Origin of the sequence: Streptomyces radicis (genome assembly GCF_003626575.1) — a bacterium.
In the GTDB taxonomy this organism is placed as follows: Bacteria; Actinomycetota; Actinomycetes; order Streptomycetales; family Streptomycetaceae; genus Streptomyces; species Streptomyces radicis.
Genome location: NZ_RBDY01000022.1, coordinates 1 through 57,671, shown reverse-complemented (window position 1 = coordinate 57,671; position 57,671 = coordinate 1). Strand labels below are relative to the sequence as shown.

Sequence of the window (57,671 nt, the reverse complement as noted above, 5' to 3'; positions counted from 1 at the left end):
GTCGCCTACCCGGAGCTCTGGGCCGCGGCGAACGCCCCCACATCGTTCGCCTTCCCCGCCTGCTCCGGCGCGACCACCGCCGACGTCCTCGACAGCCAGCTCGGGTCGCTCGACGCGGCGACCACCCTCGTCAGCATCAGCATCGGCGGCAACGACGCCGGGTTCGCCGACGTGATGACGACCTGTGTGCTCCAGGGCACCGACGCCTGCCTGTCCGCGGTGGGCACCGCCACGTCGTTCATCGACGCCGAACTGCCCGGGCGGCTGGACACCGTATACGGCGCGATCAGCGGCGGTGCCCCCAACGCCCAGGTGGTCGTGCTCGGTTACCCGCGCATCTACCAGCTCGACGGCGACTGCGCCTTCGGCATCAGCGAGGAGTCACGGGCCGCCATCAACAGCGCCGCGGACGCGCTGCACGACGTCACCAGCGCGGCGGCGGCGGGCCACGGCTTCGCGTACGGCGACGTGCGGCCCGCGTTCACCGGGCACGAGATCTGCTCGGGCGACGAGTGGCTCAACAGCACGACGCTGCCGGTCGTCGACTCCTACCACCCCAACGCCGCCGGGCAGTCGGGCGGTTACTACGCGGTGATGGAGTCGCTGGCCTGACATCGCCTCACTCCGGGGGCTCCTGAGCCTTCGGCGTCTTCGGTGGGCCCGCCGTCGGCCCGGCCGCCCGTGCGGCGGCCAGGGCCGCGGCGGGGTCCGCCTCCCCGGGCCCCGCGGGCCACCAGCGCCCGCCGTCCCTCGTGAACGGCCACCACAGGCCGTCCGCCGCGCAGCGCAGCTGCGCCCCCTCGCCCACGACGGTCCAGCGGTTGCCGGTGGCCCGCAGGGCGGGGCGCGCGTCGGCGGCCGTCCAGGCGTCGGTCAGCTGCGCGCGGGCGCGCGCCGACGCGGGCGCGGCCTCCTCGTCCCACGCCGCGAGCCCCGCGGGGCCGCCCACCTCCCACGCGCGCACCGCCGTCGCGAACTCCCGTGCCCCGCGCCCCCGGGCGCGCGCCAGGCGCGCCGCGATCCCGCCCGGCGGCCGACCCGTCGCCACCATCCTGACCGCGTCATCGGCCTCGGTCAGCGGCGCGGCGGGCGTCGTCGTCGCATGCCGCGGCGCCAGCGCCTCGGCCAGCATCCGCGCGGCCCGCCGCGCGGCGTCCGCCACCAGGAACTCCAGCGCCTCGACGTCGAGTCCGGGCGCGGGCGGGGTGCCGCCGCGCAGCGCGGGCCCGGTGCCTGGCTCGGTGACCAGCGGCGGGGGAGGCGGCAACGGCGGCGCCGCGCGCCGCCCGTACACCTCGGCCGCCGGCTCGCCCGCGGGCGCCCGCCCATGCGCGGGCGCGCGACCAGGCGCGTGAGCCCCTTCCGCGCGCGCCGCGCTGCGCCGTTGCAACTCCTCGGTCAACTCCCGCTCCGCGCGCCCCCGCAGGAGCAGCAACAGGAACGGGTCGGCGTCCAGCAGCCGCGCCACGTGATAGCACACGGCCGCCGTGTGCGTGCAGTGGTCCCACTCGCCGCACTCGCACTCGGGGTCGAGGTCGCCCACCCCGGGCAGCAGGTCGACGCCGGCCAGCTCCGCGTCCTCCACGAGCCGCGGCGGCATCTCCCGGTCGAGCAGCGCGGCGATGTGCCCGGCCTCCGCGGTCGCCGCGTCGAGCAGCCGGTCCCACTCGGGCGCCGAAAGCCGCCGCAGCAGCACGTCCGCGCGCAGCCGGGTGCCGTCAGCCTGCCGCACCACGGCGGTCAGCCGCCCGGGCCGCACCGAGACGGCGCCGACCGCGCCCGCCCTCGCGTGCCTGCGGCCCTGCCTGAGCCGTTCGCCCTCGAGCGCGCTGTCCTCGAGGGCCTTGAGCCAGCTCCGCCCCCACCACGTGGTGGCGAACCCACGGCCGCGCGCGGGCGGCAGGGCCTCGAAGACCAGCTCGTCCTCGGCGTTCCCGCCGACCGTTCCGCCCACCGTTCCGCTCATCGCTCGCTCCCCAGGCGCTCGGCCCCGCGCAGCGTCACGAGGTCGGCGAGCTCGGCGTCGGACAGCTCGGTGAGGGCGGACTCACCCGAGCCCAGCACCGAGTCGGCGAGGGCGCGCTTCCGTTCAAGGAGCGTTGCGATCCGATCCTCGATCGTGCCCTCGGCGATCAGCCGGTGCACCTGAACGGGCCGGTCCTGACCGATGCGATACGCGCGGTCGGTGGCCTGGGCCTCGACGGCGGGGTTCCACCAGCGGTCGAAGTGGACCACGTGCTCGGCGCGGGTGAGGTTGAGCCCGGTGCCCGCCGCCTTGAGCGACAGCAGGAACACCGGCACCTCACCGGCGGAGAACGCCCTGACCATCTCATCGCGCCGCGCCACCGGCGTCCCGCCGTGCAGCAGCAGGGTGGCCACGCCCCGGTCGGTCAGGTGCGCCTCGAGCAGCCGCGCCATCCGCACGTACTGCGTGAACACCAGCACGCTCGCGCCCTCGGCCAGGATCGCGTCGAGCAGCTCGTCGAACAGCTCGAGCTTGCCCGAACGGCCGCCGAGCCGCGGCCCTTCGCGCTCCTCGCCGCGCTTCCCCGGCGCGGAGTGCTCCTCCTTGAGGTGCTCCTCCTTGAGGTACTGCGCCGGGTGGTTGCAGATCTGCTTGAGCGACGTGAGGAGCCCGAGCACCCGGCCGCGGCGCGCGACCCCGTCCGCCTCGGCGACGGCGGCGAGGCCCTCGCGCACCGCGGCCTCGTAGAGCCCCGCCTGCTCCACGGTGAGCGCGACCGCCAGGTCCGTCTCGGTCTTGGGCGGCAGCTCGGGCGCGATGCCGGGGTCGGACTTGCGGCGGCGCAGCAGGAACGGGCGGATCAGCCGGGACAGCCGCTCGGCCGCGGCGGGGTCGGTGCCGCCCTCGACGGCGTCGGCCCAGCGCGCGCGGAAGTCGGGGAGGCGTCCGAGCAGCCCGGGGGTGGTCCAGTCGAGGACTGACCACAGCTCCGAGAGGTTGTTCTCGACGGGGGTGCCGGTGAGCGCCACGCGCGCCCTTCCTTGGATCGTCCGCAGCTGCCTCGCGGTGGCGGAGAACGGATTCTTCACGTGCTGCGCCTCGTCGGCCACCACCAGGCCCCAGTCCGCGGCCGAGGCCAGCAGGGCGGCGTCGCGGCGCATCGTTCCATAGGTGGTCAGCACGAACTCGCCCTCGGCGAGGTCGGCCAGGTCCCGCGCCGCGCCGTGGTGGCGGCGCACGGGGGTGCCGGGCGCGAACGCCCCGATCTCGCGCTGCCAGTTGCCGAGCAGCGAGGCCGGGCAGACCACGAGCGTCGGCCCCGCGGTGGCGGGCGCGGCCTGCCGGTGCAGGTGGAGCGCGATCAGGGTGATCGTCTTGCCGAGGCCCATGTCGTCCGCCAGGCAGCCGCCGAGGCCGAGGGAGGCCATGCGGTGCAGCCAGGTGAGGCCGCGCAGCTGGTAGTCGCGCAGCGTGGCGTTCAACGCGGCGGGCTGGGCGACCGGTTCGGGCTCGGGCGCCTCGGGGTCGGCCAGCCGGTCCCGGAGGGCGCGCAGCCAGCCCGTCGTGGTGACCTCGACGCGCTCGCCCTCGACCTCGGCGGCGCCGGTGAGGGCGGCACCGAGCGCGTCGAGCGCCGTCAGCTTGCCGTCCTGCCGGTCGAGCGCGCGGCGCACCTCGTCGGGCGCCACCAGGACCCACTGGTCGCGCAGCCTGACCACGGGTCGCCCGGCCTCGGCGATCCGGTCGAGGTCCGCGCGGCTCAGCTCGGCGCCGCCGAGCGCGAAGCGCCAGTTGAAGCCGAGCAGTGCGCCGGGGGAGAGCAGCGAGGGCAACGCCGACCCTGGCCGTTCCGCCCGCCGCTCGTCGCCGCCGACCTCGGCCCGCGCGGTCAGTCCGCGGATCAGCTCCCTGGGCCAGTGCACCTGGACGCCCGCCGCGCCGAGCGCACGGGCGACCGGGGCGCCGAGCAGCTCGCCGATCTCCTCGTCGGCCAGCTCGACCGCGTCGGGGACGGCGGCGGAGAGCAGGGGCGTCAGCGGCTCCCACGCCGCCGCCGCGCGGCGCAGCGCCAGCAGCGCGTCGGCGCGGGCGCGCGGCCCGAAGGCGTCCGCCGCGGGCGAGCCGCCCGACCACACGTCGGCGGCGTCGGCGAGGACGGCGGGGTCGCCGAGGCTGTGCAGCTGGACCACGGCGCGGAACACCGGCGCGGGGCCGCCGAGCCCCCCGACCTCGACGCGCAGCGAGACGCGGACCCCCGCGTCGTGCCCTGCGGCCACCGCCTGGGCCCAGGGCCGCTGCCGCGGCAGCCGCTGTGGCGCCCTCGCGGCGAAGGCGGGGCCGTCCGCGGCGAGCGCGGCGGCCGGGGTGCGCGGCAGTCCGTCGGCGACGGCGTCGAGGAACGCGCGCAGCAGCGCGGCGGCGGCCGGAAGCAGCGGCCCGCCGTCCTCGCCGGGCTCGGGCAGGGGAACGGCCCTGGCGTGCGGGGGCATGGCGTCGGCGAGGGCGCGCAGCCGCTCGGCGTCGGCGGCGTCCAGGGGGCCGAGCCGCCAGGCGTCGTGGTCGGCCGCGCTGAGCCCGGGCAGGAGCCGTCCGCGCGCGGCGAGTTGGAGGGCGAGCACGGCGGCGGCGCCCCAGTGGGCCGCGGCGGCGTCGGCCCCCGACCCCGCGGCGCGGGCCCGGGTCAGCACGGGCAGCGCCTCGGCCACGGGGAGGGCGACGGCGGGCACGGTCCGCGTGGTGACGGGGCGGGCGGCGGCGCCGGGGTGGTCAGGGTCGTCGGGACGGTCCGGGTCGTCCGGGTCGGGGAGCGCGACGGTCAGCTCCTCGTTCGGCTCCTCGCCCGGCACGGGTGGTGCGCCGTCGGGGCGCCAGAAGGCGACGCGGGAGGCGCGGGGCGGGTCGGCCGGGAGGAAGACGGCGGCGCAGCCGCCGAGGGCGGCGAGACGGGCGGGGGCGTTCGGGCTCGTGGGCACGGCTCTGACGCGCTCCTCAAACTTGACTAGCCAGGGGCGGCGGCCGAGGATACCTCAGGAGGGGGGCGTTCCGGAAATGGTGGTGAGGAAGTGGGGCCAATGGGCACATTTTTAGGGGGGCTGAGTACACCCCCAAGTCGGGTGCTGCGGCCATGGCGCAGCCGGGGGCGCGCTTTCTAGGTTTCAGGGGACGGATCCACCGACCCATCCCGGAGAGACCATGCCCCAGGCTTCAGCCGATGTCGCCGTTACCGCTCCTCCGCGCCAACGGGACAAGCCCGCGGACGAATTCTCCCCGCTCCTACGGGAGATAAAGGGGCAATCCCTCCTTCACCGGCGCTTTGGCTGGTACACGGCGGGTATCGTGTTCAACTCCGTGGTGCTCGCCGCGCTCGTGGTCGGGATCCTGCTGGTCGGCGACTCGTGGTGGAACCTCCTGCTGGCCGTTCCGCTGGCGCTGTTCTCGACGCGCACGGCGTTCTTCGGCCATGACGCGGGCCACTCCCAGATCGCCTCGACGCGGCGCACGAACCGCCTGCTCGGCCTGTGGCACGGCAATCTCCTGCTCGGCATGAGCTCCGCGTGGTGGAACGACAAGCACAACCGGCACCACGCCAACCCGAACCACGTCGACAAGGACCCCGACGTCGGCGAGGGCGTCCTGGTCTGGACGCAGATGCAGGCCGAGAAGCGCGAGGGCGTCTACCGCTGGCTCACCCGCAACCAGGCGTGGCTGTTCTTCCCGCTGCTGCTCCTCGAGGGCTTCGCGCTGAAGGTCGCCAGCTTCCGCATGGTCTTCTCCAGGGAGGGCTGGGAGCGCCAGGGCCGCGCCCGCGCCACGGAGATCACGCTGCTCGCCGTGAACCTCGTCGCGTACGTCACGCTGCTCGCCGTCGCCATGTCGCCCGGCAAGGCCGTGCTGTTCGCGCTGATCCACCACATGCTCTTCGGGCTCCACCTCGGCTGCGTCTTCGCGCCCAACCACAAGGGCATGGAGATGCCCGACCCGGACGCCGAGCAGCGCTGGGGCCACCTGCGGCGCCAGGTCCTCACGTCGCGCAACGTCCGCGGCGGCTTCGTCACCGACTGGATGATGGGCGGGCTCAACTACCAGATCGAGCACCACCTCTTCCCCAACATGCCGCGCCCGAACCTGCGGCATGCCCGGCCCACGGTCCAGCGCTACTGCGAGGAGAACGGCCTGTCCTACGCCGAGACCGGGCTCGTCGACTCCTACCGCCAGGCGCTGCGCCACATGTACGACGTGGGCGAGCCGCTGCGGCAGGACTGAGGCGCGAGCGGGGCGCGGCAGGGGCGACCGCGAGATCGACAGGGGGCGACAGGGGGCGACACGGGGGGAGGACCGGCGGTCCGGGTCGGGGATCCGCCGGGACGATTCACCACGGAACGGAATCGCGGGGGCGGACGTTCATTCATCGGGCGGCGCCCCTGCCGCCCTACAGGAGGAGGTGTCGACCATGTCCCGTGGTGCGAAGATCGCCGTCGGCGGGGTGGCCGTTGGCCTGGTGCTGTGGATCCTGACGAACTTCTGGATCGCGGCCCTGGTGATGCTCGGCGTCCCGGCGGCGGCCTATCTCCTGCTCGACCCCGCCCAGCGAAGGCGGCTGCGACGGGTCGGGCGCAAGGAGCTCGGTCGCTGATTTTTCCGGGGGGCCGCGCCCTCATGTTCGACCCGGTGGCTCAGCTCACCGGATGAAACGGTACCGTCCCTTCCGGATAGCGGTACCGCACAGGTGGTTGCCCACAGCCTCTTCCTGGGGAAGGCTGACACAGCAGTCGCCTTACGAGAAGGGGGAGCTGGGGATGGCACTGAGCACCACGCTTGACTGGCTGCTGGACGATCTGGCGCAACGGCTGCCGCGTGTGCGGCACGTTCTGCTGCTGTCGAGCGACGGATTGGTCACGTCGGTGAGTCGAGGGCTCAAGCGCAGCAGCGCCGAGCACCTGGCCGCCGTCGCCTCGGGGCTGCACAGCCTTGCCAAGGGGGTCGGGGAGCACTTCAAGGCCGGGGACGTCCGGCAGACCATGATCGAGTTCGACGACGGCGTCCTCTTCGTCACGGCCGCGGGAGACGGCAGCTGCCTGTGCGTGCTGGCCGGCGCCGACGCGGACATCGGGCAGGTCGGCTATGAGATGACCCTCCTGGTGAACAAGGTGGGCGAGCACATGGGACTGGCGGCCAGGGACCTCTCCTGATCGCTCCCCGCGAGCACTTTCCGTGAGAGTTGACTACGGAGGGTTGCGAAGGGCGGGATCTCGTGGCACTCTGATTACTGACAGTGATCAGGGCTGCTTCGGGAGGATCCCATGTCCGCGTCTCACGCCACCACCGCGACGACGACCATGACGACCGCGACGACCGCGCAGACGGCCGCGCATCAGGTCGCGACGACCGCGACCGCCCGGCGTCAGGGCGAGTCCGTCGCCGTCCGCCGGGCGGCCCAGGAGCTGGGCCTGCGCCCCGCCGAGCTCGACGCCGCCGTCCGGCTCGGCCAGGTGGTCACGGTGGGCTCCCGCATCCCCTGGCGCCGCCAGGTGCCGCGCTCCGAGCTCGACAGGCTCCGCTCGGACGACGGCTTCCCCGCCGCCCTCAGGGAGCGCTCCCTCCTGGTGAACGCGACGGCCGGCGCCCGGCTGATGGGCATCGCGCCAGGCCGCCTCGCCCGGCTGGCCCGCTGCGGCTGCTTCAGCCCGGTCGACGTCCGGCTGAATCGCCACCGGGTGATCGTCTGGCGGTATGTCGCGGCCGAGTTGAAGACCTTCGCCCGCGAGTCCCCCGCGCTGCTCAGCGGGCCCGTCCCCGACGAGATGCGACGCGCGCTGGCGGCCGGGAGGGATGTCCGCCCACGCCGCTGGCGGCACCGCCGCACCGCACAGCTGGTCCGGCAGGCCACGACCGCCTGGCAGCGGGCGGCCGCCTTCGCCGCCGTCCTCGAGCCACCCACCCTGGCGTTCGACGTCCCTGACCCTGGCGAGCGCGCCCTGCTGTGCCGCCTCCGCCCACCACTGATCGACCCGCCGCTGGCCGCCGAGCACGCCGATGTCGTCGGCGCGTTGCTCACCGCGAGCGATCCCGAGGAGGCCCGCGCCTATCGCACGCGGCTGCGCGCCGCCCTGGCCGAGGCGCGCGAGGGATGAGCGCCGCGCCTCACAGCTGGCCGACGTCGACGACCTTGAGCACCGCGCGGCCCTCCGCGTCGGACGCGGTCAGATCGACCTCGGCCGAGATGCCCCAGTCGTGGTCCCCCGCGGGATCCGCGAAGGTCTGCCGCACCCGCCACAGGCCGTCCTCGGGGCGCTCCTCGATCCGGAGGAGCCGCGGGCCACGCGCGTCGGGCCCCGTGCCCAGCTCGTCGTACTCCTGCCAGTAGGCGTCCATCGCCTCCGCCCAGGCGTCGGCGTCCCAGCCGGACTCGCCGTCGAGCTCGCCCAGCTCGTCGACCCGGTCGAGGGCGGCCAGCTCCACCCGGCGGAAGAGCGCGTTGCGCACCAGCACCCTGAAGGCGCGCGCGTTGGCCGTCACCGGCCGCACCTGATCGGCGCGGTCCTGTGCCTCGGTGGCGTCCTCCGTCTCCGGGTTCGCCAGCTGCTCCCACTCGTCGAGCAGGCTGGAGTCGACCTGGCGGACCAGCTCGCCCAGCCAGGCGGTGATGTCCTGGAAGTCCTCCGACTTGAGATCCTCCGGCACCGTGTGCTCCAACGCCTTGTAGGCGCTCGCCAGATAGCGCAGCACGATGCCCTCGGTACGCGCCAGCTCGTAGTACGAGACGAGCTCCGAGAACGTCATCGCCCGCTCGTACATGTCCCGGACCACCGACTTGGGGGAGAGAGGATGATCACCCACCCAGGGATGGCTCTTGCGGTAGAGACCGAACGCGTGGAACAGCAGCTCGTCCAGCGGACGGGGGTGGCTGATGTCCATCAGCCGCTCCATCCGCTCCTCGTACTCCACGCCCTCCGCCTTCATCGCGGCGACGGCCTCGCCACGCGCCTTGTTCTGCTGGGCGGCCAGGATCTGCCGCGGATCGTCGAGCGTGGACTCCACCACCGAGACCATGTCCAGCGCATAGGAAGGAGAGGCGGGATCGAGCAGCTCGAACGCCGCGAGGGCGAACGTCGACAGCGGCTGGTTGAGGGCGAAGTCGGCCTGGAGATCGACCGTCAGCCGCACGATGCGGCCCTGGCTGTCCGGCTCGTCGAGTCGCTCGACGATGCCGCCGTCGAGCAGCGAGCGATAGATGGCGATGGCCCGCCTGATGTGGCGCAGCTGCTGCCTGCGCGGCTCGTGGTTGTCCTCGAGCAGCCGCCGCATGGCGTCGAAGGCGTTGCCCGGGCGGGCGATGATGGACAGCAGCATCGTGTGCGTCACGCGGAAGCGCGACGTCAGCTGCTCGGGCTCGGCGCCGATGAGCCGCTGGAAGGTCTCCTCGCCCCAGTTGACGAAGCCCTCGGGCGGCTTCTTCCGCACCACCTTCCGCCGCTTCTTGGGATCGTCACCGGCCTTCGCCAGCGCCTTCTCGTTCTCCACCACATGGTCGGGCGCCTGTGCCACCACGAACCCGGACGTGTCGAAGCCCGCCCGCCCCGCCCGCCCCGCGATCTGGTGGAACTCCCGCGCGCGCAGCACCCGCACCCGGCTCCCGTCATACTTGCTGAGCGCGGTGAACAGCACGGTTCTGATGGGCACGTTGACGCCGACGCCCAGGGTGTCGGTGCCGCAGATCACCTTCAGCAGCCCGGCCTGCGCCAGCTTCTCCACCAGCCGCCGGTACTTCGGCAGCATCCCCGCGTGATGCACCCCGATGCCGTGTCTGACATAGCGGCTGAGGTTCCGGCCGAAGCGCGTGGTGAAGCGGAAGTTCCCGATGAGGGCGGCGATCTCGTCCTTCTCCTGCCGCGTGCACATGTTGATGCTCATCAGGGCCTGCGCGCGCTCGACCGCCTGCGCCTGGGTGAAGTGCACGATGTACACCGGCGATTGACGGGTCTCGAGCAGCTCCGTCAGCGTCTCGGTCAGCGCCGTCGTACGGTACTCGTAGCTCAGCGGCACCGGGCGGGTGGCGGAGCGCACCACCGTCGTCGGCCGCCCCGTGCGACGCGTCAGATCCTCCTCGAAGCGCGCCACATCGCCCAGCGTCGCGGACATGAGCACGAACTGCGCCTGTGGCAGCTCGAGCAGCGGGATCTGCCACGCCCAGCCCCGGTCGGGCTCGGCGTAGAAGTGGAACTCATCCATCACCACCTGGCCGATGTCCGCCTGTGCCCCGTCCCGCAGCGCGATCGACGCCAGCACCTCCGCGGTGCAGCAGATCACCGGGGCGTCCGCGTTGACCGAAGCGTCACCGGTGAGCATCCCGACGTTCTCCGTGCCGAACAGCTTGCACAGATCGAAGAACTTCTCGGAGACCAGGGCCTTGATCGGCGCCGTGTAGAACGTCACCTCGTCCCGGGCCAGCGCGGCGAAGTGCGCGCCCGCCGCCACCAGGGACTTGCCCGACCCTGTGGGCGTGGACAGGATGACGTTCGCGCCCGAGACCACCTCGATCAGCGCCTCCTCCTGAGCGGGATACAGGGAGATTCCCCGCTCGGCCGCCCACGACGCGAAGGCGTCGAAAAGGGCATCGGGGTCGCTGTCCGTCGGCATCTGATCGATGAGGGTCACCGCTCCATACTGCCCGCTGCCACCGCCTCCACGGGAGCCGCCCCGACATCCGAAGATCGCCGGAGGCTACGCTGTGCGGCCGACGGACACTCAACAGCGTTGCGAGAACGGGGCGGAGCCATGATGGGACCGGCGCACTCACTGTCCGGAGCGATGGCCTGGTTGGGCGTGGGCGCGGCCGCCGCCGCACTGGACAGCCCCATGCCATGGCAGGTGCTCCTCGCCGGGGCGCTGATCTGCGCCGGGGCGGCGCTCGCCCCGGATCTTGATCACAAGTCGGCCACGATCTCCCGGGCGTTCGGGCCTGTCTCGAGGTTGCTGGCCGGGTTGATCGACAAGCTCTCCGAGACCGTCTACAACGCCACCCGCGGACGGCGCGACCGGCGCCGCACCGGGGGGCACCGCACCCTGACCCACACCTGGATATGGGCCGTCATGCTGGGTGCCGGATTCTCCTTCGCCGCGGTCGCCTGGGGCCGTTGGGCGGTCCTGGTGACGCTGTTCATCCACATGGTGCTCGCCGTCGAGGGCCTGCTGTGGCGCATGGCCCGGGTCTCCAGCGACGTCCTGGTGTGGATGCTCGGCGCCACCAGCGCCTGGCTGCTCGCCGACTTCCTCGACCGGCCGGGGAACGGCTCGGACTGGCTGTTCGAGGGCGAGCCCTACCTGTGGATCGGGTTGCCCATCGTGCTGGGATCGATCGTCCACACGCTGGGCGACGCCATCACGGTCTCCGGCTGCCCGATGTTCTGGCCCCTCTCGATAGCGGGCCGCCGCTGGTACCCGGCGGGGCCGCCCCGGTTCATGCGCTTCCGCGCGGGGGCCTGGGTGGAGAGCAGGGTGCTGATGCCCGCCTTCATGCTGATAGGCGCGGCCAGCGGCGTGGGGGCCGTCGTGCTCGCGGCCTGACCACGCCGCCGACCGAGCCGGTGGCGGGGAAGCGGCGCGTCAGCCGTGCCAGGAGCGCCACAGCGCCGCGTAGGCGCCGTCCGCCGCCACCAGCTCGTCATGGCTGCCCAGCTCGCTGATGCGGCCGTCCTCGACCACCGCGATCACATCGGCGTCGTGCGCCGTGTGCAGCCGGTGGGCGATGGCGATCACCGTTCTGCCCTCGAGCACCCGCGCCAGCGAGCGCTCCAGGTGACGGGCCGCCCGCGGGTCGAGCAGCGACGTCGCCTCGTCGAGCACCAGCGTGTGGGGATCCGCGAGCACCAGCCGGGCCAGCGCGATCTGCTGGGCCTGCGCCGGGGACACGCTCAGCGCACCGGAGCCGACCTCGCTGTCGAGACCGTCGGGCAGATCACGCGCCCAGTCGTCCGCGTCGACCGCCGCCAGCGCCGCCCACAGCTCCGCGTCGGTGGCGCCCGGCGCGGCCAGCAGGAGATTGTCGCGCAGCGGCCCGACGAACACGTGGTGCTCCTGGTTCACCAGCGCCACCTGCTCCCTGACCCGCTCGGCCGCCATCCCCGCGAGCCGCGCCCCGCCCAGCGTCACCTCGCCGGTGCGCGGGGCGTAGATCCCCGCCAGCAGCCGCCCCAGCGTCGACTTGCCCGCGCCCGAGGGCCCGACCAGCGCCATCCGCGTGCCGGGCGCCACATCGAGGGACACCTCGTGCAGCACGTCCCGGCCCGCCAGGTAGCCGAAGTGCACCTGTTCGGCCGTCAGCTCGCGGCCATCGGGCGACAGCGACGCGTCGCCCGCGTCGTCCTCCACCTCCCGCACGCCCACCAGACGCGCCAGCGACACCTGGGCGACCTGGAGCTCGTCCAGCCACCGCAGGATCATCCCGACCGGCTCGACCAGCATCTGGGACAGCAGCGCCCCGGTGGTCAGCTGGCCCACCGTCATCCACCCCTGGAGGACGAACGAGCCGCCGATCAGCAGCACGCCGCTGAGGATGAGCGCGTGGTAGACGTTGATGGCCGGGATCAGGATCGACCGCAGCCAGAGCGTGTACCGCTCCCAGGCCGTCCACTCCTTCACCCGCCGGTCCGAGAGCCGGACCCGCTGCCCCTCGAGCCGGTGCGCCTCGATCGTCCGCCCGGCGTCCACCGTCTCCGCGAGCGCCGCGGCCACCGCCGCGTAGCCCGCCGCCTCCGACCGGTATCCGGCACCCGCCCGCCGGAAGTACCACCGGCAGACGACGTACATCGGCGGGACGGCGATCAGCACGGCGAGGCCGAGCGCGGGCGCCGTGACCACGATGCCGCCGAGCAGCAGCCCCGCCCACACCACGGCGATGGACATCTGCGGCACGGCCTCGCGCATCGCCTTGGCCAGCCGGTCCACATCCGTGTTGACCCGGGCCAGCAGGTCGCCCGTCCCGGCCCGTTCCAGCACGCCGGGGGGCAGGCCCACCGAGCGGACCAGGAAGTCCTCCCGCAGATCGGCCAGCATCCGCTCGCCGAGCACGGCCCCGCGCAGCCGCACCATCCGTACGAAGAACGCCTGCACCACGAGCGCCGCGGCGAACAGGGCTATCGTGCGGCCGATGTCCAGGTCCCGCTCCCCGTCGGCCAGGTCCTGGACCACACCGCCCAGCAGATAGGGGCCCACCATCGAGGCGCCCACCGCCACGGCGTTGATCACCATGAGCGTCGTGAAGCCCCGCCGGTGCCGCCGCAGCAGCTCCCGCGCATAGGTGCGCACGGTCTCACGCCCGGCCACCGGCAGGGTGGTCGCGTGCTCCGTGGACGCCGGGTCGTACTCCGGCGGCCTGACGCCGATCATGCGGTCTCCTCGGCCAGATAGGCGGGTTCGGGCTCCCGGGTGATGACGGCCCGGTAGCCGGGGACGGTGCGCAGCAGCTCCCGGTGGGGAGCGGTGGCGACCACGGCGCCCTCGTGCACGAAGGCCACCTGGTCCGCCATGTCGAGCAGCAGCGGGCTCGACGTGAACACCACCGTGGTCCGCCCGGCCCGCAGCGCGCCGAGGCCCGCGGCGATCCTGGCCTCTGTGTGCGAGTCCACGGCCGACGTCGGCTCGTCGAGCACCAAGACCTCGGGGTCGGTGATCAGGGACCTGGCCAGCGCGAGCCGTTGCCGCTGCCCTCCGGAGAGCGAACGCCCCCGCTCGGTGATCCGGGTCCGCATCGGGTCACCGCTGCCGTCCGTCGACGCCTGCGCGAGCGCCGTCAGCACGTCGTGGCACTGCGCGGTGCGCAGCGCCTCGCCCGGGGACACCCGCCCGGTGGACGGAACGGCCAGCAGCTCGTCCAACGTCCCGGAGAGCAGCACCGGGTCCTTGTCCTGTACCAGAACGGCGGTTCTCGCGGCGGCGAGCGGCACCTCGTTCAACGGAACGCCGCCGAGCTGCGCCGAGGGCTGCCCCTCCCCGTGCGGCGGATGGCCGCCGAGGCGCTCGGCCAGCCGCTCGGCGAGGTTCGGGTCGCCGCACACCACCGCGGTCAGCAGCCCTCTGCCCACGTGCAGCCCCGTGGCCGGGTCGCGCAGGTCGCCGGTCAACGGCGCGTCGAGCGCCGTCACCGCGCCACCCGGCCGCTCCCTGCGCAGCCCGAGCACCCGCACCGCCCGCTTGGCCGAGGGCCGCGAGAAGGTGAACGCCATGGCCGTCTCCTGGAACAGCCGCAGCGGGAACAGCAGAAAGGTCACCGCCCCGTAGACGGTGACCAACTCGCCCGCGGTGATGTCCCCGTCGAGCGCCAGCCGGGTGCCCTGCCAGACGATCGCGATCATCAGCAGCCCCGGCATCACCACCTGGAGCGCGTCGATCAGCGACCACATGCGGGCGTTGTGCACGGAGGCCGCGCGCACCTCCTGCGAGGCGCGCCGGTAGCGGTCGAGGAACAGCTCCTCGCCGCCGATGCCCCGCAGCACCCGCAGCCCGGCCACCGTGTCGGACGCCAGCTCGGTGGCCCGCCCCGACCTCGCGCGCTCGCGGTCGGCGCGCCGGGTGGCGGCGGGCAGCAGGGGCCAGACGGTCAGCACCACGGCGGCCACGCCGCCGAGCACCAGGAGCCCGAGCCCGGGTTCGAAGACGATCAGGCCCGTACAGACGGCGAGCGCCACGATCACGGCCGCGGCGAAACGGGAGAACGTCTCGACGAACCAGCCGATCTTCTCCACGTCACCGGTCGACACCTTGACGACCTCGCCCGCGGCCACCTGGCGGGTCAGCACCCCGCCGAGCTCGGCCGTGCGGCGGGCGAGCAGCTGCTGGACGCGGGCCGCCGCGGTGATCCAGTTGGTCACCGCGGCGCGGTGCAGCATCGTGTCGGCGAAGGTCATGACGACCGTGATGATCAGCATGAACAGCCCGGTCAGGGCGAGACGGCCGCCCGAGCCGTCCACGGCGGCCTGGATGGCCAGGCCCATGGTGACCGGCAGCCCCGCGATGGCCGCCATGTGCAGGGTGCCCCAGCCCATGGCCTTCAGCTGGCCACCGAGCTGCTGGCGGAACAGCCAGAGGAGGAAGCGGAATCCGGACCGTACGTCGGGGTCGCCGGGGTCGGAATACGGAAGGTCGCGAATCTGCATGACATCCCAGAGTCAGTGCGGGAGAAGGCGGACAACCTGCCAAGAGTCGGGGTCATCCATGCCGAATTTCAACGGGTTTTCCCCCCACCCGAACAGAACGCGTCATCTCTCGCAACCCTTCTGACCTGCCCCGCGGCCGAGGACCGCGCCCCCATCCCGCGGGCGAACGCGTGTCCGAAAAGTGATGCCTGGTCGAGCCCGAGGCGCACGCCCTCCTCATGGAAAACGTTCGTCCGTGGGGCCCGCCCGAGCCGTCGACGATCTGCTGAGCCGCCCTCAGGTGGCGGGGATCCAGCTCCGCGACGTCCTTCCGCGCCCGGTGCCGCCGCCCGCGTCCTGAGCGGTCCCGGAGTTCAACCAACGAAGCCGGGAGGGCCGTTGACCGGCGCAGACGGCGCCGTTCCCGTTCACTTCCCTGAGCCCGGACGGGCCCTGGAGAGGCACGCGGGGGTTTCCCCGTTTGAAAAAGGAATGCGCCGGGTGTTGACGGGAGGGTGACGCCCTTCCACTATGAGGGTCATTACCGCCGGGTGGGAGCGCTCCCATTGGTCGCGCGGGGCGACGCTTCCGCCCGGTGGTGGTTCTCGTGCCGACGACAAGGATCGAGAAGGGCCGCGAAGATGCCACCCCCCCACGTGTTGACCACCGCGTGCCAGGTCGCCTGGCGCGGTGGCCTGTCGCCCGGATGTGACGGCCGGGCGGGGCCGGACGAGCAGGAGCCGACCGAGTCGACGGCCGGGCCGGCCGATCGGCGCGGCGAGGATCGCCGTCCGCTGCTCCGCGAGTGGATTCAGGAAGTCAACGACCTCAGTGCGTTCAACCGGCGCAGCCGGGGAACAGGTCTGTGAACTGACGGCGCTCGCCGTCGAGTTGTCAGCTCTCGTCGAACGAACGCGACCCCCGCTGCCCGCCGATGGTGCGAGCCGCTCCGGACCCCCTGCGGGAGGGGGTGTCCGGTGGGTGAGCGGGTGCCGCCCGCGACGCCGCTGTGAGGGACGAACAGGGGCGAAGCGGACTCCCGCCCCGGATGACCGTGCCGACGGGTCGTGAAGTCATCCGGGGCGGGTGTGGCGGCCTCGAATGCTCCGCCTTCGAGGCCGGAAGCTTCGGGTATTGACGAGTGCATGGCTAGTCCGGACCATGTAGGCTGCCGCCGCCGGGTGGGAGCGCTCCCAGTTCGACTGTCGACCACCCATCCGGGGTGGCCCCCGACAGTCACCACCCGGCGGCGGTTCCCGCGTGGTCGACACCCATCGAGAAGGGCCTCTCGAATGTCAACCACCGCACAACCACCGCCACCGAAAGCAGGCAGACGGACGCGTCCTCGCCGTCGGCCGCGGGTCCTCGCCTCGGGACTCGCCGCGGCCGCGGTCACGGGCGCGTTACTGGTACCCCTCACGACCAGCGGCGCGCACGCCGCCGCACCGGCGCAGGCACCGGCGCGGGCGCCGGTCCAGGCACCGGCGTTCAACTACGCCGAGGCGCTCCAGAAGTCGATGTTCTTCTACGAGGCGCAGCGCTCGGGCCCCCTGCCCGACGACAACCGCGTCTCCTGGCGCGGCGACTCCGCCCTCGACGACGGCGCCGACGTCGGCCTCGACCTCACCGGGGGCTGGTACGACGCGGGCGACCACGTGAAGTTCGGCCTGCCGATGGCCGCATCCGCCACGATGCTCGCCTGGGGCGGCCTCGCCGCCCGCGAAGGCTACGAGCGCGCGGGCCAGTGGGAGCACCTGAAGGACAACCTCCGCTGGGTCAACGACTACTTCATCCGCGCCCACCCCGAGCCCGATGTCCTCTACGCGCAGGTCGGCGACGGCAACGAGGACCACCGCTGGTGGGGCCCGGCCGAGGTCATGCGGATGGAGCGCCCCGCCCACCGCGTGGACGCCGACTGCCCCGGCTCGGACATCGCGGGGGAGACGGCCGCCGCCATGGCGTCCTCCTCGCTGCTGTTCGCCGAGGACGACCCGGACTACGCGGCCACGCTGGTGCGGCACGCGGAGGAGCTGTACGCGTTCGCCGACACCCACCGCGGCGACTACTCCGACTGCGTCCCGGCGGGCGACTTCTACCGCTCGTGGTCGGGCCACCAGGACGAGCTGGTCTGGGGCGCCTACTGGCTCTACAAGGCCACGGGCGACACCGCCTACCTGGCGAAGGCCGAGGCCGAGTACCAGCTCCTCGGCACCGAGCCGCAGACGAGCACGCGCGGCTACCGCTGGACCATCGCCTGGGACAACAAGCAGTACGGCGCCTACGCGCTGCTCGCGATGGAGACCGGCGACCCCGTGTACATGGCCGACGCGGCCCGCTGGCTCGACTACTGGACCACCGGCGTGAACGGCCAGCGCGTGCCCTACTCGCCCGGCGGCCAGGCGGTCCTCGACACCTGGGGCTCGCTGCGCTACGCGGCCAACACGTCGTTCGTCGCCCTGGTCTACGCGGACTGGCTCGAGGCGACCGACCCGGACGCGGCGCTGCGCTACCGGGAGTTCGGCGAGCGGCAGATCGACTACGCACTCGGCGACAACCCCCGCTCGTCCAGCTATGTGGTCGGCTTCGGCGAGAACCCCCCGCGGAACCCCCACCATCGCACCGCGCACGGCTCATGGACCGACCAGCTCACCGAGCCGGTCGAGACCCGGCACGTGCTGTACGGCGCGCTCGTCGGCGGCCCGGGCTCGGCGAACGACCAGTACACCGACAGCCGCCAGGACTATGTGGCCAACGAGGTGGCCACCGACTACAACGCCGCGTTCTCCGGCGCCCTGGCCCATCTGACGGCCCGCCACGGCGGAACGCCGCTCGCCGACTTCCCGCCCGAGGAGGAGCCGGACGGCGCCGAGCTGTCCGTGGAGGGCGCGCGCAACGCGACGGGCGCCACGCTCACCGAGATCAAGTCGATCATCCGCAACCGCTCCGCGTGGCCGGCGCGGGCGCTGGACGGGGCGACCCTACGCTACTGGTTCACCCTCGACCCGGGCGTCGACCCGTCCTCGATCGAGGTGACCACCCACTACACCGAGTGCCCCGAGGCGGCCGCGGGCGTGCACCAGGCGTCCGGCGACCTCTACTACGCCGAGCTCGACTGCTCGGGACGGCTCATCCACCCCGGCGGCCAGTCCCAGCACCGCGCCGAGGTGCAGTTCCGCGTGGACGGCGGCGTCGGCTGGGACCCGGCGAACGACTGGTCCCACCAGGGCATCGGCGACACGCTCGCCGCCGCCGACCACATCACCCTGTACGACAACGGCACGCTCGTCTGGGGCACCGAGCCCCAGGCCTTCGCCGACGACCGGATCGCCACCTCGGAGGGAGTGCAGTCATGACTGCTCAGGAGTCTTCACTGACGGCCGGGGCGCGTCCCGGCACCCCGAAGGTCGGCCCGGTCGCAGGGGCCGGTGCCACCCCGGCGGACAAGGCGCTCGCCGCGCTGCGCATCGCCACGGGGATCGTCTTCCTGTGGGCCTTCCTCGACAAGGCGTTCGGCTTCGGCTATGCCACGTCCTCGGAGAACGCCTGGATCAACGGCGGCCAGCCCGCGGCGGGTTACCTCGGCAGCGTCGCCGGCGGCCCGATGGAGTCCACGTACAACGCGTGGGCCGGGGACGTGTGGGTGGACTGGATGTACATGGCGGGGATGCTGGGCCTCGGCCTGGCCCTGGTCGCGGGCATCGGCCTGCGGGTGACGGCCGTGGCGGGGACGCTGATGATGCTGTTCCTGTGGGCCGGGGAGTTCCCGCCCGCCAAGCACCTGTCGGACGGCACGCCCACGATGTCGGCGAACCCCGCGGTGGACCACCACGTCGTCTACGCCGTCGCCATGATCGTCGTCGCCGCCTGCTCGGCAGGGCGCGTCTGGGGCCTGGGCCGCGCCTGGGAGCGGCTGCCGCTGGTGCGCCGCTTCCCCTGGCTCCGGTGATCCGGAGCGCCGCATGACCGCGGGTGCGCGGGGGGTGGGTGATGGCCTCCCCGCGCACCCGCTCTCAATGCCGCCCGCGTACTCGCGGGTTCTCGTGTCGTGCGTCAGGCGCGCACGGGGTGCCGGGCCGTCAGAACTGCACGTCCGAGCAGGCGTAGAACGCGTTGCCCGTGTCGGCGACGTCCCACACGGCCAGGATCAGGTGCTTGCCCGACTTGCCGCTGGGGATGGTGCCCGTGTGGCTCTCGGTGGCATCCGGCTGCGCGCCGTTCTTCGACACGGTCAGGAACGGCTGCGACTCCAGGTGCGAACGCCGCAGGGGCTCGTTCGGGTCGTAGCTGTCGTTGGTGATGTAGTAGCGGAAGTCCGTGGTGCTGTGGCGGGCCGTGATGTTCCAGCTGAACGTGTACTGCTGGCCGCCGGTGAGCTGCGTGGCGGGCCACGCGCCGCCGCGCGGGTCGTCCAGCTGGGAGAACCGGGAGTTGCCGCCGGCGCAGATCGCGCCGTCGGCGGGGCCCGCGGCGGGGAAGCCCTTGGGCCCCTCGACGCTCTGCGGCTCCCACTGGATGCCGCCGCAGTCGGTGACCGTGCCCTGGGCGCAGTGGCTCTGTCGGCTCTGGGCCGTCGTCGTGTATCCGTGGGCGTTGGCCGTGCCACTGGTGCCGAGCACCGTGACGGCCGTCAGTCCCGCGCCTATGAGGGCGGCTGAGATCCTTTTGCGCATGCTTCTCTCCGGAAGGTCGTGGGGGGTTGCGCTCTGTGCCGCTGCGGTCTAGACCAAATCCGACGGTACTGCCCGTGAAAAGTCATGTCCAGACCAATGAACGTTCCGGAAATCGATATCTCCCCGGTCTCTCCCGGCTCTTGGTTTCACTCGGCACATCTGGGTACTCGTCAGATTCCGCATCGCGGAAGACAGGCCGACGACAGCCCGACGACAGAACGACGACAGACCGACGCAAGAACACCGACGAGCGAGCCGAGGAGCGAGGCATGGACACCATGGAACGGGAGACGGCGACGCGCGAGCGGATCTTCGACGAGGTACACATCGGCAAGGGCGTCCGCCCCCTCGCGCAGCACGGCCAAGTGACGGTGGCCCACGGCCAGGTGACCCTGCTGGGCTCGGACCGCCGACGGATCGCCGGAGCGCCCCTGAGCCGGGTCGAGGCATCGAAGGTGCGGTTCACGGGCGGCAAGACGCTCGCCCTGCGGATCGACGGCACCAGGTACAACGTGTCGCCCGGGTGGGGCGACCGGTCGGGGCGCTTCCTGCGCCCTGGCCCGGGACACCCCGAGGACGTCGAACGCGCGGCCGACGAGCTGCTGCGCCTGATCCAGTCCGGGGGCGCCGCCGCCTGAGGGGCGGCGGCGCGTTGCCTCACTCCTTGACTGACCCCGCGTTCGCCCCGCGCACGAAGTGCCGCTGGAAGGCGAAGAACAGCACGGCGACCGGGATCGTGGCGAGCGCCGCGGCGGCCAGCTTGAGCGGATACTGCGTGCCGCTGCCCAGCCCACCGGCGACGAACCGCGCGAGACCCGTGGTCAGCGTCTCGTACTGGCTCGACTGCGTGGACACGAGGAAGTGCGTGAACTCGTTCCACGACCCCTGGAACGACATGATGGTCAGGGTGATCAGCGCGGGCCGCGCCATCGGCAGCACCACCGACCAGTAGGTCCGCAGGACGCCTGCCCCGTCGATCCGGGCGGCCTCCTCGACCTCACGGGGGATCGACTCGAAGAACTGCTTCATGATGAAGATCCCCGCCGCGTCCACCAGCAGCGGAATCACCATCCCCGCGTAGGTGTCGAACATCCCGAAGGTGTTGAGCACCAGGAACCGCGGGATCAGCAGCACCACGTTGGGCACCGCCATGACGGCGAGCAGCAGCACGAACAGCACCCGGCGCCCGCGGAACGGCAGCCGCGCGAGCGCGTAGCCCGCCAGCGAGTCGAACACCACGCGGCCCGTGGTGACCAGCACGGTCACCAGGGCCGAGTTCCCGAGCCAGCGCATGAACGGCACGCTGTCGCCCGCCTCGCTCAGGCCGAAAAGCCGCTCGTAGGCGGCCGTGCTCGGCGGCGATGGCCAGAGCGCCAGCGGGTTCGCCGCCGCGTCCGGGTCCGTCTTGAAGCTGGTCACGGCCTGGAGCACGAACGGCAGGATGTACAGCAGCGCGAGGCAGCCCACGAGCGTGTACCCGAGCACGCGCCACGGCGCGGGGAAGCGGCCGACCGCGGGGGAGCCGCGCCGGGAGCGCTCCTCGGCGCGCAGCTCGCGCCTGGTGGGGGCGGTCGTCGTCATCGCGTCCTCCCGAAGCGCGCGTTCCGCTCGCGCAGCAGCCAGCGCTGCACCCCGGTGCAGACCAGGATGATCCCGAACAGTACGAACGCGATCGCCGCGCCCTGGCCGTAGTCGGCCTCCCCGAAGCCGGACTGGTAGGAGAGGTACGCGGGCGTGAGCGTCGTGTTGCCAGGGGCGCCCTGACCCATGATGTAGACCATGTCGAACACCTGCCAGCTGCCGATCAGCGCCAGGGTGAGCACCAGGAAGAGCACCGGGCGCAGGGCGGGCAGGATGACGTGCCACAGCAGCTCGCGGCGGCTCACGCCGTCGAGCGCCGCCGCCTCCTCCAGCTCCTGCGGCACGTTCTGGAGCGCGGCGAGGAAGATCAGCATGAACGTTCCCGAGCTGGTCCAGATCAGCAGGAACAGCAGCGTGCACATCGCCACCGAGGGCCCGGACAGCCACTCGAACCAGGTCAGCCCGAGGAAGCCCTGCTCGGCCAGGAACCCGCTCGGCCGGTCGGGATCGACCAGGCCGATGGCGCCGAGGACGACCCACACCACCCCGCGGGCGTCGGCGAACCAGTTAGGCCCCTCGATCCCCACCCACGACAGCAGGCTGTTGACCGCGCCGCTGCCCTGGAAGAGGAAGAGGAACACCGTCGAGACGGCGATCGCGCTGGTCACCGAGGGGAAGTAGAACGTGGTGCGCAGCAGCCCGCGGCCGCGTATCAGCCGCTGGTTGACGATGAGCGCGAGGCCGAGGGACAGCGCGGTCGCCACCGGGACGTAGATCAGCACGAAGTAGGCGTTGTTGCGCAGCGACGTGGCGAACAGCGTCCGGTCGAGGCCGTCCTCGACGAAAAGCTCCCGGTAGTTGTCCAGGCCGACGAAGTCCGCCCGGCCGCCGGTGAACGGGTTCGACTGGCCGTCCCACTCCAGCAGGCTGACCCACAGCGCCATCAGGATCGGCAGCAGCAGGAACAGCCCGAGCAGGAGGGTGGCGGGGCTGACGAACAGCCAGCCCCACAGGGCCCGCCGGTCCCCGCGCGGCACGGCGCCGCGCGGGGACCGGCGGAGAGCCGCCGTCGGGATCACCGGTTCTCCTCGAGCGCGGCCTCACCGTAGCGCTGGAGGTCGGACAGCATGTCGCGCGGCTCGGCGGTGCGCAGCGACTCCAGGTCCGTGTTGAACTGCGCGAGCACCCGGTCGAATCCCCGCAGCGTGACAGGACCCTGGACCCAGTCGCCGCTCGCGCCCCACGCCTCGTCCTCGGGGTGGTCGGCGAGGTACTCGTCGGCCGCGCTCTGCCGGGACGGGATCGCGCCGAACGCGTCACCCATCGCGATCTGCTGCTCGGCCTGGGTCAGGAACTCCACCAGCTCCACGGCGGTGTCCCGCCTGGGGCTGTCCTGGGCGACGCCCCAGCAGTTGGTGAACGCCAGGGTGCCCGGGCCCGCGGGGCCCTCGGGCAGCGGCACCACCGCGTACCCGACGTCCGGGTAGTCGGCCTCCATGGCGCCGGCCAGCCAGCTGCCCTCGATCGTCATGGCGGCCCGGCCCTCGCCGAACGCCTCACCCGCCCAGCCCGCGTCCACGTCGGTGGCGTACCTGAGCGAGCCGTCGCCGAGCATGCCCCGCACGAAGTCCAGGGCCTCGGCGTTCTCCTCGGAGTCGGCCGTCACCTCGGTCTGGTCCGCGTTGGTGACCCAGCCGCCCGCCTGCTTCATGAACGCGCCGAGCCGCTGGTACTCGTTGCTGGTCACCAGGCCCGTGACATCGCCCTGGGTCAGCTCGGCCGCGACGGACGACAGCTGCTCCCAGGTGGCGGGGTAGTCCTCCTCGGTGAGCCCGGCCTCCTGCCACAGCGCCGTGTTGACGACGAGGGCGAGCGAGGAGGTGTCCTTCGGCACACACACCAGCTCCCCGTCGTGCGTGAACGACTGGCTCAGCGTCGGCGAGAAGTCCTCCACGTCGGATATCAGGTCGCCATAGGGGTAGAGCGAGCCGCCCTGCGCGTAGTTGGCGAACTGGCTTGAGTCCACGTAGAAGACGTCAGGGGGGTTGCCGCCCGCGAGCGCCTGGCCGAGCTGCTGGTTCATGTCCTGGGCCACCTCGACGGTGACCGTGTTGCCCGACTCCTCCTCGTACGCCGCGGCGGCGGCCTCGACGGCCCCGGTCTCGGCCTCGCCCGAGGTGGCGATCAGGACGGTGAGGCTCTGGCTGCCCTCGGTGTCCTCCTGCGCGGTGTCCTCGTCCTCACCGAAGCTGGATGAGCAGGCCGTGGCGGCGAGCAGGGCTATGCCACACGCGGTGGCGGTCAGGGTTCTCCTGGTGTGCATGGGATGTCGTTCCTCCAAGGAAGGCGTGTCAACGCGGGCTGTGCGACTCATCGGTTGCCCGGCTGTCGGGAACGCGGGGGGCCGCGGTCCGTGGGGCTGTGGCGTGTGGGGGTGCCGTGCTGTCGCGGGGGACGAGCGAGGGGGTGAGCAGCAGGTTCTCGGCGGCTCGTGAGGGATCGGCGATGCGGGCGAGCAGCAGCCGGACGCACTCGCGCCCGACGGCCGTCATCGGCTGGTCGACGCTGGTGAGGCTGGGGGAGACCAGGGCGGCGGCGGGGGAGTCGTCGAACCCCACGACCGACACGTCGTCGCCCGGGCTCTGGCCGCGCTCGCGCAGCGCGCGATAGCAGCCCATGGCCAGGGTGTCGCTCGCGGCCACCACGGCGGTCACGCCCGAGTCGAGCAACGGGCCCACGGCGGCGGCCGCCGGGGTCACCTCGTCCTCGCTCGCGGCCCGCCGCCCGCGCACGGTCAGCCCGTGCCGGCGCATGGCGTCCCGCCAGCCACCGGCCCGGTCGTCGCCCGCGCCCGAGCCGCGCGGCCAGCCGAGGAACCCGATGCGGCTGTGGCCCAGTTCGACGAGGTGGTCCACCGCGGCGGCCGTGCCGCGGGCGCCGTCGACGTCGACCCAGTCCCCTATCTGACGCCCGGACCACGGCCGACCGAACGCGGCGAAGGGCACACCGTGCCTTTCCAGCCACGCCTGACGGGGGTCGCCCCTGTGGGTGTCGCTGAGGACGAAGCCGTCGACGCTGTAGGTGTCGAGCAGCTCGCGGTAGGCGTCCATCGGCTCGGGGGCGTTCGGCGGGGGAGAGGCGAACAGCAGGACGCGGTGCCCCGCCTCCTCCGCGGTCTGGGACAGCGCGTGCAGGAAGCGGTCCATGACCGGCGTCGAACGGTCCACGTCGACCGGCTGGATGCCATAGCCGATCAGGCGGCTCGATTTGGTGCGCAGCGTCTGGGCCGCGCGGTGCGGCCGGTACCCCATGGCGTCGATGGCCTGGCGCACCCGCGCCAGCGTGTCGGGGCGCAGCAGCTCGGGCGCGTTGATCGCGTTGGACACCGTCTGGGGGGAGACGCCGGCCCGGCGCGCGACCATGGCGAGCGTCACACCGCCCCCCTTCTCCGGCGGGCGCCCGTGCGCTGTGCCCATGGGGTCTCTCCAGGTGTCGAGATGCCGAACTGCTGCTTGCCGATTGGAGCGTTCAAATAGCGTTGCCAGCATCCTGAAGTGCATCTACATTCTTTGGAACGCTCCAATGGCTCAAAAGATTGGTGTCCCCGCTCATGAGTGTCAAGTCCCCGGACGGAAGTCGACCGGTGGAGAGCGACGCGGAGCCCACCGCGGGCCTCCAGCCGTTCCTGCACGACGCCTGCGTCACGCTGTACGCGCCGAGCTTCGCCGTCTCCCGCCCCGACGGGCAGCTGAGCCGGGGCGCCGACGGCTTCTACCATGGCGACAGGCGCGCCCTGTCGCGGCTCGAAGTGGCCGTCGAGGGCGTGGAGTTGGCATCGGTGGGCGGCGGGGTCCAGGGCGCCGACCACGCCGTCTTCCGTTCGGTGCTTCGCGGGGTCGCCGAGGCCACGCCCGACCCGGCCGTCACCCTGATACGGACCCGCGCCATCGCCCCTGGGCGGCTCACCGAGCGCCTCGACGTGATCAACTCGGGGGCGCTGCCCGCCGAGGTCACGCTGACCGTCGCGGCCGAGACCGACATGGCGCCCATGGAGCGCGTCAAGTCGGGCGGGGTCTCGCGCCCCGTGTTCGGGGAGGTCGCGCTCGGCACCCTCGCCTGGAGCGGCCCCGACCTCGCCCTGCGGCTGACCGCGTCGCCCGCGCCCGACGCGCCCACCCCCGCCGCCCCGCTGCGCTGGACGATCGCGCTGGCCCCTGGCGAGCGCTGGAGCACCGAACTCTCGTGCGTCGCCCAGGAGTCCACGCCCCCGCTGTTCCCGCCCGTCGCCCCGGGCGGCGCCCCATGGCGGCGGCCCCGGCTGGTCAGCGCCGACCGCCGTTTCGACCGCTGGGTGGACCAGTCCCACGACGACCTCGAACGGCTCCTGCTGGCCGACCCCGAGCGCCCTTCCGACCTCTTCGTGGCCGCGGGGGCCCCCTGGTACGCCACGCTGTTCGGCCGCGACGCGCTGTGGGCCGCCCGTATGCTGCTGCCGCTCGGCACGTCGCTCGCGGCCGGTACCCTGCGCACCCTGGCCCGCCGCCAGGGCACGAGCCACGACCCGGAGACGCAGGAGCAGCCGGGCAAGATCCTGCACGAGGTGCGCCACGCCCAGGGGGACAGGCAGGGCCCGGGATTCGCGCTCCCGCCGCGGTACTTCGGCACCGTCGACGCCACCCCGCTGTGGGTGTGCCTGCTCCACGACGCCTGGCGCTGGGGCCTTCCCCCCGAGGAGGTCGAGGCGCTGCTGCCGCACGCCGAGGCGGCCCTCGGCTGGATGCGGGACCACGCCGACGCGGACGGCGACGGCTTCCTCGAGTATGTCGACACGACGGGCCGCGGCCTGGCCAACCAGGGCTGGAAGGACTCGGGCGACGGCATCCGCTTCCGCGACGGCAGCCAGGCCGAGGCGCCGATCGCCCTGTGCGAGGTGCAGGCCTACGCCTATGAGGCGGCCCAGGGCGCGGCCGCGCTGCTGCGGGCGTTCGAAAGACCCGGCGCCGACCGCTGGGAGGAGTGGGCCGAACACCTCAAGTCCCGCTTCAGGGAACGCTTCTGGGTGGAGGACGCGCAGGGCCCCTACCCCGCGGTCGCGCTCGACGGCGAGAAGCGGCCCGTCGACTCCGTCACCTCGGGCTTCGGGCACCTCCTCGGCACGGGGCTGCTCGACCCCGAGGAGAGCGCCCTGCTGGCCCGCCGCCTCGCGGGCCCCGACCTGGACGCGGGCTTCGGTCTTCGCACCCTGAGCGCCGCGTCGGGCGGCTTCAACCCCCTCGGCTACCACACCGGTTCGATCTGGCCGCACGACACGGCCATCGCGGTGCACGGCCTGGCCAGGGCGGGCTTCCCCGACACCGCGGCGTCGCTGGCCACCGGGCTGATCCGCGCCTCGGACTCCTTCGGCGCCCGGCTGCCCGAGCTGTTCGCGGGCTATGGCGCGGACGAGAGCCGCCACCCCGCGCCCTACCCGGCCTCGTGTCACCCCCAGGCGTGGGCCGCCGCGTCGTCCGTGCACGTGCTGCGGTCGCTGCTCGGCCTCGAGGCCGACGCCCCGGGCGGCACCCTGACCGTCGCCGCCCGCCTCGGCCACGACCTGGCGCCGCTGCGCCTGACCGGCCTCGCGGTGGGGGGCGCCCCGCTGTCGCTCGCCGTCCGCCCCGACGGCACGGTCGACGTCGAGGCCCCGGCCGGGATCGCCGTGCACCGGGCGCGGGCGGACGCCGTTCGCGGGACCTGAACCGCCCCGAACGGAGCCGAACCAGCCGCGTCCCCAGGGGAGACCGCGTCGCCCGGAGGCTTCGTCGACGAGGCGGTCAGGGTCGGCGCGCCGGTGCGCCGCCCGGGCGCCGGGAGCTCACGCCGCGCGCGTGGCGATGCCCGGGTAGGAGAGGACCAGGGCCGAGGAGTCGTAGACCAGGCGGCAGGCGAAGTCGAACGCCGGGGCGTGGTAGTCGAATCGCACCCTGTCGCCCTCGTCGGCGACGCGGACATAGGTCTGTTCGAGGCGCTCGACGGAGAGGTCGACCGCGCGGACACAGGCGGCGGGGGCCGCCGTCGCCACGCCCGGGCGCGGGTCCACGCGGTGCACGGGCAGGGTGTTGGTCATCGCTGAGGACTCGAGGTCCACGTCGAGGCAGCCGTCGAGGTGCGGCGCCCGGTGGCCGTCGACCAGCCAGTGGCCGTCGCCGTCCGCCCGCAGCTCCGTCGCGCGCGTCCCCGCCGCGGTGCGGTGCGCGACGCGGGCCCGGCTCGTGCGCCAGTCGTGGTCCACCTCGACGGTGTACTCGACGGCCCAGGTGATCCCCTCCTCGACGGCCGTGGTGCACCCTTCGAGCACGAAGCCGCCGCCCCGCGAGGTGAAGAAGGACACCTCGAATCCGGAACGCGCCTCCTGGTGCAGCCAGGCCGCGGTGGCGGGCGGCGGGGCGAAGCTCATGGGGGCCTCCTCGGAGCGGCACCGGCGCCGCGTGCCAGGACATTCTGACGCCCGGCACCGACAACGCCCCACAAGCGCACCACCCCCGCCAGGTCACCGCGCCCCGGTCAACGCGCCGCGACAGCGGCGCTCAGCAGGCCGAGCGCTCCGCGCGCAGCTCCAGGTCGACGGGGAGGTCCGTGCGCCGCTTCACCCGCAACTTCCTGAAGACCTTGGTCAGATGCTGCTCCACGGTGCTCACCGTGATGTGCAGCTTCCCCGAGATCTCGCGATTGGTGTAGCCCAACGACGCCAGCGCCGCCACCCTGCGCTCGGACAGGGTCAGCACCTCGCCGCCGCCCGCGCCCGTGGCGGGCTCGGGCCGCGCGGGCGGCCGCACCGGCGGGCCCGGCTCGGCCGGTGGCGTCCACGCCTCGGCGTCGTCCGCGACCACGACCAGCGGCTTCTCGGGCCGCGCCGCCGCCTCGTCGGCCGTCGTCGGCTGCGCCTGGCACTCCTTCGTCAGCCGCCTGGCCCGGCGCGAGATCATCCGCGCCTTGCCGAAGTCCCCGAGCGAGTGGTGCACCCGGCTGAGGTCCGCGAGCGCCTGCGCCAGCGTCATCCGGTCGCCGCGCGCCTGGAGGACCTCGACGGACTCCTTGAGCATCCGCAGCCGCGCCCTGTGGTTGGCCGTGGCCGCGAGCACGCGCAGCGAGTACCCGTAGGTGCGCGACGTGCGGGAGCCCGACCTGGCGATCTGGTCCTTGGCGAGCTGCTGGGCCCGCTCCTGCTCCCCGAGCCGCAGATACACCTCGGCCAGGTCGCTGCGCCACGGCACGAACGCGGGGGCGTCGATGCCCCACGCGGTCATCAGGTCGCCGCAGTACCTGAAGTTGGCGAGCGCCGCCTGCAACTGGTCGGTCGCCAGGTAGTAACGGCCCCTGGCCCGCAGATACGAGAGCCCGTAGCGCGTCTGGAACATCACCTCGGGCACCGGCTCCCTGAGGTACTTGCGGGCGCTGTCGAAGTCGCCCATGGACGTGGCCACTTCGAGCAGGATGCCGACCGGCACCCCGACGGCCACGCCCCAGCCCCTGACGCCGATCAGCCGCAGCGCCCCGAGCGCCTGCCGCTCCGCCTCGGCCAGCTCGCCGTTGCGCACGGATATCTCGGCGCGGCAACACGACAGGACCGCCTGCCACCAGGTCACCTTGCGGGCGTCGGCCTCGTCGAGCAGGGAGTCGCACCAGCGCGCCGCCATCGGCAGCTGCTCGGTGTAGATGAGCGTCTGGAGCGCCGAACAGACCGCCTCGAGCGTGTGGTCGGAGAGCGCCGTGGTCTGGAGGATCTGCTCGGCGACCCGGGTCAGGCGGCCGTCCTCGTCCCTGCCCTGGCCGAGGACCGCGCGCAGCACGGCCGCGGCCTGCGCCTGCTGCCCGGGCGGCGACGCGGTGGCCCGACCCGGGGCGGCGGCCCCGCCCGTCGCGCCCGCCCCGCAGGTCGCGGGCTGCGCGGCGGCCTCGGTCTCGGGCGGCAGCAGCTGGGGGCAGTCGTGCTTGAGCCAGTGCCGGGTGGAGGCCAGCGGCTCGGTGGGCTGCCCGGCCTCGCCTGTCCTCAGGTGCGGCAGCCGCTCGATCAGCTCGGTGGCGTCCTGTGTGCGGCCGTGCCACATGACCGAGCGCAGCAGCGCCGCGGTCTGCGCCGTGTCCAGGTGGCCCTCGCGCTGCGCCTCGAACAGCGGCGGCAGGTGCCGTGCCGCGGCCTCGGGGTTGCTGCGCCACTCGATGCGGGTGAGCAGCATCCGCAGCGCGGCCCGCTGCCTGGCGACCGTGCACATCGACAGGGCGAACTCGGCGTAGCGCAGCGCCGCTTGCTCGTCGTCCTCGGCGAGCGCCCTCTCGGCCGCCCGCTGGAGCTCGGCGATCGCCCAGTCGGCCTCCACCTGTCGCGCGGCCACCAGGTGGTCGGCGACGTCGGTGACACCGCCCGCGCCGTCGTGCAGCAGCCGGGCCGCGCGCGTGTGCAGGCGCGTCAGCTGGTGCTGGTCGAGGGCGTCGTAGATGGCGGAGCGGATCTGTGAGTGGCGGAAGCGCCCGCCCTCCACCAGGCCCACCGAGCGCAACGCCTGGAGCGCGCGGGCCACCGACTTGGGCTCGCGGTCGAGCAGCTCGGCGACCCGGTCGGCCGACCCCGTGGTGTCGAGCACCGCCATCGCCCTGGCCACGTCGAGCGTCTCGGGTGCGCTGCGGTGCAGACAGGTGAGAACGGCCTGGCCGAAGCTCTCGCCCATGGCGTAGCCGCCGACCTGGCCCGGCAGCCCGACGGAGTCGGTGTAGTCCTCGATGAGCGCCCTGACCAGCAGTTGGTTGCCCCCGGTCGCGTGGTGCGTCTCCCTCGCCAGGGTCCAGGCGGCGGGCTGGCCCAGGTGCTGGGCCAGCATCTCGGCCACGCCGTCGACGCTCAGCGGCGTCAGCCGGAATCGCCGGAATCGCGTCTGCCGCACCAGCTCGATCCGGAACGCCGGGTGCACGGACCACACGCACGCGGCCTCGGTGAGCACCAGCATCACGCGGGCCGACCGCATGCGCTTCACCAGGCGCAGCAGGGACTCCATCGAGGACTCGTCGGCGTGGTGGACGTCGTCGACGCACAGCAACAAGGGCTCGCGCTCGGACAGCTCGAGCACGCGCGCGGTGAGCGCCTGGAGCGCCTTCGGGCCGACCCGCGGGGCCGCCAGGCCCTCGGCGAGGTCGGCCGGCAGGTCGAGCGGCTCGACCAGCTGCCTCAACACCCCGAACGGCACCGCGGTGTCGGCGCTGGTCGCGGTGGCGCACAGCACGTGGCCCCCGCCGTCAGCGCACGCGTCCGAGAACGCGTGCAGGAGCTCCGTCTTCCCGCTCGCCACCGCCCCGCTGATGAGGGCGATCCTGCCGTGTCCTCGATTGGTCTCCGCGAACAGTTCGTTCAGCAGTTTCAACTCATAGTCACGTTCTACCAACGCCACCGACGACGCCTTTCCCCGTTTTTCAGCATCCCACCATGAACAGCGCCGACAGACGTTATTCGAAATCGCGCTGTACGATGGCCGGCCGGCGTCCTGATCACATGATGGTCACGTTCATGTGATTGGTCGGACGGGATTCCCCTTGGCCGAGCTTAATTCTCACACTAGCCGCGCCCGATCCCCCTGTAAACCCTTACTCACGCTGCGCAGGCACCCCTACCGGGTTGTCTAGGGGTGTCGCCCGTGCTAACGGCCGCGTCGCGCCGCATGGGTCTGAACCAATTCACCGCGCGGTGAATTGGGCACAGCGAAACCGACATTCCGGGGGTGGGTCGATCGAACGGGGCGAACCCCTGAGCTGCGGCAGCTTGGTATCTGGGCGAATGTCCGGTGTGCGAGGAACGGCCCGCCCCCGGCCGCCCGCCCGCGTTACCCCCGCCCTCGGCCCGATGCGGGCGCCCTCCCTGTGCTCATCACCGCCAGTGGTTGGACGAATAACGGTGAAGGCCGCTCGCGCGATGCCGCTCCGTGGTGCCCTGCCATCGGTTCCGCCCCCCTGTATGCAGGCCCCGGTAGGGGGTCCTAGGGGGTGCCGACGCGGCCGTCGCGTTCAGTACGCTGGCTCTCATTCCACGCCTGTATTCCCGGGTCATTCGGGGGCCGAAGAGCATGGAAAGCCATTCCTCTCCGCATCTCTTGAAGCGCCTCGAATGCGGTGGGCCGCGGAAAGAAGCGGAATGAAACCGCGCCGAATTCATCGCCGACCGGCATTGCACCCGCCAAGACCAGGGCCCGCCCGCACGCCGACAGGAAGCTGTGACATGTCCCCTCCACTGGCCACGTCCCGAGCCGGCGGATCCGCCCTCAGGCCGCGCCTCGACCCCGCCATCGCCGCGCGCTTCGCCGCGTCGGCCGCCACCGCGGAGGGCGCGGACCTGCGCACCGAGGACGTCGCGGGCTGGCTGGCCGAACGGGCCCGCGCCCACCGTTTCCGCGTCGACCGCGTCCCGTTCGCCGAGCTCGACGGCTGGTCCTTCGAGGAGGGCACGGGCAACCTCAGGCACCGGAGCGGCGGCTTCTTCTCCGTCGAGGGCGTCCGGGTCAGCAAGGACACAGGCCTGTACCGGGAGTGGCAGCAGCCCATCATCTGCCAGCCCGAGGTGGGGATCCTCGGCATCCTGGTCAAGGAGTTCGACGGCGTTCTGCACTGCCTGATGCAGGCCAAGATGGAGCCGGGGAACGTCAACCTGCTCCAGCTCTCCCCGACCGTGCAGGCCACCAGGAGCAACTACCGGCGCGTCCACAAGGGCGCGAGCGTGAAGTATCTCGACTTCTTCACCGACCCGGGGCGCGCCCGTGTCCTGGTGGACTCGATGCAGTCCGAGCACGGCTCGTGGTTCTACCGCAAGAGCAACCGCAACATCATCGTCGAGGCGCTCGGCGACGTCCCGGCCGACGACGACTACCGCTGGCTGACGTTCGGTCAGGTGGCCGAGCTGCTGCACCGGGACAACGTCATCAACATGGACTTCCGCACCGTGCTGGCCTGCGCGCCGCTGCCGGACGCGGACGGCGCCGCGCTGCACGCGGACGCGGAGCTGCGGTCGTGGATCACCGAGGCCCGCAGCCGCCGCGAGGTGCGCTCCGAGTTGCTGCCGCTGGACCACGTCGACGGCTGGAAGCGCGGCGAGCGCTCGATCGACCACGAGGCGGGCCGCTACTTCAGCGTCGTGGGCGTCTCCGTCGAGGCGGGCAACCGCGAGGTGACCGGCTGGTCCCAGCCGCTGCTCAAGCCGCACGGCCTCGGCATCACGGCGTTCCTGACCCGGCGCTTCGACGGCGTGCTGCACGTCCTCACCCACGCCAGGGCCGAGGCGGGCCTCCAGAGCCCCGCCGAGTTCAGCCCCACGGTCCAGTCGACGCCGTCCAACCACGCCCACCACCCGCCCGAGGACCGGCCCCCTTTCCTCGACGAGGTGCTGGCCGCGGAGCCGGGGCGTGTCTGGTACGAAGCCGTCCACTCCGAGGAGGGCGGCCGCTTCCTCGACGCCGAGAGCCGCTACCTGCTCGTTCACGCCGACGAGGGCGGCGACCCGCCGCCCGACTCCGAGTACCGCTGGGTGACCCCGGCCCAGCTCACGTCGCTCGTCCAGTACGGGCACTATGTCAACGTCGAGGCCAGGACGTTGCTCGCGTGCCTCAACGCCGCCATCGCCCTGGGCAAGGGCACCCCCTGACCCACGTGCGGGCCGTCATCGCCAGGCGATGACGGCCCGCACGGCGGCGCGTGTCCGGCTCAGTGCGCGACGGCCGCGACCCGTTCGCGCAGCGGCTCCCACCAGGCCCTGTTCTCGCGGTACCACGCGACGGTGTGCGCGAGCCCGGTCTCGAAGGTGTGCAGGGGCCGCCACCCCAGCTCGCCCCTGGCCTTGGCCGAGTCCACCGAGTACCGCAGGTCGTGGCCCTTGCGGTCGGCGACGAAGCGCACCCGGTCCCACCGCGCGCCGCACGCGTCGAGCAGGCGCTCGGTGAGCTGCCGGTTGGTCAGCTCGGTGCCGCCGCCCACGTTGTAGACCTCCCCAGGGCGCCCGTCGCGCAGCACCGCGAAGAGCGCCCGGCAGTGGTCCTCCACGTGCAGCCAGTCCCGCACGTTGCTCCCGTCGCCGTACAGCGGCACATCGCCGCCGGTCAGCAGCCGGGTGGTGAACAGCGGGACGACCTTCTCGGGGAACTGGTAGGGGCCGTAGTTGTTCGAGCAGCGGGTGACCCTGACGTCAAGGCCGTGCGTGCGGTGGTAGGCGAGCGCGATCAGGTCGGACGACGCCTTCGACGCGGAGTAGGGGGAGTTGGGCAGCAGGGGGTGATCCTCGGTCCACGACCCCTCGGCGAGCGACCCGTACACCTCGTCGGTCGAGACATGCAGGAACGTCCCCGTGCCGTGCCGCAGCGCCGCGTCGAGCAGCGTCTGCGTGCCGCCCACATTGGTGCTGACGAACGCCGCCGCCCCCGCGATGGAACGGTCCACGTGCGACTCGGCGGCGAAGTGCACCACCGCGTCGTGCCCGGGCGTCAGCGCGTCGACGAGGGCCGCGTCGCGTATGTCGCCGTGCGCGAACGTGAGGCGCCCATCGCCCTCGACCGGCGCCAGATTCTCCCGGTTCCCCGCGTAGGTGAGCGAGTCGAGCACGGTGACGGCGGTGGCCGACAGGGGGTCGTCCGCCCCCAGGGCCATGCGCACGAAGCACGACCCGATGAAGCCGGCGCCGCCGGTGACGAGGACTTTCATCTGGTCTCTTTCGTGGATACTCCAGCCTTCAGGCCGGGGAGGAAACGAGGCTCCTGCGGGGCAGGGCAGGGGAAGGCGAATCGCCGCCAGGGCGATTCGGCGTCCACGGCCACCGGTCGACACCCTTGGCTCACATGGGAGTTGATAGGGTGTGAGGCGTGGCGCGGCAGGTCAAGCGGGCGTTCAGGTACCGCTTCTATCCCACGGGCGCGCAGGCGGCGGAGTTGTCGCGGACGTTCGGCTGTGTGCGCCTGGTGTACAACAAGGCGCTGGAGGAACGCACGCGCGCCTGGTACGGCGAGCAGCGGCGGGTCTCCTACGTGGAGTCGTCGGCGATGCTGACCGGATGGAAGAAGACCGAGGGACTGGCGTTCCTGACGGAGGTGTCCTGCGTCCCGCTCCAGCAGGCGTTGCGTCACCTTCAGACGGCCTTCACCAGCTTCTTCGCCAGGCGGGCCGGGTACCCGCGCTACAAGTCGCGGAAGAGGTCGAGGGCGTCGGCCGAGTACACCCGGAGCGCCTTCACGTGGCGTGATGGGCGGCTGATGCTGGCGAAGATGTCCGGGCCGCTGGACATCCGCTGGTCGCGTCCGCTGCCCCAGGGGGCGGAGCCGTCCACCGTGACCGTCTCCCGTGACGCGGCGGGCCGCTGGTTCGTGTCCCTGCTGTGCGAGGACACCGTCACCGAGGCCCCCGCCACGGGCGCGGCGGTCGGCATCGACGCGGGCATCACGTCCCTGGTGACCCTGTCCACCGGGGAGAAGATCACCAACCCCCGGCACGAGCGGCGTGACCGCGTGCGCCTGGCCCGCGCACAGCGCCAGCTGTCCCGCAAGGCGAAGGGCTCGAACAACCGCGAGAAGGCCCGCCGCAAGGTGGCCCGGGTTCACGCCCGGATCGCCGACCGGCGCCGGGACTTCCTCCACAAACTCACCACTCGGCTCGTCCGTGAGAACCAAACGGTCGTGATCGAGGACCTCTCCGTCCGCAACCTGCTGAAGAACGGCCGTCTCGCGCGCGCCATCTCGGACGCGGCCTGGACGGAACTGCGCTCCATGCTGGAGTACAAGTGCGCCTGGTACGGGCGTGAACTCGTGGTGATCGACAGATGGTTCCCCAGCTCCAAGCTGTGCGGGGCCTGCGGCACGGTCCGCGAGAAACTGCCGCTGAACGTCCGGACATGGACGTGTGACTGCGGCGCGGTGCACGACCGTGACGTGAACGCGGCACGCACCATCCTGGCCGCCGGGCTGGCGGCAGCAGCCTGTGGAGACGGTGTAAGACCTCAACGGGAGTCCTCCCGGACACGGCAGTCGTCGATGAAACAGGAACCCCAGCGGGCGACCGCTGGAACCCCCCGCCTTTAGACGGGGGAGGAAGTCAAGGGGTGATCTGCACCTTACTGTGGTCTCCGAGGATGAAGCGGTGCGCCCTCGGCGTGCGGCCCGCGCGCGTGAGCTGCACCATCCTGCCGATCAACGACGCCTCGATGCGCCCCACCCCCTCGATCGACGCGCCCTCGAGCACGATGGAGAACTCGATCTCGCTGCCGTCGATCACGCAGTTGTCGGCGACCGACGTGGAAGGGCCGATGTAGGAGCCGGTCACCGTGGTGCCCGCGCCGATCACCGCGGGGCCCACGATCCGCGACTGGGAGACCACGGCGCCCGGCTCGATGCGCACCCGCCCGATGATCTCCGTCTCGGCGTCCACGGTGCCCCGCATGCACGGCTCCACCGTCTCCAGGACCGAGCGGTTGACCTCGAGCATGTCGGTGACGTTGCCCGTGTCCTTCCAGTAGCCGGTGATCGTCGTCGAACGCACCGTGCGGCCCTGGTCGATGAGCCACTGGATCGCGTCCACGATCTCCAACTCGCCGCGCGCCGACGGGGAGATGGCCCTGACCGCGTCGTGCACGGCCGGGGTGAACAGGTAGACGCCGACCAGCGCCAAGTCGCTCGCGGGCTTCTCCGGCTTCTCCTCCAGGCGCACCACGCGGCCGCTGTCGTCCAGTTCCGCCACCCCGAAGACCCGCGGGTCGTCGACGTGGGTGAGCAGGATGTCGGCGTCGGGGCGGCGCTCGTGGAACTCGCGTACCACGTCGTTGATGCCGCCGACGATGAAGTTGTCCCCCAGGTACATCACGAAGTCGTCGTCGGCCAGGTACTCGCGCGCCACGAGCACCGCGTGCGCGAGGCCGAGCGGGCGGTCCTGCGGGATGTAGGTGACCTCGGCGCCGAAGTCGCCGCCGTCGCCGACCGCGGCGCGGATCTCCGCGGCGGTGTCCCCGACGATGATGCCGATGTCCGTGATGCCCGCGTCGACCAGCGACTCGATGCCGTAGAACAGCACCGGCTTGTTGGCCACCGGGACGAGTTGCTTGGCGGCGGTGTGCGTGATCGGCCGCAGCCTGCTGCCGGTACCGCCTGCGAGTACGAGTGCTTTCATACTGGTTCTGCCCTTGCCCTGCCTCGACCCCCGTGGAAGCGAACGGGGCGTACGCGCCTTCGCCGTGACGGGGGAGGGACACGGCCTGCGCCGTGCCGCGTGGAACGCTGAGCCATACGCGAAGCTACGTGGGCGCCATCGCCGGGCGAAAGCCCCTAATGCCCGCGCCCCGGCTCCCGAGGCACCGCCCACCACAAGGACAGTGGGTCATAGGGGTTCCACAGCGGACGGGGGTCGGCTACTCTCCCCGCCGCCCCGGGGGCCGAATCCGCGCGAACTCGCCCGTGTCCAAGGCCGTGAGTCCAAGGGTTTGAGACGCCCGCGCCCCCTGTTCGGACGCCCCCCGCAGGGGTGCGTAGGGGGTTGTTGCGCTCGTCGGCGCGGTCGGAGACTGGCGCGGTAATCGTGGCTGGGACCGGCCGTTCCGGCTGGTGAGAGGCCGGCACACAGGATGCGAAGGCGGCATTGGCGTGGCGGACGAGGCGAAGCTCAGGGACTACCTGAAGTGGGTCACCACCGATCTCCAGCAGACGCGGCAACGGCTGCGTGAGGCCGAGAGCCGCGCGACGGAGCCGATCGCGATCGTCGGCATGGGCTGCCGTTACCCCGGTGGCGTCGACTCGCCCGAGGCCCTGTGGGAGCTGCTCGCCCGCGGCGGTGACGCCGTCTCGGGCTTCCCCGCCGATCGCGGCTGGGACGTGGAGGGCCTCTACGACCCCGACCCCGACGTCCCCGGGACCAGCTATGTCAGGGAGGGCGGCTTCCTCGACGCCGCCGGGGCGTTCGACCCCGGCTTCTTCGGGATCTCCCCGCGCGAGGCGCTCGCCATGGACCCGCAGCAGCGGCTGCTGCTCGAGACCGCGTGGGAGGCCGTCGAACGCGCCGGGATCGACCCGTCGTCGCTGCGCGGCAGCCAGACCGGCGTCTTCGCCGGCGCCTCGCCCTCCGGCTACGGCGCCGGGGTGTTCAACGCCCCCGCGGGCGTCGAGGAGTACGCCATGACGGGCAGCGCGGTCTCGGTGATCGCGGGCCGCGTCGCCTACGCCCTCGGCCTCGAGGGCCCCACCGCCACCGTGGACACCGCGTGCTCGTCGTCGCTCGTCGCCTTGCACATGGCGTGCCAGGCGCTCCGCCAGGGCGAGTGCTCCCTCGCGCTCGCCGGCGGCGTCACCGTGATGGTCACGCCGGGCGCGTTCACCGGGTTCAGCCGCCAGCGCGGTCTCGCGCCCGACGGCCGCTGCAAGTCGTTCGCCGCCGCGGCCGACGGCACCGCGTGGGGCGAGGGCGTCGGCGTCCTGCTGGTGGAACGCCTCTCCGACGCCCACCGCCTCGGCCACCCGGTCCTGGCCGTGGTGCGCGGCTCCGCCATCAACTCCGACGGCGCGTCCAACGGCCTCACCGCCCCCAACGGGCCCGCCCAGCAGCGGGTGATCCACCAGGCGCTCGCCCAGGCCAGGCTCTCTCCCGCCGACATCGACGCCGTCGAGGCGCACGGCACCGGCACCGTGCTCGGCGACCCCATCGAGGCCCAGGCCGTCATCGCCGCCTACGGGCAGCACCGCGAGCGGCCCCTGCGCCTCGGCTCGGCCAAGTCCAACCTCACCCACACCCAGGCCGCCGCCGGGGTCGCGGGCGTCATCAAGATGGTCATGGCCCTCCGCCACGAGCTGCTGCCCAGGACCCTCCACCTGGACGAGCCGACCCCGAAGGTCGACTGGGCCGCGGGTCGGGTCGCCCTGCTCGCCGAGGCCGAGCCCTGGCCCGCCGACCCCGAACGTCCCCGCAGGGCCGGGATCTCCTCCTTCGGCGTGAGCGGCACCAACGCCCACACCATCATCGAGGAGGCCCCCGCCGCCCCCGAGCGCGAGACGCCCAGGTCGGCCGCCGCCCTGCCCGCCGTGCCGGTGGCGCTCTCGGGCCGCACCGGGCGCGCCCTGGCCGACCAGGCGACGCGCGTGCTCGAACACCTCAACGCCCACCCCGAACTCCCGCTCGCCGACGTGGCGTTGGCCAGCACCACCGCAAGGGCCGCGCTCGAGCACCGCGCCGTCGCCGTCGTCCCCGACCGCGCCGCCCTCCTCGCCGCGCTGCGCCACCTCGCCGACCACCCCGCGCCCGACGGCGGCACAGGGCTCACCGTCCACGACATCGCCACACCCGAGGGCGAAGCCCCCGCGGCCCTGGCCGTCGGCACCACCGAGCCGGGGCGGCTGGCGTTCCTCTTCTCCGGCCAGGGCAGCCAGCGCCTCGGGATGGGCCGCGCGCTGTGCGCGACGTTCCCCGCCTACGCCGAGGCGTTCGACGCCGTGTGCGCCCGCTTCGGACTGCCCGTGCGCGAGGCCGTGTTCGGCGCCGACGACGCCCTGCTCGACCGGACCGAGTACGCCCAGCCCGCCCTGTTCGCCGTCGAGGTCGCGCTCTTCCGGCTCGTGGAGTCCTGGGGCCTGCGCCCCGACCTGCTCGCCGGCCACTCCATCGGCGAGATCGCCGCCGCCCATGTCGCCGGGGTGCTCTCCCTCGACGACGCCTGCGCCCTGGTCGCCGCGCGCGGCCGACTCATGGGCGAGCTGCCGCCGGGCGGCGCGATGGTCGCCGTGCGCGCCGCCGAGTCCGACGTCGCGCCGCTGCTCGCCGAGGCGGGGGACGTCGACATCGCCGCCGTCAACGGCCCCGCCTCCGTCGTCATCTCGGGTGACGAGACGGCCGTCCTCGCCCTCGCCCGGCGGTGGAAGCACAAGCGGCTGCGCGTCAGCCACGCGTTCCACTCGCGCCTGATGGACCCGATGCTCGACGAGTTCCGCGCGGTCGCCGAGTCGCTGACCTACCACCAGGCCCTGATCCCCGTCGCCGGGCTGCCCGAACGGGTCGACGCCCGGCACTGGGTCGGGCACGTCCGCGACGCCGTCCGCTTCCACGACTCGCTGCGGTGGCTGCGCGCCGAGGGCGCCACCGCGTTCCTCGAGATCGGCCCCGACTCCGCCCTCGCCACCCTGGCCGACGGCACCCCCCTGCTGCGCTCGGGACACCACGAGGTCGCCACCGCGCTCCTCGGCGTGGGCGCCCTGGCCACCCGCGGCTTCGCCCCCGACTGGCGCGCGGTTCTGGCCGGGACCGGCGCCCGCCCCGCGGACCTGCCCACCTACGCGTTCCAGCGCGAGCACTACTGGCTGTGCGCCGACGCGCTGCCGCCCGGCGACCCCGCCGCCATCGGCCTCACCCACCCCAACCACCCGCTGCTCGGCGCCGCCGTCGAGCTGCCGGACGCCGACGGCTACCTCTTCACCGGGCGCCTGGCCGCCGAGAACCTCCCCTGGGCCGCCGGGCACCGCGCCGGGGACCACGCCGTGCTGCCCGGCAGCGCCTTCCTCGAACTCGCCGTCCGCGCCGGGGACGAGGTCGGCTGCGCCCGCGTCGAAGACCTCACGCTCACCGCGCCGCTCGCCCTCCCCGACGGCGGCGGCGTCGCCCTCCAGGTCACCGTCGGCGCCCCCGGCGAGGCGGGCACCCGCCCGCTGAGCATCCACTCCCGCCGCGAGAACAGCGGCGACGAGTGGACCCGCAACGCCACCGGCATTCTCGCCCCCACCGCGGGCGAGCCCGTGTCCCTCACCGCCTGGCCCCCGCCCGGCGCCCGCCCCGAAGGCCCTGGCCGCTGGCGCGACGGCACCCACACCTACGCCGAGGCCGAGCTGCCCGAGGGCCACGCCGCCGACGACTTCCTGCTGCACCCGGCGCTGCTGCCCGCCGCGCTCCGCGAGGAGCGCGGCGCCTGGTCGTGGTCGGGCGCGTCCGTCTTCGCCACGGGCGCCACCTCCGTCCGCGTCCGCGTCACCGCGCTCGCCGACGACGCCGTGGCCCTGGCCGTCGCCGACGCCGAGGGCGCGCCCGTCGCCTCCGTCGAGCGGCTGACCCTCCGCCACCTCGACGCCACGGCCGTCCCCGGCGGCCACCACCCCTCGCTGTTCCGGGTCGAGTGGGCGCCCCTCGCCCTGCCCGACAGCGCCGCGGACGCCCATGAAGCGGACGCCCACGACGACGCCGCGGTCAGGGTCGTCGAGGTCGCCCCCGCGCCCCCCGGTGGCACGGGCGCCGATGTGGTGGCCCATGTGCACGCCGAGGTGGCCCGCGCGCTGGCCGTCCTGAAGGACCAGGACGCCGAACGCCTCGTCTTCCGCCTCACCCCGGGCGACCTCGCGGGGGCGGCCGTCGCGGGCCTGGTCCGCTCCGCCCAGACCGAGGACCCGGGCCGCCACGTCCTGGTCGAGGCCGAGCCCGGCGCCCGGCTGCCCGCCGGGGCGCTCGCCGGTGGCGAGCCCCAACTCGCCCTGCGCGAAGGCCGCGTCGAGGTCCCCCGGCTCACCCGCGTGCCCGCCGCCGCCCCGCGGCCGCCCGCGCTCGACGGCACCGTGCTGCTCACCGGCGCGTCGGGACGGCTCGGCGGCCTGCTCGCCGCGCACCTCGCCCGCCACCACGGCACCCGCGCGCTCGTCCTCGCCAGCCGCCGCGGCACCCTCCCCGAGGGGCTCGCGGCCGAGCTGGCCGAGCTCGGCGTCACCGTCCACGCCGCCGCGTGCGACGTCGCCGACCGCGCCGCGCTCGCCCGGCTGCTCGCCGAGGTCCGCGTCGACGCCGTCGTCCATGTCGCGGGCGTCCTCGACGACGGCGTGGTCGCGTCGTTGACGCCCGAACGCGTCAGCGCCGTCCTTCGCCCCAAGGTGGACGCCGCCTGGCACCTGCACGAGCTGACCGCGGACCTCGACCTGTCGGCGTTCGTGGTGTTCTCGTCGGCCGCGGGCGTGTTCGGCGGCGCGGGCCAGGCGGGTTACGCCGCCGCCAACTCCTTCCTCGACGCGCTGATGGCCCACCGCCGCGAGCGCGGCCTGCCGGGGCAGTCGCTGGCCTGGGGCCTGTGGGAGCGGGGCGGCATGGCCGACGGCCTCGACGAGGCCGACCTCGCCCGCATGGCCCGCGCCGGGGTCGACGCCCTGCCCGTCGCCGAAGGCCTCGCGCTGTTCGACACGGCCATCGGCGTCGACGCCCCCGTGCTGCTGCCCATGCGCCTTGACACCCACCGGCTCACCGCGGGATCCGTCGCCCCGCTGCTGCGCACGCTCGTCACCGGCACCGCGCGCCGCGTCGCCGCCGACCGCACCTCGGGCCTGTCGCTCGACGGGCTCTCGCCCGCCGAGGCCGACCGCGTGCTCGTCGACCTGGTCCGCACCCGCGTCGCCGCGGTCCTCTCCTACGCGGGCCCCGACGCGGTCTCCCCGCGCCGGGCGTTCGGCGACCTCGGCTTCGACTCGCTGACCGCGGTCGAGCTGCGCAACCAGATCACCGCCGCCACCGGGCTGCGGCTGCCCGCCACCCTGATCTACGACCACCCGACGCCCGTCGCCCTGGCCGAGCACCTGCGCTCCGAGATCATCGGCGCGGACGCCGACCCGGACCACGGCCACGGGCACAGGGCCGCCGCCGTCGCGCCCGTGGACGACGACCCGATCGCGATCGTGGCCATGAGCTGCCGCTTCCCCGGCGGCGTCAGGAACCCCGAGGACTTCTGGGACCTGCTGGCCGCGGGCAAGGACGCGGTCGGCGACTTCCCCGACGACCGCGCCTGGGACATCGACTCCCTCTACGACCCGGACTCCGAACGGGCGGGCACCAGCTATGTGCGGGCCGGTGGATTCCTCTACGACGCGACGGAGTTCGACCCGGCGTTCTTCGGGATCTCCCCGCGCGAGGCGCTGGCCACCGACCCCCAGCAGCGGCTGCTGCTCGAGACCACGTGGGAGGCGTTCGAACGCGCGGGGATCGACCCCGAGACCCTGCGCGGCAGCCGCACCGGCGTCTTCGCCGGGACCAACGGGCAGCACTACGCCCCGCTGCTGTGGAGCTCGCCCACCGAGGGCATCGAGGGCTACCTGGGCACCGGCAACGCCGCCGCCGTGCTCTCGGGCCGGGTCGCCTACACCTTCGGCCTCGAGGGGCCCGCGGTCACCGTCGACACCGCGTGCTCCTCGTCGCTCGTGGCCATGCACTGGGCCGCCCACGCGCTGCGCCAGGGCGAGTGCACGCTGGCCGTCGCGGGCGGCGTCACCGTGATGTCGACGCCCGGCGCGTTCGTCGAGTTCAGCCACCAGCGCGGTCTCGCGCCCGACGGCCGTTGCAAGGCGTTCGCCGCCGCCGCCGACGGCACGGGCTGGGGCGAGGGCGCGGGCGTCGTGCTGCTCGAACGCCTCTCCGACGCGCGCCGCAACGGCCACCCGGTCCTCGCGGTGCTGCGTGGCTCGGCGGTCAACCAGGACGGCGCGTCCAACGGACTGACCGCCCCCAACGGCCCCTCGCAGCAGCGCGTCATCCGGCAGGCGCTGGCCAACGCGGGCCTCGCCGCCGCCGACGTGGCCGCGGTCGAGGCCCATGGCACGGGAACGACGCTGGGCGACCCCATCGAGGCCCAGGCGCTCCTCGCCACCTACGGCCGAGGCCGGGACGCCGAACACCCGCTGTGGCTCGGCTCGGTGAAGTCCAACATCGGCCACACCCAGGCCGCCGCGGGTGTCGCCGGGGTCATCAAGATGGTGATGGCGATGCGCCACGGCGTTCTGCCGCCCACCCTGCACGTCGACGAGCCGTCCCCGCACGTGGACTGGTCGGCGGGCGAGGTCAGGCTCCTGACCGAGGCGAGGCCGTGGGGCGAGGGGCCGCGCCGCGCGGGCGTGTCGTCGTTCGGCGTCAGCGGCACCAACGCGCACACCATCATCGAGCACGTCCCGCAGCACGTCCCGCAGCACGTCCCCCAGCGCCTTCCCGAGGACGCGACCGCGGCGGGCGAGGACCCGCGGCCCCCCGCGCCCCCCGTGCTGCCCTGGGTCATCTCCGCCCGCTCGCCGAAGGCGCTCGCCGACCAGGCGCGGCTGCTGGCCGAGCACACGGGCGAGCACGACCCGGCCGACATCGCCTCCTCGCTCGTGACCACCCGGGGGCGGATGGCGCACCGCGCCGTCGTGCTCGGCGCCGACCGGCCCGAACTCCTCGACGGGCTACGGGCGTTGGCCGACGGCACGCCCGGCGCGCCCGGGGCGATCAGCGGCGAGGTCAGGCAGGAGGCGCGGCTCGCCCTGCTGTTCTCCGGGCAGGGGAGTCAACGCCTGGGCATGGGCCGGGAGTTGTACGACGCGTTCCCCCGGTACGCGGAGGCGTTCGACGCGGTGTGCGGCCGCTTCGAACTGCCCCTGCGCGACGTGGTGTTCGGCGAGGACGCCGCGACCCTCGACCGCACCGAGTACACGCAGGCCGCGCTGTTCGCGGTCGAGGTGGCGCTGTTCCGGCTGGTCGAATCCTGGGGCGTCACACCGGAGTTCCTCGCGGGCCACTCGATCGGCGAGATCGCCGCCTCGCACATCGCCGGGGTGCTCTCCCTCGACGACGCCTGCACGCTGGTCGCCGCCCGCGGCCGCCTGATGCAGGCCCTGCCGCCCGGCGGGGCCATGGTCGCCGTCCGCGCCGCCGAGTCGGAGGTGCTGCCGCTGCTCGCCGCGGGAACGGACATCGCCGCGGTCAACGGCCCCGAGTCCGTGGTCCTCTCGGGCGACGAGGAGGCCGTGCTGACCCTGGCCACGCTGTGGAAGCACAAGCGGCTCACCGTCAGCCACGCGTTCCACTCCCACCGCATGGACCCCATGCTCGACGACTTCCGCAAGGTCGCCGAGACGCTGACCTACCACCGCGCGCGCATCCCCGTCGCGGGACAGCCGGAGACCGTGGAGGCCGCCTACTGGGTGCGGCACGTGCGCGACGCCGTCCGCTTCCACGACGCCGTCGAGTCCCTGCGCGACCTGGGCGCCACCGACTTCCTCGAGCTCGGCCCCGACGCCGCCCTGACCGCCATGGGCGAGGACTTCGTGCCCACCCTGCGCTCCGGCAGGCCCGAGGCCCGCGCGCTGCTCGCCGGGCTCGCCCGCGTCCACACCCGCGGCGTCGCCGTCGACTGGGCCTCGCTCACCCCGGGCGCCCGCCGCGTCGACCTGCCCACCTACCCGTTCCAGCGCCAGCGCTACTGGCCCCAGCCGCTCCCCGCGACCGGCGGCGATGTGACGACCATCGGCCTCGAACCGGCCGACCACCCGCTGCTCGGCGCCGCCGTTCCCGTGGCCGACGACGACGGATGCCTCCTCACCGGGCGCCTCTCGCTGCGCACCCACCCCTGGCTCGCCGACCACGCCGTCTCCGACACGGTCCTGCTGCCCGGCACCGCCATGCTCGAACTCGCCCTGCGCGCCGGGGAACACGTCGGCTGCGACCGGGTCGACGAGCTGACCCTCGAGGCGCCGCTCGTGCTGCCAGAGCGCGGCGGCGTCGCCCTCCAGGTCTCCGTCGGCGCCCCCATGGACGGCAGGCGTCCCATCGCGCTCTACTCGCAGACCGACCGCGGCGGTTGGGCCGACGAGGAGTGGACCCGCAACGCCAGCGGCTTCCTCGCCACGGGCACCGCCACGGCCGCCCCCGACACCGGGGCCTGGCCGCCGCCCGCCGCCGAGCCCGTGGACGTCGAAGGGCTCTATCCCGGGCTCGCCGCCGCGGGCTTCGGCTACGGTCCCGTCTTCCGAGGGCTGCGCGCCGCGTGGCGCCGCGACGACGAGGTGTTCGCCGAGGTCGCCCTGGAGCAGCGCGCCCAGGGCGACGCCGCCAGGTTCGGCCTGCACCCCGCGCTCCTCGACGCCGCCCTGCACGCCGTGAGCCTCGGCACCCTGCTCGAGGACACCGGGCAGGGCAGGCTCCCGTTCTCCTGGAACGGCGTCACCCTGCACGCCACGGGCGCCCGCACCCTCCGCGTCAGGCTCTCGCCCGCCGGGCCCGACACCGTGCGCCTGGCCGTCACCGACGGCGCGGGACAGCCCGTCGCCTCCGTCGACTCCCTGGTGATGCGACCCGTCGCCCCCGAGGCGCTGCGCGCCGCCCGCGCCTCCTACCACGAGTCCCTGTTCCGCCTCGACTGGGCGCCGCTGCCGCCCGGCGCGGGCGCGCCCGTGGGCTGCGCCGTCATCGGCACCCAAGGCCCCGGCCTCGACGGCCTTGGCCCCTCCGCCCCCGACCTGGCGTCCCTGGCCACCGTGCCCGAGGCCGTGCTCGTTCCCGGCGTCGGCGGCACGCCCCGCGAGGCGACGCACCGCGCCCTGGCCGTCGTTCAGGAGTGGCTCGCCGACGAGCGCTTCGCCGACCGCCGTCTCGTCGTCGTCACCCGCGGCGCGGTCGAGCCGCACGACGGCGGGCCGACCGACCTCGCCCACGCCGCCGCCTGGGGCCTGGTGCGCAGCGCCCAGTCCGAGCACCCGGGCCGCATCGCCCTGGTCGACATCGGCGACGAGGACGCGGCGACCGCGCTGCGGGCCGCCCTGCCGCTGACCGCGACCGAGCCCCAGCTCGCGCTGCGCGGCGGCACCGCCTACGCCCCGCGCTTCGCCCGCGTCGCCGAGGCAGGCGATGACCACACCGACCACACCCCCGACTTCGGCGGGCGCGTCCTGATCACCGGCGCCTCGGGCACCCTCGGCGGACTGCTGGCCCGCCACCTGGTCGCCCGGCACGGCGCCCGCGACCTCGTGCTGGTCAGCCGCCGCGGCCCCGAGGCCCCCGGCATGGCCCGACTCGCCGACGAGCTGGCCGCGTCGGGCGCCACCGTGACCGTGCGGGCCTGCGACGTCGCCGACCGGGACGCCGCCGCGGCCCTCATCGCCGAGCTGCCGCCCACCGCGGTCCTGCACACCGCGGGCGTGCTCGACGACGGCGTCGTCACCGCCCTCACCCCCGAGCGGCTCGACACCGTCCTGCGCCCCAAGGCCGACGCGGTCACGCACCTGCACGAGCTGACCGCGCACCTGGACCTCACGGCGTTCGTCGTGTTCTCGTCCGTCGCCGGAACGTTCGGCGGCGCGGGCCAGGGCAGCTACGCCGCCGCCAACGCCCACCTCGACGCCCTGGCCTGGCGGCGCCACGCCGACGGGCTGCCCGCGCTCTCCCTCGCGTGGGGCCTGTGGGCGGGCGGCGGCATGGGCAGCGGCCTCGACGCCGCCGACCTGGACCGCATGACGCGCGCCGGGGTCGCGGCCCTGTCGCCCGACGAGGGCCTCGCCCTGTTCGACGCCGCGCTGGCCGACGGCGCCCCCGTGCTGATGCCGATGCGGCTCGACCTCGCCGCCCTGCGCGCCCACGGACATGTCGCGCCCCTGCTGCGCGGCCTCGTCAAGTCCAGGGCGCGCAGGGCGCGCGAGGCCGACGCGGGCGCCGCCGACTCGCTCAAGCAGCGCATCGCCGGGCTGCCGGAGTCCGAGCGCGAACAGGCCCTGCTCGACCTGGTGTGCGCGTGCGCCGCCGGGATCCTCGGGCACGCGGGGGCCGAAGCGATCGACGAGGCCCAGCCGTTCACCGACCTGGGGTTCGACTCGCTCACCGCGGTCGAGCTCCGCAACCAGCTCAGCGCGGGCACAGGGCTGCGGCTGCCCGCCACCCTCGTCTTCGACTACCCCACGCCCCGTGCCCTCGCCGCCCAGCTGCGCGGCGAGATCCTGCTCGACGGCGTGCCGAAGGTGGTGCCTGGGCTGTCCGAGCTCGACCGCCTCGAAGCGGCCCTGGCCGGAGCGGCCCTCGACGACGAGGCCCGCTCCGCCATCGACGCCCGACTGCGGGACTTCCTCGGCCGGTGGAACGCCGCCCAGGCCAGGGAGCACACCGACGTCGAGGTGGAGTCCGCCGACGCGGACGAGCTGTTCGACCTGATCGACAAAGAACTGGGACTTTCCTGACCCGGCGACGGGCCAGAACTGTGGTTGAGGAGTGGGTTGGTGGCGGACGAGGGCAAGTTGCTCGACTACCTCAAGCGGGTCACGGCTGATCTGCGGCAGGCGCGCCGGCGCCTGGAGGAAGCCGACGCCAGGGACAACGAGCCCATCGCGATCGTCGGCATGAGCTGCCGCTACCCCGGCGGCATCCGCACCCCGGAGGACCTCTGGGAGCTGGTGTCGGCCGGGGGCGACGGCGTGTCCGCGTTCCCGACCGACCGCGGCTGGGACACCAGGGCGCTCACCGACGAGGGCTACACGGGCGAGGGCGGATTCCTCTACGACGCTGCCGACTTCGACCCCGCGTTCTTCGGGATCTCCCCGCGCGAGGCGCTCGCCATGGACCCGCAGCAGCGGCTCCTCCTCGAGGTCTCGTGGGAGGCGTTCGAACAGGCGGGGATCGACCCCACCACCGCGCGCGGCAGCCGCACCGGCGTCTTCGCGGGTGTCATGTATCACGACTACCTGGCCCGCCTGGTCGACGTCCCCGAGGGCGTCGGGCAGCACCTCGGCAACGGCAACGCCTACAGCGTCGCCTCGGGCCGCGTCGCCTACACCATGGGACTCGAGGGCCCAGCCGTCACGATCGACACGGCCTGCTCGTCGTCGCTCGTCGCCCTGCACCTGGCCGCCCAGGCGCTCCGCAAGCGCGAGTGCGACCTCGCCCTCGCGGGCGGCGTCACCGTCATGGCGACCCCCGGACCGTTCCTCGACTTCGGCCAGCAGCGCGGCCTGGCCCGCGACGGCCGCTGCAAGTCGTTCGCCGCCGAGGCGGACGGCGTCGGCTGGGGCGAGGGCGCGGGCATGCTGCTGGTGGAGCGCCTCTCCGACGCCCAGGCCAAGGGCCACCGCGTCCTCGCCGTCGTCCGCGGCTCGGCCGTCAACCAGGACGGCGCGTCCAACGGACTGACCGCCCCCAACGGCCCCTCGCAGCAGCGCGTCATCCGCCAGGCCCTCGAGTCCGCCCGCCTCACCACCGGGCAGATCGACATCGTCGAGGCCCATGGCACCGGAACGACGCTCGGCGACCCCATCGAGGCCCAGGCGCTGCTCGCCACCTACGGCCAGGACCGCGACGAGCCGCTGTGGCTCGGCTCGTTCAAGTCCAACGTCGGCCACACGCAGGCCGCGGCGGGCGTCGGCGGCGTCATCAAGATGGTCATGGCCATGCGCCACGGCGTCATGCCCCGCACCCTCCACAGCGAGGACCCCTCCCCGCACATCGACTGGTCCGCGGGGAACGTCAAGCTCCTCCAGCGGGAACGCCCCTGGCCCGTGACCGGCAGGCCCCGCCTCGCCGCCGTCTCCTCCTTCGGGATCAGCGGCACCAATGTGCACACCATCCTGGAGCAGGCCCCCGAGCCCGCCCCCGCCGAAAACGCCGATGAGTCCCAGGGCACTTCGGGCCCCCGCCCCGCCGAGGTGGTGTGGCCGCTGTCCGCGCGGGACGCCGCCGCCCTGCGCGCCAAGGCCGACCAGCTGCGCTCGTTCGTCGCCGACCACCCCGACCTCGACCCCGTCGACCTCGCCCACGCCCTCGCCACCACCCGCGCCGCGCTCGACCACCGCGCGGTGCTCTCGGGGCGCGCCCTCGCCGACCTCACCGCGGGGCTCGACGCGCTCGACACCGCCGTCACCGGCGGCAAGCTGGCGTTCCTCTTCACCGGCCAGGGCAGCCAGCGCCCCGGCATGGGCCGCGACCTGTACGACGCCCACCCCGTCTACGCCGAGGCGTTCGACGAGGTGTGCCAGCGGTTCGAACTCCCCGTCCGCGACGTCGTGTTCGGCACCGACGCCACGCTGCTCGAACGCACCGAGTACGCCCAGCCCGCCCTCTTCGCCGTCGAGGTCGCGCTCCACCGCCTCTTCGCCTCCTGGGGCGTGCGCCCCCACTTCGTCATGGGCCACTCGATCGGCGAGATCGCCGCCGCCCATGTCGCCGGGGTGCTGTCGCTCGACGACGCGTGCACGCTGGTCGCCGCGCGCGGCCGCCTGATGGGCGCGCTGCCCGAGGGCGGCGCGATGGTCGCCGTCCAGGCGCCCGAGTCCGAGGTGCTGCCGCTGCTGAGCGAGGGGGTTGATCTGGCAACGGTCAACGGCCCCTCGTCCGTCGTGCTCTCGGGCGACGAGGAAGCCGTGCTGGCCCTGGCGGAGCGCTGGGAGCACAAGCGGCTGCGGGTGAGCCACGCGTTCCACTCGCACCTGATGGACCCCATGCTGGAGGAGTTCCGCCGCGTCGCCGAGGGCCTGACCTACGCCGCCCCGCGCGTCCCGCTGATCTCCAACGTCACGGGACAGCCCGTCACCGCCGACGCCGACCACTGGGTGCGGCACGCCCGCGACGCCGTCCGCTTCCTCGACGGCATGCGCTGGCTCGAGGAACGCGGCGTCACCTCCTACCTCGAACTCGGCCCCGGCGGCGTGCTGTCCGCCCTCGGCCAGGAGTGCGTCACCGAGGGCAGGTTCACCGCCGCGCTGCGCGAGGACCGCTCGCCCGTGGCCGCCCTCGCCCGCGTCCACGCCGAGGGCGCGCCCGTCGACTGGCCCGCGTTCCTGGGCGCGGCCGCCCGCCCGGCCGAGCGCGTCGACCTGCCGCTCTACCCGTTCCAGCGCACGCGCTACTGGCTCGAACCGCCCGCCACCTGGGTCGGCGACATCGGCGCCGCTGGCCTGACCGCCGCCGACCACCCGCTGCTCGGCGCCACCGTCGCGCTCGCCGACGCCGAGGGCTCCCTCCTCACCGGGCGCCTCTCCCTGTTGTCCCACCCCTGGCTCGCCGACCACGCCATCGGCGGCACCGCCCTGCTGCCCGGCGCCGCCATGGTGGAGCTGGCCATCCGCGCGGGCGACCAGGTCGGCTGCGACCTCGTCGACGAGCTCACCCTCGAAACGCCCCTGGCGCTGCCCGCGTCCGGCGCGGTCGTGGTGCAGGTCGCGGTCGGCCCGCCCGACCCGGCCGGGCGACGCCCGCTGACGCTGCACTCCCGCCCCGAGGGCACCGACGACGCCTGGATCCGGCACGCCTCAGGCACCCTCGCCACCGGCGCGCCCACCGGCGACCACCTCGCCGAGTGGCCGCCCACGGGCGCCGAGGCCGTCGACATCGAAGGGCACTACGACGCACTCGCCGACGGCGGGTTCGGCTACGGCCCCTCCTTCCGCGGCCTGCGCGCGGCCTGGCGGCGCGGCGACGAGGTGTTCGCCGACCTCGCCATCGACCTCCCCACCGCGGGCTTCGGACTGCACCCCGCGCTGCTCGACTCCGCGCTGCACGCCATCGGACTCGGCGCGTTCCTCGGCGACGGCGCCCACCTGCCGTTCTCGTGGTCCGGCGTCTCCCTCGCCGCCACCGGCGCCACCGCCGCCCGCGTCCGCCTCGCCCCGGCGGGGAACGGCGCCATCGCCCTCACCCTCGCCGACGCCACCGGCGCCCCCCTGGCCTCGGTCGACGCGCTCGTCCTGCGCCCCCTGACGGACCGCACCGCGCAACCTCCCGCCGCCGACGCCCTGTTCGCCCTCGACTGGGCCCCCGTCCGGCTCAGCGTCGGCACCATCGATACCCCGGGCACCCCCGGCACCTGGCACACCCTCGCGCCCGGAGCGGCGGCCGAGCCCGTGGACGCGGCGGACCCCGCCGACGCCATCCTCATCCCCGTCCCCCCGCACGACTCGCCCGTCGCGGGCGCCCACGCCGAGACCGCCCGCGCCCTGCGCCTCCTCCAGTCCGAACGCCTCAACGCCACCCGCCTGGTCTTCCTCGTCACCCCCGGCGACCTCACCGGCGCCGCCGTCTCCGGCCTCGTGCGCGCCGCCCAGGCCGAGGAGCCGGGCCGCCTCACGGTGATCGAGGGCACCGAGGACGAGGCGACACCCGAGCTGCTCGCCGCGATCCTGGCCTCGGGCGAGCCCCATGTCGCCCTCCGCGACGGCCAGGTCCTCGCCCCGCGCCTGACCCGCGCCCGCGAAACGGCCGACCCGAGCGGCGCGTCGTTCACCGGCACCGTCCTGGTCACCGGCGCCTCCGGCTCCCTCGGCGCCCTGGTGGCCCGCCACCTCGTCACCGCCCATGGCGTCACCGACCTGCTGCTGGTCAGCAGACGCGGCACCATAGCCGAAGGACTCGGGGACGAGCTCACCGCGCTCGGCGCCGAACGCGTCACCGTCGCCGCCTGCGACGTCGCCGACCGCGACGCCCTCGCCACCCTGCTCAACGCCCACCCCGTGGACGCCGTCGTCCACACCGCGGGAGTCCTCGACGACGGCGTGGTCGCGTCGTTGACGCCGGAGCGCGTCAGCGCCGTCCTGCGCCCCAAGGCCGACGCCGTCTGGAACCTCCACGAGCTGACCCGCGACCGCGACCTGTCCGCGTTCGTCGTCTTCTCCTCGGCCGCGGGCGTCTTCGGCAACGCGGGCCAGGCCAACTACACGGCCGCCAACGCCTTCCTCGACGCGCTCGCCCGCCACCGCCGCGAACTGGGCCTGCCCGCCCAGGCGTTGGCGTGGGGGCTGTGGGATCGGGCCGGGATGTCCGACGCCCTTGACGGCGGCGACCTCGGCCGCATCACCCGCTCCGGCGTCGGCGCGCTCACCCCCACCGAGGGCCTCGCCCTCCTCGACACCGCCCTGGGCAGGGACGACGCCGTCCTCGTCCCCATGGCCCTCGACCTGGCCAGGCTCCGCGCCGAGGCCGCCTCGGGCGCCCCGCTCTCGCCGCTCTTCCGCGGCCTGGTCCGCACCCGCGTCCGCCGCGTCGTCACCGATGTCACCGGCGCCGTCGGCGTCTCAGGACTCGCCGGGCTCTCCCCGGCTGACCAGCTCAAGGAGCTCCTCGCCCTCGTCCGCGCCCAGGTCGCCGCCGTGCTGGCCTACGCCTCGCCCGACGACGTGGAGGCGGGCCGCGCCTTCGGCGACCTCGGCTTCGACTCGCTCACCGCCGTCGAGCTCCGCAACCGCGTCTCCGCCGCCGCCGGAATCCGGCTGCCCGCCACGCTCGTCTTCGACTACCCCACGCCCACCGCGCTGGCCCGCCACCTCCGCGACGAACTCACCGGCGGCGACGACCCGGCGCTCCCGGCCCCCACCGCGACCGCGCCGACGGACGAGCCCATCGCCATCGTCGGCATGGCCTGCCGCTTCCCCGGCGGCGTCAGGTCCCCCGAGGACCTATGGCGGCTCCTCACCGAGGGCGGCGACGCCATCTCCGAGTTCCCCGCCGACCGCGGCTGGGACGTCGAGCGGCTGTATCACCCCGACCCGGACCACCCGGGCACCAGCTATACGCGCGAGGGCGGATTCCTGCATGACGCGGGGGAGTTCGACCCGGCGTTCTTCGGGATCCCGCCCCGCGAGGCCATGGCGATCGACCCACAGCAGCGGCTGCTGCTCGAGGCGTCGTGGGAGGCGTTCGAACGCGCCGGGATCGACCCCGCGGCGCTGCGGGGAAGCCGCACCGGCGTCTTCGCGGGCGTCATGTACCACGACTACGCCGCGCTGCTGGAGAACACCCGCGACAACGTCGAGGGCTCCGTCGGCTCGGGCGGCACCGGCAGCATCGCCTCAGGGCGCGTCTCCTACACCTTCGGCCTCGAAGGCCCCGCGGTGACCGTCGACACGGCGTGCTCGTCGTCGCTTGTCGCCCTGCACCTCGCCGCCCAGGCGCTGCGCCAGGGCGACTGCTCGCTTGCGTTGGCGGGTGGGGTGACGGTGATGGCGACGCCGGGGACGTTCGTCGGTTTCAGTCGTCAGCGGGGGTTGTCGGCCGATGGGCGGTGCAAGGCGTTCTCGGATGCGGCGGATGGTGTGGGGTGGGGTGAGGGTGTGGGGATGCTGCTGGTGGAGCGGCTTTCGGACGCCCGGCGGCTTGGTCATCCGGTGGTGGCGGTGGTGCGCGGCTCTGCGGTGAACCAGGATGGCGCGTCGAATGGTCTGACCGCGCCGAATGGTCCTTCTCAGCAGCGGGTGATCCGGCAGGCGTTGGCGTCGGCTGGTCTGTCGGCGTCCGATGTGGATGTGGTGGAGGGGCATGGCACGGGGACGTCGTTGGGTGATCCGATCGAGGCTCAGGCGTTGTTGGCGACGTATGGGCAGGGCCGCTCCGTGGGGCGTCCTTTGTGGTTGGGGTCGGTGAAGTCGAACATCGGTCATACGCAGGCCGCCGCCGGGGTGGCGGGTGTGATCAAGATGGTGATGGCGATGCGGCATGGGGTGTTGCCGCGTTCGCTGCACGCTGATGCTCCGTCGTCGCATGTCGACTGGTCGGCGGGCGCGGTGGAGTTGCTGGCGCAGGCGCGTCCTTGGGACGCGACGCGGCCGCGCCGGGCGGGTATCTCCTCGTTCGGGATCAGTGGCACCAACGCCCACACCATCATCGAAGAGGCCCCCGCCGCCGAGGAGCCGGAGCCCGAACGGGTTGAGCCCCCGCTGATCCCCCTCGTCGTGTCCGGCGCGACCCCGGCCGCCCTGCGCGAGCAGGCCGCGCGCCTGGCCCATGTGGACGCGCCACTGCTCGATATGGCCTACTCCACCGCGACTTCCCGCGCCGCCCTCGAACACCGCGCGATCGTGACCGTCTCCAGCCGCGACGAGCTGGTCGAAGAGCTCACCGCCCTTGCCGAGGACCGCTCCACGGCCACCAGGGGCGTTCGCTCCAGCGGGCGCCTGGCGTTCCTGTTCTCCGGGCAGGGGAGCCAACGCCTGGGCATGGGCCGGGAGTTGTACGGGGCGTTCCCGGTGTATGCGGAGGCGTTCGACGCGGTGTGCGAGCGCTTCGAACTCCCCGTCAAGGATGTGGTGTTCGGCGAGGACGCGGACCTGCTCAACCGGACCGAGTACACGCAGATCGCGCTGTTCGCGGTCGAGGTCGCTCTCTATCGCCTGATCGAATCGTGGGGCGTCAAGCCGGACTTCCTCGCCGGTCACTCGATCGGCGAGATCGCCGCCGCGCATGTCGCGGGAGTGCTGTCCCTTGACGACGCGTGCACGCTGGTCGCCGCGCGTGGTCATCTGATGGGGGCGCTGCCCGAGGGCGGCGCGATGGTGGCGGTCCAGGCGCCCGAGTCCGAGGTGCTGCCGCTCCTCACCGACGGCATGGACATCGCGGCGGTCAACGGCCCCGACTCCGTTGTCCTTTCGGGCGACGAGCAGGCCGTGGTCGAGCTGGCCCGGCGCTGGAAGCACAAGCGCCTACGCGTCAGCCACGCGTTCCACTCGCACCTGATGGACCCGATGCTGGATGAATTCCGGTCGGTGGCCGAGTCGTTGACCTTCCACCCGGCCCAACTGCCCATCGCGGGCCAGCCGGGGACCGTCGACGCCGAGTACTGGGTGCGGCACGTCCGCGACGCCGTCCGTTTCCACGACGCCACCGAGTGGCTGCGCGCCGAGGGTGTCACCACGTGGCTCGAGGTCGGCCCCGATGGCGTGCTGTCCGCCATGGCCGACGGCGTGCCCCTGCTCCGCTCCGGGCGCTCCGACGTCCGGACGCTGCTCAACGCGGTGGCGCACGCGTTCGTCCACGGTGCCCCCGTTGACTGGTCGGCGTTCTTCGCCGGAACGGGTGCCCAACGCGTCGACCTGCCGACCTATGCCTTTCAGCACCAGCGGTTCTGGCCCCGCGCTTCGGGGTGGACGGGCAGTGTGACCGCCATCGGCATGGGGGCCACCGACCACCCGCTGCTGAGCGCGGCCACCAGCCTGGCCAGCGGCGAAGCGGTGCTGTTCACCGGCCGCGTCTCCGTCGAGACACACCCCTGGCTGGCCGATCACATGATCTCGGGAACCGCTCTCCTGCCGGGCGCCGCCATGGTGGAGCTCGCCGTCCGCGCGGGTGACCAGGTGGGCTGTGACCTGGTCGATGAGCTGACCCTCGAGGCGCCGCTCGTCCTCCCGGAGCGCGGCGGCGTCGCCGTCCAGGTCGTCGTCGACACGCCCGACGCGTCGGGGCGCCGGACCCTCGGGCTGTACTCCCGCCCCGAGGACGACGAGGTGTGGACGCGGCATGCGAGTGGCGTGCTGGCGTCGTCGTCCGGTGGGGTGGCGGGTGAGGGGTTGGTCGAGTGGCCTCCTTCGGGTGCGGTGGCGGTTGAGCTGGGTGGGTTCTACGAGGGTTTGGAGTATGGTCCGGCGTTTCGGGGGTTGCGGGCGGCGTGGCGTCGTGGGGATGAGGTGTTCGCCGAGGTCGCCGTCGATGAGGCGGCGGGCTTCGGGTTGCATCCGGTGCTCCTCGACTCCGCCCTGCACGCCATCGGCCTCGGCGACTACTTCTCCGACACCGGGCGTCTGCCGTTCGCCTGGTCGGGCGTCTCGCTCGCGGCCTCCGGTGCCGCCGCCCTCCGGGTGCGCATCGCCCCGGCAGGACCCGACGCGGTGGCCCTGACCCTGGCCGACACCGAGGGCCTTCCGGTCGCCACCGTCGGCTCCGTCGTTCTGCGCCGACTCACGGCCGAGATCGCGCCGCGCGGACACCACGAGTCGCTGTTCGCCCTCGACTTGACCCCCCTGACCCTGGACGTCCCGGCGACGTCCGAGGCCGCCACCGCCGAGATCACACACATCGAGCCCGGCCACCCGATCGAGTCCACGCATGCGGAGGTGGTGCGTGTGGTGGGGTTGTTGCGGGGGGAGCGTTCGGGTCCTTTGGCTGTGGTGGTGCGGCCTGGGGATCTGGTGGGTGCCGCGGTGGCGGGTCTGGTGCGTTCGGCGTGGTCGGAGGAGCCGGGGCGTTTTCTGTTGGTCGAGGGTTCGCCTGATGAGGTGTCGGCGGAGCTCGTCGCGGGTGCGTTGGCGGCGGGTGAGGGTCATGTCGTGGTGCGAGACGGGGAGTTGTCCGTTCCCCGCCTGACCCGCGTTCCGATCGGCGGCGAGCCGACCGAGCCCTTCCGCCCCGACGACCGCATCCTGATCACCGGCGCCAATGGCGCGTTGGGCGGCCTCGTCGCCCGGCACCTCTTCTTCACGCATGGCGTCCGGCACCTCGTTCTCGCCAGCAGGCGCGGCGGCGCCGACCCGGTGGCCGTCCGGCTGCGCACCGAGCTGGCCGACGCGGGCGCCGATGTCTCCCTGGTGGTCTGCGATGTCGCGGACCGCGCCGCGCTGGCCGACGTCCTCGCGAGGTTCCGTGGTCTCACCGGCGTCATCCACACGGCGGGTGTGCTGGACGACGGTGTGGTGGCGTCGTTGACGCCGGAGCGGGTCAGCGCCGTGCTGCGCCCGAAGGTGGACGGCGCCTGGAACCTGCACGAGCTGACCGCCGAACGGCCCCTGCGCCACTTCATCCTCTTCTCCTCGGCCGCGGGCGTCTTCGGCAACGCGGGTCAGGGCAACTACGCGGCGGCCAACGCGTTCCTCGACGCGCTCGCCCGCCACCGTCGTGAACTCGGCTTGCCTGCCCAGTCGTTGGCGTGGGGGCAGTGGGCCACGGGTATGACGGGCCGGAACACCGGTGAGGCGTTGCCCGATGACGAGGGCCTGCGGCTGTTCGACACCGCCCTCGGCATCGACAACGCCGTCCTCGTGCCGATGCGTCTCGATCTGGCCGCGCTGCGCGGGGCCGAGGTGGCGCCGGTGCTGCGCGGCCTGGTGCGCGGACCCGTGCGGCGCAGCGTTCGCGCGTCGGCCGCCGCGAGCGGGGTCCTCGGACGGCTGGAGACGCTGTCGGCGGCCGACCGCCACCGCGCCCTGCTCGACATCGTCCGCACGGAGGTCGCGGCGGTCCTGGGGCACGCGGGTCCGGCGGATGTGGATCCCGAACGGGCTTTCACCGACCTGGGTTTTGACTCGTTGAGCGCGTTGGAGCTGCGGAACCGCCTCAACGCGGCGACCGGCCTGCGCCTGCCCTCCACCCTTGTCTTCGACTACCCGACCGCCCTTGCGCTGGTCGACCAGCTGCTTGAGCAACTCTTCGGCGCCGCCGAGGAGTTGGCGAGCGCCCCGGTCGCCGTCGTGGACGACGAGCCGATCGCGATCGTGGGGATGGCGTGTCGTTTCCCGGGGGGCGTGGCGTCGCCCGAGGAGCTGTGGCGGCTCGTCGCCGAGGAGACCGACGCGATCACCGGCTTCCCTGCCGATCGTGGTTGGGATGTCGAGCGGCTGTATCACCCTGACCCGGACCACCCGGGCACCAGCTATACGCGCGAGGGCGGATTCCTGCATGACGCGGGGGAGTTCGACCCCGACTTCTTCGGGATGTCACCGAGGGAGGCCATCGGAACGGACCCGCAGCAGCGGTTGTTGCTCGAGGCGTCGTGGGAGGCGTTCGAGCGTGCGGGGATTGATCCTTCGGGGTTGCGGGGGAGTCGTACGGGTGTGTTCGCGGGGGTGATGTATCACGATTATGCGC

General features: G+C 73.4%; 28 protein-coding genes and 1 pseudogene (1 of these 29 running past the window's edge). 15 read left to right on the top strand and 14 right to left on the bottom strand.

The window, feature by feature from the left end:
- On the top strand, nucleotides 1-612 hold the 3' portion of the coding sequence (locus tag D7318_RS23410) for an SGNH/GDSL hydrolase family protein (RefSeq protein WP_120699166.1). 192 nt of this gene lie to the left of the window's left edge; only the last 612 of its 804 coding nucleotides appear in the window; its start codon lies off the left edge, out of view; the stop codon is at nucleotides 610-612.
- Nucleotides 613-619: 7 nt separating this feature from the next.
- Here the strand turns inward: D7318_RS23410 and D7318_RS23405 are convergent, their stop codons facing one another.
- On the bottom strand, nucleotides 620-1,966 hold the full coding sequence (locus tag D7318_RS23405) for an SWIM zinc finger family protein (protein WP_230424000.1): 1,347 nt from the start codon (nucleotides 1,964-1,966) through the stop codon (nucleotides 620-622).
- The gene (locus D7318_RS23400) at nucleotides 1,963-4,938 is read right to left on the bottom strand and encodes a DEAD/DEAH box helicase (protein WP_120699165.1); all 2,976 of its coding nucleotides are present in this window, start codon (nucleotides 4,936-4,938) and stop codon (nucleotides 1,963-1,965) included. The genes D7318_RS23405 and D7318_RS23400 overlap by 4 nt, the downstream gene beginning before the upstream one ends.
- Nucleotides 4,939-5,158: 220 nt before the next feature.
- Between D7318_RS23400 and D7318_RS23395 the strand changes: the two genes are divergently transcribed.
- From D7318_RS23395 to D7318_RS23380, 4 genes are all read left to right on the top strand, one after another.
- Nucleotides 5,159-6,229 (top strand): fatty acid desaturase family protein, encoded by a 1,071-nt coding sequence (locus D7318_RS23395; protein WP_120699164.1) that lies wholly within the window; start codon nucleotides 5,159-5,161, stop codon nucleotides 6,227-6,229.
- A 187-nt stretch (nucleotides 6,230-6,416) separates the two neighbouring features.
- Complete coding sequence (locus D7318_RS23390; protein ID WP_120699163.1) at nucleotides 6,417-6,599, top strand: hypothetical protein; 183 nt, start codon at nucleotides 6,417-6,419, stop codon at nucleotides 6,597-6,599.
- Between the two features lie 163 nt (nucleotides 6,600-6,762).
- Entirely contained in the window at nucleotides 6,763-7,155 is a 393-nt protein-coding gene (locus tag D7318_RS23385) for a roadblock/LC7 domain-containing protein (RefSeq protein ID WP_120699162.1), read from the top strand.
- 111 nt (nucleotides 7,156-7,266) lie between these two features.
- Nucleotides 7,267-8,097 carry a DUF6397 family protein gene (locus D7318_RS23380; protein ID WP_120699161.1) on the top strand — a complete coding sequence of 277 codons (831 nt, stop codon included), beginning with the start codon at nucleotides 7,267-7,269 and terminating at the stop codon, nucleotides 8,095-8,097.
- Between the two features lie 10 nt (nucleotides 8,098-8,107).
- Here the strand turns inward: D7318_RS23380 and D7318_RS23375 are convergent, their stop codons facing one another.
- Nucleotides 8,108-10,621: a DEAD/DEAH box helicase gene (locus tag D7318_RS23375; RefSeq protein WP_120699160.1), complete on the bottom strand. Its 2,514-nt coding sequence runs from the start codon at nucleotides 10,619-10,621 to the stop codon at nucleotides 8,108-8,110.
- Between the two features lie 120 nt (nucleotides 10,622-10,741).
- Between D7318_RS23375 and D7318_RS23370 the strand changes: the two genes are divergently transcribed.
- Nucleotides 10,742-11,530 (top strand): metal-dependent hydrolase, encoded by a 789-nt coding sequence (locus D7318_RS23370; protein WP_120699159.1) that lies wholly within the window; start codon nucleotides 10,742-10,744, stop codon nucleotides 11,528-11,530.
- 39 nt (nucleotides 11,531-11,569) lie between these two features.
- On the opposite strand, the gene D7318_RS23365 is transcribed toward D7318_RS23370, so the two are convergent.
- Both D7318_RS23365 and D7318_RS23360 read right to left on the bottom strand, forming a co-directional pair.
- Complete coding sequence (locus D7318_RS23365) at nucleotides 11,570-13,351, bottom strand: ABC transporter ATP-binding protein (RefSeq protein ID WP_120699158.1); 1,782 nt, start codon at nucleotides 13,349-13,351, stop codon at nucleotides 11,570-11,572.
- Nucleotides 13,348-15,117 (bottom strand): ABC transporter transmembrane domain-containing protein, encoded by a 1,770-nt coding sequence (locus D7318_RS23360; protein ID WP_120699157.1) that lies wholly within the window; start codon nucleotides 15,115-15,117, stop codon nucleotides 13,348-13,350. Before D7318_RS23360 ends, D7318_RS23365 begins: the two co-directional genes overlap by 4 nt.
- A 635-nt stretch (nucleotides 15,118-15,752) precedes the next feature.
- Here D7318_RS23360 and D7318_RS32455 point away from each other — a divergent pair.
- The 3 genes from D7318_RS32455 (at nucleotide 15,753) to D7318_RS23350 (ending at nucleotide 19,042) form a co-directional block, all read left to right on the top strand.
- Entirely contained in the window at nucleotides 15,753-15,965 is a 213-nt protein-coding gene (locus tag D7318_RS32455; protein ID WP_113687743.1) for a hypothetical protein, read from the top strand.
- Nucleotides 15,966-16,388: 423 nt separating this feature from the next.
- On the top strand, nucleotides 16,389-18,449 hold the full coding sequence (locus tag D7318_RS23355; RefSeq protein WP_120699156.1) for a glycoside hydrolase family 9 protein: 2,061 nt from the start codon (nucleotides 16,389-16,391) through the stop codon (nucleotides 18,447-18,449).
- Nucleotides 18,446-19,042, top strand: coding sequence for a DoxX family membrane protein (locus tag D7318_RS23350; RefSeq protein ID WP_120699155.1), 597 nt, complete (start codon nucleotides 18,446-18,448; stop codon nucleotides 19,040-19,042). Before D7318_RS23355 ends, D7318_RS23350 begins: the two co-directional genes overlap by 4 nt.
- Nucleotides 19,043-19,172: 130 nt before the next feature.
- Here D7318_RS23350 and D7318_RS23345 read toward each other — a convergent pair whose 3' ends face one another.
- Nucleotides 19,173-19,766 carry a lytic polysaccharide monooxygenase auxiliary activity family 9 protein gene (locus D7318_RS23345; protein ID WP_120699154.1) on the bottom strand — a complete coding sequence of 198 codons (594 nt, stop codon included), beginning with the start codon at nucleotides 19,764-19,766 and terminating at the stop codon, nucleotides 19,173-19,175.
- 269 nt (nucleotides 19,767-20,035) lie between these two features.
- Between D7318_RS23345 and D7318_RS23340 the strand changes: the two genes are divergently transcribed.
- A complete protein-coding gene (locus D7318_RS23340; RefSeq protein ID WP_120699153.1) occupies nucleotides 20,036-20,404 on the top strand; it encodes a hypothetical protein in 369 nt (122 codons plus the stop codon).
- Between the two features lie 19 nt (nucleotides 20,405-20,423).
- Here D7318_RS23340 and D7318_RS23335 read toward each other — a convergent pair whose 3' ends face one another.
- Genes D7318_RS23335 through D7318_RS23320 form a run of 4 tightly spaced genes read right to left on the bottom strand, consistent with a single transcriptional unit; the run spans nucleotide 20,424 to nucleotide 24,781 of the window.
- Nucleotides 20,424-21,347 (bottom strand): carbohydrate ABC transporter permease, encoded by a 924-nt coding sequence (locus tag D7318_RS23335; protein ID WP_120699152.1) that lies wholly within the window; start codon nucleotides 21,345-21,347, stop codon nucleotides 20,424-20,426.
- Nucleotides 21,344-22,426, bottom strand: coding sequence for a carbohydrate ABC transporter permease (locus D7318_RS23330; protein ID WP_230423999.1), 1,083 nt, complete (start codon nucleotides 22,424-22,426; stop codon nucleotides 21,344-21,346). The genes D7318_RS23335 and D7318_RS23330 overlap by 4 nt, the downstream gene beginning before the upstream one ends.
- Nucleotides 22,423-23,670 carry a sugar ABC transporter substrate-binding protein gene (locus tag D7318_RS23325; protein WP_120699151.1) on the bottom strand — a complete coding sequence of 416 codons (1,248 nt, stop codon included), beginning with the start codon at nucleotides 23,668-23,670 and terminating at the stop codon, nucleotides 22,423-22,425. Before D7318_RS23325 ends, D7318_RS23330 begins: the two co-directional genes overlap by 4 nt.
- A 28-nt stretch (nucleotides 23,671-23,698) precedes the next feature.
- Nucleotides 23,699-24,781, bottom strand: a complete 1,083-nt coding sequence (locus D7318_RS23320; RefSeq protein WP_329604845.1) for a LacI family DNA-binding transcriptional regulator — start codon at nucleotides 24,779-24,781, stop codon at nucleotides 23,699-23,701.
- 176 nt (nucleotides 24,782-24,957) lie between these two features.
- Between D7318_RS23320 and D7318_RS23315 the strand changes: the two genes are divergently transcribed.
- On the top strand, nucleotides 24,958-27,084 hold the full coding sequence (locus tag D7318_RS23315) for an amylo-alpha-1,6-glucosidase (protein WP_120699149.1): 2,127 nt from the start codon (nucleotides 24,958-24,960) through the stop codon (nucleotides 27,082-27,084).
- A gap of 117 nt (nucleotides 27,085-27,201) precedes the next feature.
- On the opposite strand, the gene D7318_RS23310 is transcribed toward D7318_RS23315, so the two are convergent.
- Entirely contained in the window at nucleotides 27,202-27,783 is a 582-nt protein-coding gene (locus D7318_RS23310) for a putative glycolipid-binding domain-containing protein (RefSeq protein WP_120699148.1), read from the bottom strand.
- Between the two features lie 130 nt (nucleotides 27,784-27,913).
- Nucleotides 27,914-30,766 (bottom strand): helix-turn-helix transcriptional regulator, encoded by a 2,853-nt coding sequence (locus D7318_RS23305; RefSeq protein WP_120699147.1) that lies wholly within the window; start codon nucleotides 30,764-30,766, stop codon nucleotides 27,914-27,916.
- 821 nt (nucleotides 30,767-31,587) lie between these two features.
- On the opposite strand from D7318_RS23305, the gene D7318_RS23300 reads away from it, so the two are divergent.
- Complete coding sequence (locus D7318_RS23300) at nucleotides 31,588-33,003, top strand: NDP-hexose 2,3-dehydratase family protein (protein WP_120699146.1); 1,416 nt, start codon at nucleotides 31,588-31,590, stop codon at nucleotides 33,001-33,003.
- A gap of 59 nt (nucleotides 33,004-33,062) precedes the next feature.
- Here the strand turns inward: D7318_RS23300 and rfbB are convergent, their stop codons facing one another.
- Nucleotides 33,063-34,052: a dTDP-glucose 4,6-dehydratase gene (gene rfbB, locus D7318_RS23295; protein WP_120699145.1), complete on the bottom strand. Its 990-nt coding sequence runs from the start codon at nucleotides 34,050-34,052 to the stop codon at nucleotides 33,063-33,065.
- 158 nt (nucleotides 34,053-34,210) lie between these two features.
- Between rfbB and D7318_RS23290 the strand changes: the two genes are divergently transcribed.
- A complete protein-coding gene (locus D7318_RS23290) occupies nucleotides 34,211-35,419 on the top strand; it encodes an RNA-guided endonuclease InsQ/TnpB family protein (protein ID WP_120699144.1) in 1,209 nt (402 codons plus the stop codon).
- 13 nt (nucleotides 35,420-35,432) lie between these two features.
- On the opposite strand, the gene D7318_RS23285 is transcribed toward D7318_RS23290, so the two are convergent.
- A complete protein-coding gene (locus tag D7318_RS23285) occupies nucleotides 35,433-36,500 on the bottom strand; it encodes a glucose-1-phosphate thymidylyltransferase (protein ID WP_120699143.1) in 1,068 nt (355 codons plus the stop codon).
- A 470-nt stretch (nucleotides 36,501-36,970) separates the two neighbouring features.
- On the opposite strand from D7318_RS23285, the pseudogene D7318_RS23280 reads away from it, so the two are divergent.
- Both D7318_RS23280 and D7318_RS23275 read left to right on the top strand, forming a co-directional pair.
- A pseudogene (locus D7318_RS23280) lies at nucleotides 36,971-47,299 on the top strand (SDR family NAD(P)-dependent oxidoreductase); the annotation flags it as partial.
- A 39-nt stretch (nucleotides 47,300-47,338) separates the two neighbouring features.
- On the top strand, nucleotides 47,339-57,671 hold a 10,333-nt coding region (locus tag D7318_RS23275; RefSeq protein ID WP_120699141.1), incomplete at its 3' end, for a type I polyketide synthase.

Bases quoted from the DNA above. Each gene is read 5' to 3' on its own strand.
- D7318_RS23345 (WP_120699154.1), bottom strand. From the start codon at position 19,766: ATGCGCAAAAGGATCTCAGCCGCCCTCATAGGCGCGGGACTGACGGCC.
- D7318_RS23350 (WP_120699155.1), top strand. From the start codon at position 18,446: ATGACTGCTCAGGAGTCTTCACTGACGGCCGGGGCGCGTCCCGGCACC.
- D7318_RS23300 (WP_120699146.1), top strand. From the start codon at position 31,588: ATGTCCCCTCCACTGGCCACGTCCCGAGCCGGCGGATCCGCCCTCAGG.
- D7318_RS23395 (WP_120699164.1), top strand. From the start codon at position 5,159: ATGCCCCAGGCTTCAGCCGATGTCGCCGTTACCGCTCCTCCGCGCCAA.
- D7318_RS23310 (WP_120699148.1), bottom strand. From the start codon at position 27,783: ATGAGCTTCGCCCCGCCGCCCGCCACCGCGGCCTGGCTGCACCAGGAG.
- D7318_RS23385 (WP_120699162.1), top strand. From the start codon at position 6,763: ATGGCACTGAGCACCACGCTTGACTGGCTGCTGGACGATCTGGCGCAA.
- D7318_RS23315 (WP_120699149.1), top strand. From the start codon at position 24,958: ATGAGTGTCAAGTCCCCGGACGGAAGTCGACCGGTGGAGAGCGACGCG.
- D7318_RS23340 (WP_120699153.1), top strand. From the start codon at position 20,036: ATGGACACCATGGAACGGGAGACGGCGACGCGCGAGCGGATCTTCGAC.
- D7318_RS23380 (WP_120699161.1), top strand. From the start codon at position 7,267: ATGTCCGCGTCTCACGCCACCACCGCGACGACGACCATGACGACCGCG.
- D7318_RS23325 (WP_120699151.1), bottom strand. From the start codon at position 23,670: ATGCACACCAGGAGAACCCTGACCGCCACCGCGTGTGGCATAGCCCTG.
- rfbB (WP_120699145.1), bottom strand. From the start codon at position 34,052: ATGAAAGTCCTCGTCACCGGCGGCGCCGGCTTCATCGGGTCGTGCTTC.
- D7318_RS23390 (WP_120699163.1), top strand. From the start codon at position 6,417: ATGTCCCGTGGTGCGAAGATCGCCGTCGGCGGGGTGGCCGTTGGCCTG.
- D7318_RS23355 (WP_120699156.1), top strand. From the start codon at position 16,389: ATGTCAACCACCGCACAACCACCGCCACCGAAAGCAGGCAGACGGACG.
- D7318_RS23285 (WP_120699143.1), bottom strand. From the start codon at position 36,500: ATGAAAGCACTCGTACTCGCAGGCGGTACCGGCAGCAGGCTGCGGCCG.
- D7318_RS23335 (WP_120699152.1), bottom strand. From the start codon at position 21,347: ATGACGACGACCGCCCCCACCAGGCGCGAGCTGCGCGCCGAGGAGCGC.
- D7318_RS23370 (WP_120699159.1), top strand. From the start codon at position 10,742: ATGATGGGACCGGCGCACTCACTGTCCGGAGCGATGGCCTGGTTGGGC.
- D7318_RS23365 (WP_120699158.1), bottom strand. From the start codon at position 13,351: ATGATCGGCGTCAGGCCGCCGGAGTACGACCCGGCGTCCACGGAGCAC.
- D7318_RS23405 (WP_230424000.1), bottom strand. From the start codon at position 1,966: ATGAGCGGAACGGTGGGCGGAACGGTCGGCGGGAACGCCGAGGACGAG.
- D7318_RS23360 (WP_120699157.1), bottom strand. From the start codon at position 15,117: ATGCAGATTCGCGACCTTCCGTATTCCGACCCCGGCGACCCCGACGTA.